58 protein-coding genes (2 of these 58 running past the window's edge) are annotated in these 57671 nt (G+C 39.7%); 15 read left to right on the top strand and 43 right to left on the bottom strand.

Annotated elements, in window-relative coordinates:
• From NQ550_RS04465 to NQ550_RS04450, 4 genes are all read right to left on the bottom strand, one after another.
• Positions 1-882, bottom strand: the 5' end (the start) of a protein-coding gene (locus NQ550_RS04465) for a hypothetical protein (RefSeq protein WP_025579978.1). The gene continues 1131 nt to the left of window position 1, outside the view; only the first 882 of its 2013 coding nucleotides appear in the window; the start codon lies at positions 880-882; its stop codon lies beyond the left edge, outside the window.
• Between the two features lie 123 nt (positions 883-1005).
• The gene (locus tag NQ550_RS04460) at positions 1006-1701 is read right to left on the bottom strand and encodes an N-acetylmuramoyl-L-alanine amidase (protein ID WP_025579976.1); all 696 of its coding nucleotides are present in this window, start codon (positions 1699-1701) and stop codon (positions 1006-1008) included.
• Positions 1702-1865: 164 nt separating this feature from the next.
• Positions 1866-3515, bottom strand: a complete 1650-nt coding sequence (locus tag NQ550_RS04455; RefSeq protein ID WP_025579975.1) for a glycosyl hydrolase family 18 protein — start codon at positions 3513-3515, stop codon at positions 1866-1868.
• A 311-nt stretch (positions 3516-3826) separates the two neighbouring features.
• Complete coding sequence (locus tag NQ550_RS04450; RefSeq protein ID WP_008707925.1) at positions 3827-4027, bottom strand: hypothetical protein; 201 nt, start codon at positions 4025-4027, stop codon at positions 3827-3829.
• 697 nt (positions 4028-4724) lie between these two features.
• Between NQ550_RS04450 and NQ550_RS04445 the strand changes: the two genes are divergently transcribed.
• On the top strand, positions 4725-5471 hold the full coding sequence (locus tag NQ550_RS04445) for an adaptor protein MecA (protein WP_025579973.1): 747 nt from the start codon (positions 4725-4727) through the stop codon (positions 5469-5471).
• A 181-nt stretch (positions 5472-5652) separates the two neighbouring features.
• Here the strand turns inward: NQ550_RS04445 and NQ550_RS04440 are convergent, their stop codons facing one another.
• From NQ550_RS04440 to NQ550_RS04420, 5 genes are all read right to left on the bottom strand, one after another.
• Positions 5653-5853, bottom strand: coding sequence for a DUF1858 domain-containing protein (locus NQ550_RS04440; RefSeq protein ID WP_008707923.1), 201 nt, complete (start codon positions 5851-5853; stop codon positions 5653-5655).
• Between the two features lie 100 nt (positions 5854-5953).
• Complete coding sequence (locus NQ550_RS04435; RefSeq protein WP_025579972.1) at positions 5954-6934, bottom strand: ABC transporter permease; 981 nt, start codon at positions 6932-6934, stop codon at positions 5954-5956.
• A 12-nt stretch (positions 6935-6946) separates the two neighbouring features.
• Entirely contained in the window at positions 6947-8026 is a 1080-nt protein-coding gene (locus NQ550_RS04430; RefSeq protein WP_025579970.1) for an ABC transporter permease, read from the bottom strand.
• Entirely contained in the window at positions 8023-9558 is a 1536-nt protein-coding gene (locus tag NQ550_RS04425; RefSeq protein ID WP_025579969.1) for an ABC transporter ATP-binding protein, read from the bottom strand. The genes NQ550_RS04430 and NQ550_RS04425 overlap by 4 nt, the downstream gene beginning before the upstream one ends.
• 254 nt (positions 9559-9812) lie before the next feature.
• Positions 9813-10943: a BMP family ABC transporter substrate-binding protein gene (locus NQ550_RS04420; RefSeq protein ID WP_370792857.1), complete on the bottom strand. Its 1131-nt coding sequence runs from the start codon at positions 10941-10943 to the stop codon at positions 9813-9815.
• 468 nt (positions 10944-11411) lie between these two features.
• Between NQ550_RS04420 and NQ550_RS04415 the strand changes: the two genes are divergently transcribed.
• Entirely contained in the window at positions 11412-11585 is a 174-nt protein-coding gene (locus tag NQ550_RS04415; protein WP_008707918.1) for a DUF362 domain-containing protein, read from the top strand.
• Positions 11586-11654: 69 nt separating this feature from the next.
• Here NQ550_RS04415 and NQ550_RS04410 read toward each other — a convergent pair whose 3' ends face one another.
• The 13 genes from NQ550_RS04410 to NQ550_RS04350 all read right to left on the bottom strand — a co-directional run bounded on the left by NQ550_RS04410 (position 11655) and on the right by NQ550_RS04350 (position 23345).
• Complete coding sequence (locus NQ550_RS04410) at positions 11655-12125, bottom strand: MerR family transcriptional regulator (protein WP_025579965.1); 471 nt, start codon at positions 12123-12125, stop codon at positions 11655-11657.
• Positions 12126-12531: 406 nt separating this feature from the next.
• On the bottom strand, positions 12532-13860 hold the full coding sequence (gene dnaB, locus NQ550_RS04405) for a replicative DNA helicase (protein ID WP_008707914.1): 1329 nt from the start codon (positions 13858-13860) through the stop codon (positions 12532-12534).
• 20 nt (positions 13861-13880) lie between these two features.
• Positions 13881-14327 (bottom strand): 50S ribosomal protein L9, encoded by a 447-nt coding sequence (gene rplI, locus NQ550_RS04400; protein WP_008707912.1) that lies wholly within the window; start codon positions 14325-14327, stop codon positions 13881-13883.
• A complete protein-coding gene (locus NQ550_RS04395; protein WP_025579962.1) occupies positions 14324-16375 on the bottom strand; it encodes a DHH family phosphoesterase in 2052 nt (683 codons plus the stop codon). Before NQ550_RS04395 ends, rplI begins: the two co-directional genes overlap by 4 nt.
• A 405-nt stretch (positions 16376-16780) precedes the next feature.
• Positions 16781-17044, bottom strand: coding sequence for a 30S ribosomal protein S18 (rpsR, locus tag NQ550_RS04390; protein WP_008707906.1), 264 nt, complete (start codon positions 17042-17044; stop codon positions 16781-16783).
• A gap of 36 nt (positions 17045-17080) precedes the next feature.
• Positions 17081-17542 (bottom strand): single-stranded DNA-binding protein, encoded by a 462-nt coding sequence (locus tag NQ550_RS04385; protein ID WP_022380542.1) that lies wholly within the window; start codon positions 17540-17542, stop codon positions 17081-17083.
• A gap of 79 nt (positions 17543-17621) precedes the next feature.
• On the bottom strand, positions 17622-17909 hold the full coding sequence (gene rpsF / locus NQ550_RS04380) for a 30S ribosomal protein S6 (RefSeq protein WP_020993443.1): 288 nt from the start codon (positions 17907-17909) through the stop codon (positions 17622-17624).
• A gap of 110 nt (positions 17910-18019) precedes the next feature.
• Complete coding sequence (locus NQ550_RS04375; protein ID WP_008707901.1) at positions 18020-18211, bottom strand: DUF951 domain-containing protein; 192 nt, start codon at positions 18209-18211, stop codon at positions 18020-18022.
• Positions 18212-18307: 96 nt separating this feature from the next.
• A complete protein-coding gene (locus NQ550_RS04370; protein WP_025579959.1) occupies positions 18308-19030 on the bottom strand; it encodes an NAD-dependent protein deacylase in 723 nt (240 codons plus the stop codon).
• Positions 19031-19151: 121 nt separating this feature from the next.
• Complete coding sequence (gene srtB, locus NQ550_RS04365) at positions 19152-19964, bottom strand: class B sortase (protein ID WP_025579958.1); 813 nt, start codon at positions 19962-19964, stop codon at positions 19152-19154.
• A 122-nt stretch (positions 19965-20086) separates the two neighbouring features.
• Positions 20087-21637, bottom strand: coding sequence for an AAA family ATPase (locus NQ550_RS04360; RefSeq protein ID WP_025579957.1), 1551 nt, complete (start codon positions 21635-21637; stop codon positions 20087-20089).
• A 192-nt stretch (positions 21638-21829) separates the two neighbouring features.
• Positions 21830-23068, bottom strand: a complete 1239-nt coding sequence (locus NQ550_RS04355; RefSeq protein WP_025579391.1) for a vWA domain-containing protein — start codon at positions 23066-23068, stop codon at positions 21830-21832.
• The gene (locus NQ550_RS04350) at positions 23037-23345 is read right to left on the bottom strand and encodes a hypothetical protein (protein ID WP_025579390.1); all 309 of its coding nucleotides are present in this window, start codon (positions 23343-23345) and stop codon (positions 23037-23039) included. Before NQ550_RS04350 ends, NQ550_RS04355 begins: the two co-directional genes overlap by 32 nt.
• Before the next feature lie 157 nt (positions 23346-23502).
• Here NQ550_RS04350 and NQ550_RS04345 point away from each other — a divergent pair, with 157 nt between their 5' ends.
• Entirely contained in the window at positions 23503-25224 is a 1722-nt protein-coding gene (locus tag NQ550_RS04345; protein WP_025579388.1) for an ABC transporter ATP-binding protein, read from the top strand.
• 296 nt (positions 25225-25520) lie between these two features.
• Here the strand turns inward: NQ550_RS04345 and NQ550_RS04340 are convergent, their stop codons facing one another.
• The 6 genes from NQ550_RS04340 to NQ550_RS04315 all read right to left on the bottom strand — a co-directional run bounded on the left by NQ550_RS04340 (position 25521) and on the right by NQ550_RS04315 (position 32784).
• Positions 25521-26753 carry a 6-phosphofructokinase gene (locus NQ550_RS04340; RefSeq protein WP_025579387.1) on the bottom strand — a complete coding sequence of 411 codons (1233 nt, stop codon included), beginning with the start codon at positions 26751-26753 and terminating at the stop codon, positions 25521-25523.
• 145 nt (positions 26754-26898) lie between these two features.
• Positions 26899-28290 (bottom strand): uracil-xanthine permease family protein, encoded by a 1392-nt coding sequence (locus NQ550_RS04335; RefSeq protein WP_025579386.1) that lies wholly within the window; start codon positions 28288-28290, stop codon positions 26899-26901.
• Between the two features lie 160 nt (positions 28291-28450).
• Complete coding sequence (locus NQ550_RS04330; RefSeq protein ID WP_025579385.1) at positions 28451-30172, bottom strand: S8 family peptidase; 1722 nt, start codon at positions 30170-30172, stop codon at positions 28451-28453.
• A gap of 60 nt (positions 30173-30232) precedes the next feature.
• On the bottom strand, positions 30233-31015 hold the full coding sequence (locus tag NQ550_RS04325) for a prolipoprotein diacylglyceryl transferase (protein ID WP_008707888.1): 783 nt from the start codon (positions 31013-31015) through the stop codon (positions 30233-30235).
• A 55-nt stretch (positions 31016-31070) separates the two neighbouring features.
• The gene (locus NQ550_RS04320; RefSeq protein ID WP_022380551.1) at positions 31071-31907 is read right to left on the bottom strand and encodes a hypothetical protein; all 837 of its coding nucleotides are present in this window, start codon (positions 31905-31907) and stop codon (positions 31071-31073) included.
• 7 nt (positions 31908-31914) lie between these two features.
• On the bottom strand, positions 31915-32784 hold the full coding sequence (locus NQ550_RS04315) for an HdeD family acid-resistance protein (protein WP_025579383.1): 870 nt from the start codon (positions 32782-32784) through the stop codon (positions 31915-31917).
• Between the two features lie 308 nt (positions 32785-33092).
• On the opposite strand from NQ550_RS04315, the gene NQ550_RS04310 reads away from it, so the two are divergent.
• The 4 genes from NQ550_RS04310 (at position 33093) to NQ550_RS04295 (ending at position 37110) form a co-directional block, all read left to right on the top strand.
• Positions 33093-33887 (top strand): GDSL-type esterase/lipase family protein, encoded by a 795-nt coding sequence (locus NQ550_RS04310; RefSeq protein ID WP_008707883.1) that lies wholly within the window; start codon positions 33093-33095, stop codon positions 33885-33887.
• Positions 33884-34360, top strand: a complete 477-nt coding sequence (locus NQ550_RS04305; RefSeq protein WP_025579382.1) for a DUF4358 domain-containing protein — start codon at positions 33884-33886, stop codon at positions 34358-34360. Before NQ550_RS04310 ends, NQ550_RS04305 begins: the two co-directional genes overlap by 4 nt.
• 155 nt (positions 34361-34515) lie before the next feature.
• Positions 34516-35904 (top strand): MBOAT family O-acyltransferase, encoded by a 1389-nt coding sequence (locus tag NQ550_RS04300; protein WP_025579380.1) that lies wholly within the window; start codon positions 34516-34518, stop codon positions 35902-35904.
• A 12-nt stretch (positions 35905-35916) separates the two neighbouring features.
• Complete coding sequence (locus NQ550_RS04295) at positions 35917-37110, top strand: DHHW family protein (protein WP_022380555.1); 1194 nt, start codon at positions 35917-35919, stop codon at positions 37108-37110.
• Between the two features lie 268 nt (positions 37111-37378).
• Here the strand turns inward: NQ550_RS04295 and NQ550_RS04290 are convergent, their stop codons facing one another.
• Entirely contained in the window at positions 37379-38116 is a 738-nt protein-coding gene (locus NQ550_RS04290) for a LytR/AlgR family response regulator transcription factor (protein ID WP_008707876.1), read from the bottom strand.
• A 359-nt stretch (positions 38117-38475) separates the two neighbouring features.
• Here NQ550_RS04290 and NQ550_RS04285 point away from each other — a divergent pair, with 359 nt between their 5' ends.
• The 4 genes from NQ550_RS04285 (at position 38476) to NQ550_RS04270 (ending at position 41436) form a co-directional block, all read left to right on the top strand.
• The gene (locus NQ550_RS04285) at positions 38476-38706 is read left to right on the top strand and encodes a hypothetical protein (RefSeq protein WP_025579378.1); all 231 of its coding nucleotides are present in this window, start codon (positions 38476-38478) and stop codon (positions 38704-38706) included.
• Between the two features lie 41 nt (positions 38707-38747).
• A complete protein-coding gene (locus tag NQ550_RS04280; protein WP_025579376.1) occupies positions 38748-39311 on the top strand; it encodes a GNAT family N-acetyltransferase in 564 nt (187 codons plus the stop codon).
• Between the two features lie 374 nt (positions 39312-39685).
• Positions 39686-40903 carry a MarR family transcriptional regulator gene (locus NQ550_RS04275; RefSeq protein ID WP_025579374.1) on the top strand — a complete coding sequence of 406 codons (1218 nt, stop codon included), beginning with the start codon at positions 39686-39688 and terminating at the stop codon, positions 40901-40903.
• Positions 40903-41436, top strand: a complete 534-nt coding sequence (locus tag NQ550_RS04270; protein WP_015526878.1) for a hypothetical protein — start codon at positions 40903-40905, stop codon at positions 41434-41436. The genes NQ550_RS04275 and NQ550_RS04270 overlap by 1 nt, the downstream gene beginning before the upstream one ends.
• Before the next feature lie 318 nt (positions 41437-41754).
• Here the strand turns inward: NQ550_RS04270 and NQ550_RS04265 are convergent, their stop codons facing one another.
• From NQ550_RS04265 to NQ550_RS04200, 14 genes are all read right to left on the bottom strand, one after another.
• Complete coding sequence (locus NQ550_RS04265; protein WP_433845585.1) at positions 41755-42276, bottom strand: ClbS/DfsB family four-helix bundle protein; 522 nt, start codon at positions 42274-42276, stop codon at positions 41755-41757.
• Positions 42277-42326: 50 nt separating this feature from the next.
• Complete coding sequence (locus tag NQ550_RS04260; RefSeq protein WP_025579370.1) at positions 42327-42743, bottom strand: DUF3788 domain-containing protein; 417 nt, start codon at positions 42741-42743, stop codon at positions 42327-42329.
• 50 nt (positions 42744-42793) lie between these two features.
• Positions 42794-43123 (bottom strand): DUF1648 domain-containing protein, encoded by a 330-nt coding sequence (locus tag NQ550_RS04255; RefSeq protein WP_025579368.1) that lies wholly within the window; start codon positions 43121-43123, stop codon positions 42794-42796.
• 182 nt (positions 43124-43305) lie between these two features.
• Positions 43306-44073 carry a hypothetical protein gene (locus tag NQ550_RS04250; RefSeq protein ID WP_025579367.1) on the bottom strand — a complete coding sequence of 256 codons (768 nt, stop codon included), beginning with the start codon at positions 44071-44073 and terminating at the stop codon, positions 43306-43308.
• Positions 44074-44259: 186 nt separating this feature from the next.
• The gene (locus tag NQ550_RS04245) at positions 44260-44679 is read right to left on the bottom strand and encodes a DUF4177 domain-containing protein (protein ID WP_044996534.1); all 420 of its coding nucleotides are present in this window, start codon (positions 44677-44679) and stop codon (positions 44260-44262) included.
• A gap of 805 nt (positions 44680-45484) precedes the next feature.
• A complete protein-coding gene (locus NQ550_RS04240; protein ID WP_025579365.1) occupies positions 45485-46135 on the bottom strand; it encodes an ABC-2 transporter permease in 651 nt (216 codons plus the stop codon).
• Positions 46136-46137: 2 nt separating this feature from the next.
• Positions 46138-46983 (bottom strand): ABC transporter ATP-binding protein, encoded by an 846-nt coding sequence (locus NQ550_RS04235; protein WP_025579363.1) that lies wholly within the window; start codon positions 46981-46983, stop codon positions 46138-46140.
• 40 nt (positions 46984-47023) lie between these two features.
• Positions 47024-48316 carry a B12-binding domain-containing radical SAM protein gene (locus NQ550_RS04230; RefSeq protein WP_025579361.1) on the bottom strand — a complete coding sequence of 431 codons (1293 nt, stop codon included), beginning with the start codon at positions 48314-48316 and terminating at the stop codon, positions 47024-47026.
• A gap of 8 nt (positions 48317-48324) precedes the next feature.
• Entirely contained in the window at positions 48325-49560 is a 1236-nt protein-coding gene (locus NQ550_RS04225; RefSeq protein ID WP_025579359.1) for a radical SAM/SPASM domain-containing protein, read from the bottom strand.
• Between the two features lie 39 nt (positions 49561-49599).
• On the bottom strand, positions 49600-50940 hold the full coding sequence (locus NQ550_RS04220; RefSeq protein WP_025579358.1) for a radical SAM/SPASM domain-containing protein: 1341 nt from the start codon (positions 50938-50940) through the stop codon (positions 49600-49602).
• A 5-nt stretch (positions 50941-50945) separates the two neighbouring features.
• A complete protein-coding gene (locus NQ550_RS04215) occupies positions 50946-51125 on the bottom strand; it encodes a hypothetical protein (RefSeq protein WP_025579357.1) in 180 nt (59 codons plus the stop codon).
• Between the two features lie 11 nt (positions 51126-51136).
• Positions 51137-52309, bottom strand: coding sequence for a B12-binding domain-containing radical SAM protein (locus NQ550_RS04210; RefSeq protein WP_242833607.1), 1173 nt, complete (start codon positions 52307-52309; stop codon positions 51137-51139).
• Between the two features lie 110 nt (positions 52310-52419).
• Positions 52420-52698: a hypothetical protein gene (locus NQ550_RS04205; RefSeq protein ID WP_025579355.1), complete on the bottom strand. Its 279-nt coding sequence runs from the start codon at positions 52696-52698 to the stop codon at positions 52420-52422.
• Between the two features lie 62 nt (positions 52699-52760).
• Positions 52761-52901: a hypothetical protein gene (locus tag NQ550_RS04200; RefSeq protein ID WP_156331270.1), complete on the bottom strand. Its 141-nt coding sequence runs from the start codon at positions 52899-52901 to the stop codon at positions 52761-52763.
• Positions 52902-53373: 472 nt separating this feature from the next.
• Here NQ550_RS04200 and NQ550_RS04195 point away from each other — a divergent pair, with 472 nt between their 5' ends.
• From NQ550_RS04195 to NQ550_RS04180, 4 genes are all read left to right on the top strand, one after another.
• Positions 53374-53904 carry a DUF5697 family protein gene (locus NQ550_RS04195; protein WP_025579352.1) on the top strand — a complete coding sequence of 177 codons (531 nt, stop codon included), beginning with the start codon at positions 53374-53376 and terminating at the stop codon, positions 53902-53904.
• A 7-nt stretch (positions 53905-53911) separates the two neighbouring features.
• Positions 53912-54577, top strand: a complete 666-nt coding sequence (locus NQ550_RS04190) for a DUF6100 family protein (RefSeq protein ID WP_025579351.1) — start codon at positions 53912-53914, stop codon at positions 54575-54577.
• A 139-nt stretch (positions 54578-54716) separates the two neighbouring features.
• The gene (locus NQ550_RS04185) at positions 54717-55823 is read left to right on the top strand and encodes a hypothetical protein (RefSeq protein WP_226854332.1); all 1107 of its coding nucleotides are present in this window, start codon (positions 54717-54719) and stop codon (positions 55821-55823) included.
• A protein-coding gene (locus NQ550_RS04180; protein ID WP_025579348.1) for a VirD4-like conjugal transfer protein, CD1115 family crosses the window boundary here: on the top strand, positions 55813-57671 show its 5' portion. The gene runs 148 nt beyond the window's last position; only the first 1859 of its 2007 coding nucleotides appear in the window; its start codon is at positions 55813-55815; its stop codon lies beyond the right edge, outside the window. The genes NQ550_RS04185 and NQ550_RS04180 overlap by 11 nt, the downstream gene beginning before the upstream one ends.

Below are 57671 nucleotides of genomic sequence, written 5' to 3'. Positions count from 1 at the left end.
CAGATGCCTCTGATTAAGATAAACATTAAAGTTCCACAATCCCCAGTTCTCATTGACAGTATATCCGATAAAGGAAGTATTTTCTTCCAGGGTTTCCACAAGATTCCCTGCCTGGATATGCTCCCATGCAAATCTGAAAAAAGCCATTCCGCTTCTGAAAAAGAACAGAAACAATGCCAGTACACCACAGCACATTTTGCCTGTGATCCTAAGTGCAAGCTGATATAACAGCATAAGAAATCCCACAAGCGACAAGGTACTTACGATATTATAGGCAAAGTCCATACGCATTCCAAGATATTCCAGATTTCCTGTGAGAAACTGAAACATAAAATGATACTTTACATCTGCACCTCCATAATGAGGATACTGTGTGGGAAAATTATTTCCTGCAGAAAAAGAACGCATCATCGCCGTATGTGGTGCATAGTCTCCATACACAGTCAGGCCGGAATACAGGATTCCGTCTTTTATATAGAAGACATAAAACATCATATATGTAATAAATACAGTCAGCAGACCAAAGAGTAATATTTCCTTTTTTAATCTGCGCTTATCCTGTGTTTTATCAATATTCCATATCCTGTAACTTCCCTGTTTTCTGTATTTCTGTACGCTGAGCAGTATCATAATAACTGCTGCACCTGTCATCCCGATAATATTTCCATACAAAAGTGGATTTTCAGCTTTTCCCACAACACTGAAAAACCAGGAAATAATATATACCATCCAGGTCAGTAAAAGTGTTCCGACTCCAAAAGAAGCCGGAAGCATGAGCCAGATACGATTAATACCTGACACACTCCTTCCCTCTCCTGTCAGCATTTTCGATGCTTCACAGCCCAGCATTCCTGCCAGAAGCAGATAAATAATTCCAAGCATAATTTCTCCCTGTACATTTCCCCGCCATGCAGATACTCCTACCTCCGGGGGATTTTAGCAAACAAGTATCAGTATAACAAAAATCCTTACTTATTAAAAGCAAGTTCACATAAATTAAACATTTTAAATTTTTTGTTGCTTCAGATATTGTTCAATCCCTTTCACTATAGCTTCCACTATTTTATTCTGATATTCTTCTTTGCAGAGAAGTCCGGCCTCTTCCGGATTTGTAAGAAAACCACACTCTACAATATTCAGAACGCTTTCACTTCTTTTTAACAGATAATAGGTTTTATTACCTTTTGCCACACGAGGGCGTTTTACTTTCAGTCCCAGATTCAGTTCTTCCTGGATAAACTCTGCCAGATTCTTTCCCCGGACAGAATCTTCATAATAAAACACCTGGGGACCGCATACAGACGAATCCTGATAGCTGTTCTGATGAACACTTATGCACAGCACAGGTCTGTATTTCTTTATCATAGCAATCCTGCACTGCATATCCTGTGCTTTCTGATTTCTGCTGTCCTCCTCATAAAGGCCCTTATCTTCTTCCCTTGTCATGATTACAGAAAATCCTTGTTTTTCCAGAGAATCCTTTAATTTTACGGCAATCTGAAGATTTATCCCCTTTTCTTCCAGTCCGTTCACTCCGATCATTCCCGGATCCGCTCCACCATGTCCTGCATCTACCAGAATGATTTTTGAATTTTCTGTTGAACTCATAGTCTCTGAAACTTCAGCTGCCTGTTTTGACAGAATGAAAAAACTGACAAGAAGCAGACACCCTAACATTAATTCCAGTCCATATTTTTTCAAACTAAAAACACCTCCTGAGACATCTTTTACAGTCTACGGGAAAATTCACTGTTCCTGTAGACTGGCTATAGCAATTCCATAAAATAATGCAATCAGTATTTCATAAAATTCTATATTAATATATGTTTCAGAAGATGTTTTTATAGCCTGCTGATGCAGAACTTTTAATTATTCAGATTGTCCGAGATTACCTGCCAGATTCCGTTGTTTTCAAATCCAAGCTTCCATGCAGAAACTCCTGCAAGGTCATATTTGGATACCAGCTTCACTTTCTCTGCAACTGACTGAGCATCCTCAAGCCAGATCTGATAGGTAGAATTATCTATATCATATTTTCCATAATTCTGGGAAGTGGTCTTATCCCAGTAGGTTTCCACATTATTCTCGGCAATTGTCTGCTGTGCCTGATCCATGCCGATCGCTTCACTGGTCACATTTCCCCCTGTGGTCCTCCACAGTCTGGTATAAAACGGAATGGCATTGATCACACGTTTAGCCGGAACCTCATCCAGTGTATCTTGGATTCCCTGTTCCACCCATGGAAGAGATGCCACAGAACCGGCTTCAGATCCTACATAATGCTCGTCATATCCCATGATGATCACATAATCTACAACCCTTCCCTGCTCAGCCCGGTCATAATGGCTTGTAAAATCCTCAGGAACCGGATTATCCACTGAAAGAACCAGATTATTCTTATGACACTCTATGGAAAGTTCTCTCAGAAATTCCAGAAAATGAGTTCCCACATCCTCGCTGAGAGATTCAAAATCCACATTAATGCCATCCATTCCCACATCTTGGGCTGCCTGGATCAGCTGACTGATAATATTCTGTCTCGCCGCAGTGCTGGAAAGTGTTTCCGTTGTACTTACTTCCTGTGTAAAGTTGTCGATCAGACCCCATACCTGAAGCCCCTTTTCATGAGCCTGTGATACATAATCTGCACTTGCGATGCTTGCAATGTTTCCTGAAGTATCTGTCAGATAGAACCAGGTAGGCGAGATCACATTCACACCTGTCATATTTGCTGTCGCATCCGCAAAATAAGCATTGGCATCTGTGGAAGTCACCTGATGCCATACCATATTGACCTTGCTGTCCATAGTAAGATAGGAGTACTCTTCCTTCTTAAAGCTTCGTTCAAATTTTGTCTTCTCTGCTTCTCCCACTTTCTTCTTATCTATATAACCAATATATCCGTCATCCGTAGCTACCTGATCCCAGTTCTCCAATTCTTCGATAAGACGAAGCTTTGTACCTTTCTTTACAGAAGTAAGAATAGCCGATTTAATTCCACCGCGGTAACGTATGCTTGTATTCTTCTTAACTGTGACTGTTTTTACATTTTTGAATTTATACTGTATGGCAATCCTGTATGGATCTTTTGTGATGTATGCATCAAGATCTGTAAATTCCTGCACATAAGTAAGATTCAGATACACTTTGTCATCTTTCACCCATACCTTATCTCCTGCCTCAGATGATGCACTCGCAGAAGTCAGCTCCGAAGGTGTTGCATAAAGTATCTGCTGATTGGCAGAATCCCAGTAATATCTCTGGTTCAGATAAGTATTCACCACATCCAGTGGTAAATAGACTCTGTCTCCGTCCACCAGACCACGTTCTTCCAGTTTCTCAGTTCCAATGACCAGGGCAATCTCCCCATCTGTCATTTCTCCATAATATTCATTCAGATCCATTTTCTCAGAAGATGGTATGTACTTCATTACTACATGAGTGACAATTCCAAGAATCGCAACAAGAATGACCAAAACGGCAACTGCGATAACTGGTTTATACTTTTTATTCATAGTATTTTTCCTTTCAGTAAATATTGTGTTACCGGAAACAAAGCAGACAGTAACACGATTGCTATTGATACATCAGCTCACAGAAAGGTATTTCATATAGTTATTTTGAGTATGATGTACCAGTATTATCAACTGTATCGGTAACTTGATGATACTGGCTTAAGTATACCATAAAATATTACAATTGTATTGCAAAATCGTATTTTTCACAAATTTTTAAGATATGCGTAATTATATTCTTATGCTGCCCGAAGGCATTATGAACATCGGGGGGACTGGTTCAGAATCTGTTCGGGCAGCTTTCTCTTTTGTTATTTTTCTTTGACGAAATCAAAATCCACACGAGCGATCCGTCCTTTTTCATCTTCAACGTAATCACGCATGTATCCACCACCTTCTGCAATCTGACAGGCTTTTGCAATTGTTTTCGGATTACTGAGTATACCATTCAGATACAGAGAAATTCCCTGTTCACGATAACTCTTCAATTCTTTTTCCAGTGGTTTACGCATGCTCTTTTTGGTTGCCCGTGATATATTTTCCGTAAGCTTACCTCCCTTCTTTCATAAGATTTTTTAGAAAGCACCTTATCGGCTGTTGAAAAAACAATATCCCTGCACCTGTTTTATCGTTACTGTGAACGGAGTGAACAGTAACGTTTCAACTTCTTATCATCATGGAAATTTTACCTGTACATTGCCACAGCAGGAACGCTGCATGAAAAACGGCAATGAAGTTTAGAAATAAAAGATCACTTTGGTTAATGTTTCAGATCTTCGCTTATGTGAACCGCAGGTTTACTGCTTCTTCTGTTTTCATTATATCCATCTGGTAAACAGATGCAAGTGTTTTTCTTCATTTATGTATTTTTTTCTGTTTTGTTTCTAAAAATTTAATATTTTGGTTGATTACTTATCTTTACATTTTGCAGTTCTGTGTTATATAATATAGTGTATAAAATTTTATAAATTCACAGTCAGACAATAGAATTTTTGAAGTTACTTGCAGCAATTTTCCAAAGACAGCGCATCTATGGCAATCCTTTAAAATTGCTGTTCAAAAAAACAATAGTAACTTTTAATTTATCCGTAATTGTCCGCAGCTTTCAAAAGTTAAATTTTCATTATCAGAAACACTTTTAATGGATTTTCACAGGCAATTATGAAGCTGCCAGATAATTCAATGTTATTCAGAATAGGATGTGACAACATGAAGATAGAAAAGATTAACGACAACCAGATACGCTGCACACTGACAAGAGAAGACCTGGAGAACCATCAGATCCGTATCAGTGAACTGGCTTACGGCACTGAGAAAGCCAAGAAACTTTTCCGCGATATGATGCAGCAGGCACAGATACAGTTTGGTTTTGAGGCAGATAATATTCCATTAATGATCGAGGCCATCCCGGTGAGTACCGAGAGCATCATCCTGATCATTACCAAAGTAGAGGATCCTGAAGAACTGGATACCCGTTTCTCCAAATTTGCTCCATTCAGCGGGAATGATAAGACAGATACTCTTCAGCTTGACGGTGCAGACAATATTATTGATATCTTCCAGAAGCTTTACGAAGCAAAGATGAAGAGTACTCAGACAAAAGATGGCAAATCTGCTCAGAATACCGGAGCAAAGGAAAATGACGATACTCAGGTTCCTGATGTAAATCTTATTCGTCTCTATGAGTTCGACACACTGGACGATGTGATTGCGGCCGCCCATGGACTGAACGGCTATTTTACCGGTACAAACACCCTGTACAAAGATCCGGCCGATGAGCTTTACAAACTGGTACTTCACCAGTCATCACTTTCTCCGGAGGATTTTAACAGGGTATGTAATATTCTTACGGAATATGGACAGGGAAAGGCTTTCTCTCTTTCAGGAGAAGCTTATCTGACAGAACATGGAGAACTGATTTCCGATTCTGCCCTTCAGCAGCTGATTCAACTGTAATAATTTTCATAATTAAAAGAGCATTCAGTTTTCATCTGAAAGCTCTTTTCTTATACTATAGTAAATTACAGATTTCTCAAAAAAGGATGTCCTGAACTTATTCAGAACATCCTTTTTACATGTCAGTCTATGACAATTCAACAATTGTCATAGTCCGTCATATGATTACCTTTCAGAAAGATTATTCTCCAAGAAAATCATTAATCTGGTTAACCAGTACATCAACATCCAGTCCATGAACCATAGCTGCTTCTTCGAGAGATTCCATCTGGGAAGATGGGCATCCAAGGCAATGCATTCCTGCTCTCATAAGAATCGGTGCGATATTTGCATCAATCTGAAGAAGCTGACCGATCAGCATGTCTTTTGATACTTTAGCCATTGTATATTTCCTCCTTAATTTTTCTTCATACTACTCAGCTTTTATAGCTTCTGATATTATAATACTATTTTACTCTGGAATCAACTGCAAACTTTTAATTTTATCGTTCCTCCCTGAAATACGGAAGTCCCAGAGCAGCAGGCGGCTGGTGTTCCTTTTTCTTTCGGAAGCTTGTGAATACCAGTACGATAATCGTTACCACATAAGGCAGTGCTTTAAATACTTCCTGCATGCTTCGTCCAAGTCCCGGGATATAAAGATACAGAATATAAAGAGCTCCGAACAGGAATGCTCCCCAGATTGCATTCAGTGGTTTCCATAATGCAAAGATTACCAGTGCAACAGCAAGCCAGCCACGATCTCCAAAACCATTGTCTGTCCAGGTTCCTCCTGAATATTCCATTACGAAATAGAGTCCGCCCAGACCTGCCAGACCTGCACCGATACAGGTTGACAGATATTTATATTTGATAACATTGATACCTGCTGCATCTGCAGTTCCCGGATTTTCACCGATTGCCCTGAGATTCAATCCCGCTCTTGTCTTGAACAGAAAAAGCGATAACAGGACTGCTATAATAATACAGAGATATGTAAGGAAACCATAATTAAATAAAATACCTCCGATAACCGGAATCTTAGACAATCCCGGGATTTTTGCCGTATAGGCACTTCCTGTTACTTTTACGGAAATCTGTCCTACACCGCCTGCAAGCTTGGAAATAGAACCGCCAAAGAAGTTACCAAAACCTGTACCAAAAATGGTAAGTGCAAGACCTGTTACATTCTGATTTACACGAAGTGTGATAGTCAGGATACTGTAAATCAGACCACCGATCGCAGCACATGCAAACGCACACAAAAACGATATCAGTACACCCACAAGTGCATTGGGATCAGGATTATCCTTCTCATAGAGGAAAGCTCCCATCAGACCTGAAATGCCGCCCATATACATAATTCCCGGAATACCAAGATTCAGGTTACCGGATTTCTCTGTCATAATCTCACCAAGCGCCCCATACAGAATACAGATGCCCTGGACAATTGCTTTTTGAATAAAAACTATCAGTACACTCATTGCCGCTACCTCCTATTTCTTTGCACGCTTTACTCTGTAGTTGATAAAGAATTCTGCACCGATCAGGAAAAACAGAATGATTCCCAGAAGAACATTGGAAGCATTCTCATTCAGTCCATACTGTGTTGCAATCTGTACGGCACCCTGGTCCATAAATACGATGCCAAAGGAAACTGCAACCATAATAAATGTATTAAACTTGGAAAGCCATGCGACAATGATCGCAGTAAATCCACGACCGCCTGCTGTTGCAGTGGAAATCGTATGGCTGGCTCCGCTGACAATAACAAAACCTGCGATACCACAGATTGCACCGGAGATTGCCATTGTACGGATAATAACCTTTTTCACCTGGATACCGGCATATCTGGCAGTATTCTCGCTCTCACCTACTACTGCGATCTCATAGCCCTGCTTACAGTATTTCAGATAAATGAACATTCCCACTGTCAGAATCAGGACAATGACTACATTCCAGCCATATTTCTGTCCGAACAATTCCGGAAGCCATCCGCCTTTTGTAGCCTGATTGATGATACCGACTGTATTGGAACCTTTCGGATTTTCCCAGAATACAATACAATAAGTTACTACCTGCATGGCAACATAATTCAACATCAGAGTAAACAGTGTCTCATTTGTATTCCAGTTTGCTTTAAATACAGCCGGGATCATTCCCCAGATCATTCCGCCAAGTGCACTTGCCACAAACATTACGATCAGGAGTAACCCTGTAGGCATCTTATCTCCTGCATAGATCATGACGGCAGCAGAGCAGGCACCACCGATCAGAATCTGACCTTCTGCACCGATGTTCCAGAATTTCATTTTAAATGCAGGTGCCAGACCAATGGAAATACACAGCAGTACCATTGTATCTCGTATGGTCTGCCACAGACGGCGTTCCGAACCCATTGCTCCATCCCAGATTGCCTTATAGACATCCACCGGATTCATCTTTACCAGGGCAACGATCACCGCTCCGCACACGATCAGTGCAAGGATCAATGCAATGAAACGGATCAGAAGACGTTCCTGCCATCTGGCTTTGTTTCTTCTTTTACTTACCTGTAAGAAAGGTTCTTTCTTCATGCCTGTGTCCCTCCTTTTTCATGCTTCGTCATAAGAAGCCCGATTTCTTCTTTCGTTGCAGTTCTTCCATCCTCAATTCCGCTGATTTTACCTCCGCAGAACACTGCAATCCTGTCACACAGTTCAAGAACTACATCAAGATCCTCAATAACACAGACTACTGCAACCCCTTTTTTCTTCTGTTCATTCAGAAGACGGTAGATCACATGGGAGGTATTGACATCCACCCCTCGAGTCGGGAAAGCTACCAGAAGCACTTTCGGATTCTGGGCGATTTCTCTTCCTACCAGAACCTTCTGTACATTTCCTCCTGACATCTGACGGACAGGTGCAGAAATACTTGGAGTCATGACTTCAAGCTGTTCTTTAATTTTTAATGCCAGTGCCTTTGGACCTTTTCGATCCAGGAATGGACTTTTTCCATTGCGATAGCTTCTGAGCATCATATTATCAGTCATATCCATATCGCCCACAAGCCCCATACCAATACGGTCTTCCGGAACAAAAGCAAGGCTGATCCCTGCTTTATTAATGGAGATAGAATCCATTCCTGCAAGCTCTGTTCCTTTTCCATTGTCATCAAGCAGGGTAATCGAACCGCTCTCTATCGCCTGAAGTCCTGCAATTGCCTCCAGAAATTCTTTCTGACCGCTTCCGGAAATGCCGGCAATACCCAGAATCTCTCCTGCATTTACTGTCAAATCAACATCGTCCAGAGTTTTTACCTCTTCTTTATTTTTACAGTTCAGACCTTTGACTACTAATCGTTTCTTTACATTCTCCGGTTCAGGACGGTCGATATTGAGATCTACTCTGCCGCCTACCATCATCTCTGACAGGCTCTGTGCATTTGTCTGAGCTGTTTCTACTGTATCAATATACTTTCCTTTTCTGAGTATTGCCACACGGTCTGATAACGCCAGAACTTCCTGGAGTTTGTGCGTGATGATCATAATGGAACATCCATCTTTTCTCATATTTCTCAAAATATCGAATAACCGGTCAGACTCCTGTGGTGTCAGAACTGCGGTCGGCTCATCCAGGATCAAAATCCTTGCACCGCGGTAGAGCATCTTTATGATCTCAACTGTCTGCTTCTGGGAAACGGACATTTCGTAGATCTTCTGTGACAGATCCAATTCAAATCCATATTTATCTACCAGCTTCTGAATATCCTCTGTGATCTTCTTCATGTCCAGCTTTCCCTTTCCCGGAAGTCCCAGAACAATATTCTCTGCTGCTGTCAGTACATCTACCAGTTTAAAATGCTGATGTACCATACCGATTCCCAGTTCATAGGAATCTTTCGGTGAACGGATCGTTACTTCTTTTCCATTTACAAAAATATGTCCTTCATCCGGATAATAAATTCCATAGATCATATTCATCAGAGTTGTCTTTCCGCTTCCGTTTTCCCCCAGAATTGCAAGAATCTCCGATTTTCTCAGTGTGAGATCTACATGATCATTCGCCTGGACCGAACCAAAACTCTTGGAAATATCTCTAAGTTCAAGTGCATAGTTTTCTCCCACTATCGTTTCCTCCTTTTATCTAATGATATCCAATCTACAGTAAAAGTCCTGTCTCTTTGACTGCCGATATCATTTAATCCTACTTCTGAATTATGGAATTGCTCTCCTGTATACTCCATAATACAGCAAAAGAAACCTTCTGTCAGAAGACTTCAAGACTTCTTTTGCACGTACGATATGAAAACAGCAGAGCTGCCGCCCGGGCAGCCCTGCTGTCGTAAATTGCTCCGCGCTTTGCAGCTCCAGCAATTTTCTTATTCTGTAATAGATGTAATTCCATCAATCGCAATATCAAATGCAGGTGCGGAACCATATTCAGATTCATGGAAGTATCCGTCAGAAATGTACTCTGTATCACCCTTCTTATAAGTATCAAGTTCCTTGCCGTCTACTGTAAATGCAGATGTATCAAATACATGAAGGGAACCATCAATGAGCGCATCTTCCACTTCTTTGACCTTTTCTTCTGTACCCTCTGCTACAGTTTTGTCATTGAGAGCTGTGATCTTATCTGCACCTTCCGCAAATCCTTTACACCAGTCAGTATCAATTGCTGTGCCGTCAAGCATACACTGTACTGCGTATGTATAATATACACCCCAGTCCATAGATGCAGAAGTAAGTGCTGTGTTCGGAGCAACAGATGTCATATCAATATTATAACCTACACATGGAACTCCTGCTGCTTCGCATGCTGTAGGAGCACCTGTTGTATCTGCATGCTGGCTGATCAGTACACAGCCGTCAGAGATCAGAGCATCTGCGCACTCTTTCTCAAGGTCAAAGCTTGCCCAGCTGTTTGTATATTTTACTTCCATTGTTACAGACGGGCATACGCTCTTCGCGCCAAGATAGAAAGCTGTATAACCGGAGATAACCTCTGCGTATGGGAATGCACCTACATAACCCATCTTGCATGCGTCTTCTTTTACTGTGCCGTCCTCGATCATTTCATTCAGTTTCAGACCTGCAACTACACCTGACACGTAACGTGCTTCGTAAATATTTGTAAAATAGTTATGCATATTGGAAAGTCCGCTGGATGCAGCCTGTGTTCCTGTTGCATGACAGAACTGAACCTCCGGATATTCCCCTGCTGCTTCCAGTATATAAGTCTCATGTCCAAAGCTGTTTGCAAAGATGATCTGACATCCCTGATCTGCAAGGTCTGCTGCCGCATCATAGCATCCTTCATCTTCACCGATGAGAGTTTTCTCAATAATCTGAGAATCGTCAAGACCAAGCTTCTCTTCCATCTCATCAATTCCTTTCATATGAGCTGCTGTGTAACCTTCATTCTCATCACCGATATAGATCACTCCTACTTTCAGGTCCTCTTTTGCAATCCCTTTGCCTTCATCTTCTGCAAATACCGGTGCACTCATGGAAACCGCCATTACTGTTGCAAGTCCAATTGCCAATGCTTTCTTCATTCTTCATTCCTCCATTCTTTCTATTTGTTTTCTGATTCCTGCTACGGAACAAAAGAGGCACAACTTTCTGTGTTATGCCTCCTTGCAAGTATCTTTACTATAACCGTTTATGTCTGAATTGTCAATAAATTCAGCAAAAACGCACTTTCTTTTTGATACTCTTATTTTTTTTGTATATTAACAGACTATTTTCCATCATACAAATGCCTGTATTTTGGCAGGATAATTTCTCTGCTCGGACAGACATTCACATGTCCGTCAGCTATTTGTAATCTGCAGGTAAAGTAAGCAAATGCTAACTTAATATTATTTTATAATGTATCTGATTTTATACTTGTAATTCAGACAAAGATATATTAAAATGTATGCAGAACCCCGAAAGGGGCCTAAAACGTTATTACGATAAGGAGGATTCTAATTATGGCATATGTAATTTCAGACGAATGTGTAAGCTGTGGAACATGCGAAAGCGAATGTCCTGCAGAAGCTATCTCTCAGGGAGATGAGCATTATGTAATCGACGCTGATGCATGCTTAGACTGCGGAACATGTGCAGATGCATGTCCAACAGAGGCTATTCATCCAGCAGAATAATTCAGGATTTCAAAACAGCTTCATCTCTGTTTACCGCAGAGACGAAGCTGTTTTCTTTATGGATAACTTTTACAAATGTTTTCTTCTGATCCTCCTGCTTCTTTTTTCCAGTGCTGCAGCAGCCTCTTTTCTCGCAAGCTGTCTGTTACGGATCGTTTCATCCAGATCCCGGCACTGGTCTTCTCCCTCTTTTTTCATATGTAGCTCCTGAGCGATCAGACGTTCCATGATTTTCTGAAATTCAAGTATTTTTTCCCTCTCAGGCTGTTCATCTTCAAGAAGCTTCACTTTGCTCGCAGTAGTCCCGGGTGCAATCCTTGAAATTCTTGGAACCAGTTCTTTGATTGCTCTCAGGGCAAGTCCTCTTTTCTTTAGTTCCTTTATATTAGCCAGAAGCGTAATATCATTTCCTGTATAGTAACGATGTCCCTGCTCATTCCTGCATATCCTCAGTTCCAGTTCTTCCTCCCAGTACCGGAGGACCGATGCCCTCACGCCAAGGATTTCTGCGGTCTGAGTCACAGTATACCGCTGCTCCATGCTGCCCCTCCTCCTTTTGAGTCCATTTTTTCATCAGAAATCACTGATGCATATCAACAACTCAATCTATCACCTGATATCATTGAACCACTGCACTGTAAAAACAGCTGTCGTAATCCTGATATCATGTATATTTATTATAAAACGCCATACCGAGATTGCAAGAAGTTTCGATTGACAAACTTCCCTATAAAACTTTATTTTGACACAAAAAACAGGGAAACAGTACCGGATTCTCCCCCTGATACTGTTTCCCTGTGAAATTTTTCTATAGCAATCCTCGTAAATAATGCATTTAAGACAATTCAGCAGGATTTCACACTCTGATGGGCTGGATTAAGATGCATTATTTTAGAGGATTGCTATAATATTATTCAAGTCAAAGATCAAACTCCTCTGAGATAGATTATTTCTTCATATTCACAAACTGTGTATATCTCGGCAGCCATACCAGTTCTACTGTTCCGATGGGACCGTTTCTCTGTTTGGCAATGATGATCTCTGCAATGTCCTTCTTCTCTGTATCCTTATGATAATAGTCATCTCTGTAGATAAACATTACCACATCGGCATCCTGTTCAATGGCTCCGGATTCTCGAAGATCCGAAAGCATTGGTCTGTGATCCGGACGCTGTTCCACCGCACGGCTGAGCTGAGACAATGCGATCACCGGCACATTCAGCTCTCTGGCAAGAGCTTTCAGAGAACGGGAAATATCTGAAATTTCCTGCTGTCTGGAATCACTTTTTCCACTTCCGCTCATCAGCTGCAGATAGTCGATCATGATAATCCCGAGATTATGTTCCAGCTTATATTTCCTGCATTTGGAACGCATTTCCGCAATGGAAATACCCGGCGTGTCATCAATGATCAGATTAGATTTACCGATAATATCTGCTCCTTCTACCAGTTTTGTCCAGTCCTCGTCTTTCAGATTACCTGTTCTCATATTCTGGGAATCTACATGAGATTCCATTGCCAGAAGTCGGTTCACCAACTGTTCCTTTGACATTTCCAGACTGAATATGGCAACTGTGACATCCTTTCGGAATGCCATATACTGTGCAATGTTCAGTACAAAGGCTGTTTTCCCCATGGAAGGACGGGCTGCGATCAGCACCAGATCAGAAGGATGCATACCGGATGTTTTATAATCCAGATCCATAAAGCCTGTGGGAATACCTGTTACAGAACCTTTAAGCTTAGACGCTTTCTCAATGTTATTAATGGCATTCAGAACTACCTGCTGGATTGGAACATATTCTTCATTGTTGCGTCTCTGGAGAATATTGAACAGTTTTTTTTCCGCTTCTTCCAGAATAATCTCTGTATTCTCCTTCTCCAGATAGCAGGTGTTGGCAATCTCTTCATTTGCCTTGATAAGTCTGCGAAGGACTGCTTTCTCACTGACGATCTTTGCGTAGTACTTCACATTTGCAGAAGTAGGAACCGCTGAGATCAGATCTCTTACATATTCCATACTGCTGATATCCGGCGGGAGTTCTTTCTCCTTTAAACGATTCTGAAGGGTCACCAGATCTACCGGCTTCCCTTCATTACACAATTCCACCATTGCATCAAAGATGATGCCATATTGTTTCTGATAAAAATCATCACTGGTAAGTATCTCAGATGCCACAAGGATCGCATCTCTGTCCAGGATCATTGAGCCGATTACAGACTGCTCTGCCTCTATACTGTGGGGGAGTATTCTTTTAATCAGCGCTTCTTCCATTCTTTATCCCTCCGGAAGACTTATGCTTCTTTTACCCATACTTTAAGAGTTCCTGTTACCTTAGGATGTAATCTGACAGGCACCTGGGTAACACCAAGTGTACGGATTGGCTCAGGAAGCTGCAGTTTCTTTTTATCAATGTCAAGATTCAACTGTTTCTTTGCTGCTTCAGAGATTTCTTTGGAAGAAACGGAACCAAAGGTTCTTCCGCCTTCTCCTGTTTTCAGTGTAAGGATGATTTCTTTTGTCTCGAGATCCTTTGCAAATGCCTGTGCTGCTTCATATACTTCTTTTGCGACCTTCTCTTCGTTTGCTTTCTGAAGTTTCAGATCATTTAAATTCTTAGGAGTTGCCTCCAGCCCCAGTTTCTTAGGAAGGATCATGTTTCTTGCATATCCGTCACTTACATTTACGATCTGTCCCTTTTTTCCAAGTGCTTTTACGTCTTCAAGTAAGATTACTTTCATTTTGTGTTTTCCTCCTGATATTCCTGATCTATGATGTCTTTAAGCATTCTCTCCACCTCATCCGGAGAAGCCTTGACCTGGGCACCGGCAATATTCATATGACCGCCTCCGCCCATCTTTTCCATCATTACCTGTACATTGACTTCGTCAATAGCCCTGGCACTGATATAAACTTCATTATTGTACTGAGTCAGTACAAACGATGCCTTAACCCCTGCAATATTCAGAAGCTCATTGGCTGCCTGTGCTCCTGTAACTGTAGGACTGTCCAGATTTTCACTTGGACATCTGGCAATGGCATAGCATTCTCTGTAAATCTGTGCAGTTCTCACTGCTTCTGCACGTGCCTGATAAGATTTCAGATCATCCCTTAACAGTTTACGTACTCTGGTCACGTCTGCTCCACTCCTTCTTAAGAATGCAGCAGCCTCAAAGGTACGTACACCTGCTCTTGTAGTAAAATTGTTTGTATCGATCATAATTCCCGCATAGAGACAGTCAGCCTCCATATTGCGGATACGCAGGTCATCCGAGAAATACTGCAGGATCTCTGCTACCATCTCACAGGCTGAGGATGCATAAGGCTCCACATAGGAAAGCACCGCATTCTCTATCACTTCGCTTCCCCGCCTGTGATGATCTAGCACAACAATTGTCTTTGTCATGTGCAGAAGCTCCTCGCATTCCGTATAGCTTGGTCTGTTAGTATCAACTACAACCACCACTGTATTGTTATCTACCATATCTTTAGCCTGCTCGCTGTCCACAAACATAGATGGCTCGTAGTCTGGATTATTCACATATCCTGCGATCAACGGTCTGATAGATTTTGTCGGATCATTCACTACAATACTGACAGATTTTCCAAGTGTTTTACCTGCACGAAAAATACCGATTGCTGCTCCCAACGCATCCACATCTGTGATTTTATGTCCCATGACAACGACTCTGTCTTTCGTACTCATAAACTCTTTCAGTGCCTGCGCTTTTACCCTGGCTTTTACGCGGGTATTCTTCTCCATCTGCTGAGTCTTTCCGCCGTAATAGGTAATATTATTTCCATTCTTAATAACAACCTGATCACCGCCACGTCCAAGTGCCATCTCTATAGCAATACGTGAATACTCATAATTTTGAATATACGTGGAGGCATTCAGTCCCACACCAATACTCAAAGTGATCGCCATCTCATTTCCGATATTAACTGTTTTAACCTCGTCCAGAATATGAAATCTCTGTTCTTTCAGAGCCTCAAGCGAACTCTGGCGCATGATCAGGAAATATTTGTCCTTCTCAAGTTTCTTTACAAGACCATCGAAATTGGAAAAATATTTCGTAATCTTCCGGTCAATCAGAGCAATCAGAAGTGAACGTCTCACATCCTCTACACTCTCAAGTGCTTCCTCATAGTTATCCAGATAAGCCAACGCTACAACAAGCTTATTGTCTTCATTCTTTTTAATGTAAGACTTCAGTTCTGTATCGTCATACAGATACATGGCGATCAGGCTGGCATTCCTGTTTGAATTCTCCAGAAACTCACTTTTGGCAACCACTTCACCAAGAGACACCCTCTGCATGGAAATACGATAAGTCTTCTCTCCAAATCGAGTACTGATCTCAGCAGTCTCTTTCTTATCTGCGACCGGTAATTTGTCAGCTGTTACATCCGGAAAAACAGTGCTGACATTTTTCTTATAAAACTGATCTTTACCTGTAAGCTCCGCAAATACTTTGTTGGACCAGATCATTCTGCCATTCATATCCATAATGGCATAGGGCAATGCCAGTTCTTCAAGGATTCTCTTTTCAAGCGAATCATACTGATTGGCAAAGGCTATCAGTTCATTTACAATGAACGGTCTGTGGCATCGGAGTATTATTACTGCACATCCCACATAAATCAGGATTCCACCTGACACAATAATACCAGCCTTCACGCTGACAAAATATACCCAGATATTAAGTACGATCAGTAAAGCCGAGAGAATCAGAGGCCACCGCATGAATGCTTTCATATGCCCTTTTAATTTCAGTTTATCACTCATATCTTTCTTTCCGTTCTTCATCATTCTATTTGTTTCGCCTGTACACAGCAAATGTGCTGCATATAGGCAGGTTCTGTGAAAAACGCCCTTTGAATCATATTATAACAGATTTGAACAGAATTTACCATAGCAACAGAAGAACGCACAAAAATAATGGTTATTGTGTGTTACTGTTCACTCCGTGCCCAGTAACACGCTTCGCGATGCACAGAATTTATGCTATTCGCATAAATTCGCGCGGTATGTCTCGGGATTTTGGCATTCTCATGCCAAAACACCTCGCGGGATAGTGACGTGTGAACAGTAACTATTGTGTTACTGTTCATTCTGTTATATAGCAATTCTCGTAAATAATGCAAAAATGCTGCTCCGCCAAATGCGGAGCAGCATTTATCATCTTCAGAATTAGTCCTGGATGTATGGCATCATAGACATATGACGTGCTCTCTTGATAGCAACTGTCAGTGCTCTCTGATGTTTTGCACAGTTTCCTGTAATTCTTCTTGGAAGGATTTTTCCTCTTTCAGAAACATATTTTCTTAATTTTGCTACATCCTTGTAGTCGATCTCGTTATTCTCTTTACCACAGAATACACAAACTTTTTTTCTTCTGCGGCCGCCTCTTCTCTTCATTGGAGAGTCTGGTCTTTCGCCTCTATTGTAAGCCATGATTGCTTTCCTCCTATTTTATTCTATCAGTTTGTATTAAATAAACGGCAGTTCTTCATCAATTCCATCCGGAATGTTCATGAAACCGTCTGCACTGGCTGCTCCCGGAGCCGGCATGGATGGTGCAGGTGCAGGGGATGATGTCTGAGGATGGGAAGCTGCGTAATTATCGCTAGCCGCCTTGCTCTCAGCAAACTCCTGTTCCTCAACTACTACCTCTGTGGTATAAACCTTCTGGCCATCACGATTGGTGTAGCTGCCTGTCTGAATGCGTCCTGAAACAATGATCTTAAGTCCCTGACGGAAATACTTCTCAGCAAACTCGGCTGTACGTCCAAAGGATACACAACTGATAAAGTCTGCTGTTGCTTCACCGTCACGGCGGAATCTTCTGTCTACTGCCAGTGTATATCTGGCAATTGCCAATGCATTCTCTCCTGCGGAATATCTCACCTCAGGATCTCTTGTTAAGCGTCCCATTAAAATTACTTTGTTCATATAAATACCTCTTCGTTTCTGCTTTGAATGGTTGAACGGATCAATTAATGGTGCCTTCTAAAATCCACCCTGTATAAGATTATGCGTCTTTTCTTACGACTAAGTATCTTAATACATTGTCCATGATGCGAACGTGTCTTTCAACTTCCGCCGGGCACTGTGCGTCTGCTTCAAACTGAATGAAATAGTAGAAGCCTTCATGCATTTTCTGAATTTCGTAAGCTAATTTTTTCTTACCCCATTCTTCTACTTCTGTGATAGTGCCGTTGTAACGTGTGATGTATCCTTTTGCTTTCTCAACAACTGCATCACGTACTTCGTCTTCAACTTTTGCACTAACAACTAATGCTAACTCGTACTTGTTCATGTCTTGCTTTACCTCCTTATGGTCTGTTGGCCCTTTGCCTGTCAAAGAGCAAGGATATAAAATATATCACGAGTGTTGATTCTAACATAGTTTTTCGTGTCTGTAAAGTACTATTTTTCTTTTTTTATCAAATTTTTAGTATTTTTCTCAACCATCTTGCGCGGTACCATGATCTGATGTCCGCATCCTGTACATTTCAGGCGGAAATCAGCACCTACCCTTAAGATTTCCCAGTCTCTGCTTCCACAGGGATGGACTTTCTTTAATGTAACAATATCACCAACTTCATAGGGAAGTCCCATAATCTCTTACTCCTCTTATATAACTTTGACAGTAACTGTCCTGTACTTCGCCAAATAGCGAACCGCTGAACAGTTACCCTTGATTTTTCAGACACGCTAGCAATGAATCTGTGAAAATACCTGTCCGATCGGCCCCTGGATCAGAAGGTCTGCATATCTGTCTCTCGGAGTCGGGGATTTGTTGATCACTACAAGGTGCTCTCCCCGGAAGTAATCGATCAGTCCTGCTGCCGGGTAAACAGCCAGGGAAGTTCCCCCTATGATCAGCACCTGTGCCTCTGAGATTGCCTTCACTGCTTCATTGATCGTCTGATTGTCCAGACCTTCTTCATACAATACCACATCCGGCTTGATAATTCCACCACATTCGCATCTCGGAACACCTGTGGATGCTTTCATGTGGGCAAAATCATAAAATCTGTGACACTTCATGCAGTAATTGCGGTATACACTTCCATGAAGCTCCAGCACCTTCTTACTGCCTGCCATCTGATGCAGATTGTCGATATTCTGGGTAATAACTGCTTTCAGTTTTCCTGCCCGTTCCAGCTCTGCCAGCTTCAGATGTGCTGCATTTGGTTTTGCAGTGTCACAAAGCATCTTGTCTCTGTAGAATTTGAAAAATTCTTCCGGCTTTCTCATAAAGAATGTATGGCTTAAGATCGTTTCCGGAGGATAGTCATATTTCTGATGATAAAGTCCGTCCTGACTTCTGAAATCCGGGATTCCGCTCTCTGTGGAAACACCTGCTCCGCCGAAGAAGACAATATTGTCATATTTGTCTACAAGTTCCTGTAATCTCTCAACTTCTCCTGCCATTTAGAATTCCTCCTTTATTTTTTCCAAACACTGTTACTGAAATTTTATCATCTGAATTTTTATCGTCTGCTTTTACAGCAATACGATTTTCTTCTGATTCAGGTAACTGCTCTTCATAATTCTACTGCCCGACATCAAGTGTATCCACACGTTTTCCCTGGACAACATAACGGGTTGCCTCGTTTCCTGTACAGGTAGACAGAGTAATGATCTTGTCCTTTATGTTCATTCCTTCTGCATCTGTCCGGATCTCGGAATATCCTCGAATCTTCTCCAGATATTTTTCAAATTCCTCACCAGGTCCCTTAAACAGTGTATAGGTATCACTGTTCACACCTGTGGTGTACGCAGAAATAATCTCATACCTGTAGTTTTTCTCAGGTGTAAAGATCCAGAAATATTTGCTCTTCTTATAAGTCTCTTCATCCTGTGTAAACTTCTTAAGCTGAGCAAACATGGAACCATTTTTCATATTATGGCCATACACGATCGTATTACAATCACTGAAATCACCTTTGTTTTCATAGTCCACAAAGATAGTACCTGCAAAATTGTAATTCTTCTCATAGGTTCTGTGAAGATAAGTTTCATTGTCTTTGCCATGCACAATGGGATAATTGATATCCGGCACTGCTTCCACATAAATCCATCCCACTACATCATTATTTACACTTTTAAGAGATGCAAAGTCAATATCCATAGGTGCTTTCAGCTCACTGCCGGCTTCCGGTCCTGCCGCTTCTCCATCCGGATCTCGTTCTGTTACCGCCATCTGTGTGATCGAATTGTACTCATCCGTACCTTTCTTATATTCTGTATAAATATGAAACAGATTATATCCTGCATAACAGAATACACAGATTGCTGCGATCAGAACAACCGTCAACACAACATCCCCTGCTGTCTTCTTTTTTTTAGGCTGTTTTTCTGACATTCTTCCTCCATTTCCGCAGCACATTGCTGCTATGTATCAGCTGCTGTCTGATTGACTTCTATATAATATACAGACATCCGTTTCCAACCGCTGTCTGTGACAGACTATTATACCCGGTCACATCATTCTTCCTGTAATCCATCATGCACTGCCTCCAGACACGCTTTTCGCAGTTCATTTTCTTCTTTATTATATAAAAGCATCTCGCTGTGTTCAAAATATGCCGGACAGCCATTTCCGGCAATAAACGAAGTCATTGACTTATCCGCTGTGATCCCTGTCACGAAAAGCAGCATTTCCTGATTTTCGCCAAAGCTCTCTTTAATAAATAAAAAGGCATTCTGCAGTTCTCCCTGGAGTTTCTGGATCATATCTTCTCTGCATACTGCTTCTTTTTCAAAACATTTACTGATCCGCTTAAATCCATTTTCAGCTGACCGCACATGTTCTTTCTTTGCTGTCAGAATATATTCCCTCAGCCTGCGGATTGCCGTCTCCTGATATTTCTGTTCTCTTACTGAGATCAGTTCCATCTTTACTTTGATCTGCAGACTGTTTTCCTGTTCCTGCACAAATTCTTCAAGCAATGAAATTCCCAGCTTCTCTTCCTCAGCATTCTTTCTCACCTGAGTTCTCAGATGCAGAAGCATCTCATAGAGTACCTCAAGCTGATGATCTGCCTGTCCATATTCTTCCGCTTTTTCTCTCAATGCCCCCAGGATCAGATTTACAACTGCAAAACGCTCCTCAAAAGCTCCATCTGCAGCCATCTTCTCCTTCAGCGCCAGATTCTCCCGACTCAGATTTCCGGACAGGATCGACGGGATTTCATAATCCTCCCCATACTTTGTATATAACTGATAAAATCCTGCAAAATCTCTGGCTGTTTCGTCTTTCTGGAGAAATTCCTCCACCAGTTCCTCACTGATCCCGATTCCTAGCTTTTCATAGCTTTGCAGAAGTCTTGAAAGATCCTCCCAGCCTCTGGCAGTCACAAAGAATTTACCGTCTACTGCATTCTCCACCGCATAGAAATTGTTTTTCTTCACAGACAGATAAGAAATGATCGCCTGGTGCACATTCTGCTGTCCTGCATATTTCAGCCAGATATCGCAGTCAGGCTCAATTGTAAGCTTACGGACACGATCGAGTGTGACAATATCAAATTCCCTGACAGATTTATTATACTCCGGTGGATTTCCCGCTGCTACCAGAATCCAGCCTTCCGGAATCTTATGACTTCCAAAGGTTTTATTCTGGAGAAGTGCCAGCATTGCCGGTGCCAGGGTTTCAGACACACAGTTGATCTCATCAATAAACAGGATTCCCTCTTTCCTGCCTGTATTCTCCATACAATCATAGACAGATGCCACGATCTCACTCATTGTGTAATCTGTCACCATCATTCCTTTTCCACCGTAATTCCGTTTAACGATCTCCGGAAGACCGATGGCACTCTGACGGGTGTGATGGGTAATGGTGTAGGCTACAAGTCCCACACTGCACTCTGCTGCCGCCTGTTCCATAATGGCAGTTTTGCCGATTCCCGGCGGACCGATCAGCAACAGCGGTCTCTGACGGATCAGAGGATAAGTATAATATCCATTCTCATCCTTCGCCAGATATGCACGAAGTGTATTACAGATTTCTGTTTTTGCTTCCTGTATGTTCATTTTATTATCATACTCCTGCTAATTATTTAGTTACTGTTCACTCTGTTCACTCCGTTCCCAGCAACACGCTTCGCGATGCACAGAATTTATGCTAATCGCATAAATTCGCGCGGTATGTCTCGGGTTTTCTGTGACCTTCGCTCACAAAAAACACCTCGCGGGATATTACCAGTGAACAGTAACATTATTTACTCAAACTGACATCTGCTCCGCAGTTTGCCCCATTCCTGTGATCAGACATTTCGCCCATGGCGGCACCAGTTTCATCTTGTCCGTCCGTTTCAGAAATACAAATGCAGTCTCATAATCCGGCTTTTGTCCCGGATAAATCCCGTCACCATCTGTAAAATAGATCAGTGCTCTGAGATTCTTCAGTTCTTTTCTCTCTTTTTCCTGACGGATCAATTCAAATACAGGGCGGAAATCTGTACCTCCCCTGCCCTGGATCTTAACGTTCCGGATGTATTCCTTCCACTCTTCCTCAGAATGGATCACATCCACTTTCTGGATAAAACAGTCGCACTGGACAATATATACCTTCATCCTGCTGAAAAAATTCTCTTTTTCACTTAAAATCCCATAGGTTTCACCCAGAAATCTCTGTACAGTTTCTCCTGAACATGAACCGGATGTGTCAATGGCGATCACCAGCTCCTCCAGACGGTTTACTTCTTTATACTCCAACGGTTCTATCAATGGAATATTTCCATAATGTTCCATTCCAAAGCTGTAAAAAATATAATCAAAGCTCTCCGTATCCAGCTCCACTTCCTCCCGCAGTCTGCAGAACTGCTTCAGAAATTTCCGGTAATCATATTTACTGCGGTAGATCTCATCCAGTTCTTCCTGCTGATCGTTTGTCTGAGTCCCTGCCCTGCTTTGCATACCGGTCTTATTCTGTGAGGTATAAGCAAGGATATGTTCCCATTTTTCCTTTGTTCTCCTGCCTCCTGATGCCTGTCCGGCAGTTCTCTGCCAGAATATGTGATCATCAAAAGTATTTGTGTTCACCTGTGTATCATCTGATTTTCTTTTCTTCAGGCTGATTTTGCCTTCTCCGACAGCCTTGTCGATCAGCTGCTCTACAAAACAGTCGCATTCCCTGTCCCATTCACCGGAATCTCTGTCAGGTTCCATGAAAATATGAAGGTACAGACAGTGAAGCAGCATGTGCAGATATCCTCTTCTTACTGCTGCCGGATCTTCCAGATATTTTTTCATAAGAAATACCGGATTAAAATAAATCAGCTCCCCGTCTGTCCCAATTGTATCAATGCTGCTGTCTGCTTTGTATTCCAGACTTGTAAATGCCCCGTCCAGATAAGGAAAGTCCAGATATAATTGATTTCTGCAGTTTTGCAGGATTTTTTTTCCGGTAAGTTCCTGCTCTGTTGTTGTTTTACAGTGAAAAGTCTTTTTTTTGGTATCCATATTTTTTATCTTTCAGATGAAGCAGCCATACCAGAGAACGCAGCTTTGCTTTTTCCTGTGCACATTTTATAAAATTCTCCAGCTCATTTGCGGAAAACCATCCGCATTTCTCGATCTGTTCCATCCTTTCTGTATCCTCATTCTCTATCAGAAGCTCCATTACAGAACGTATTCTGAGCTTCAGGTATTTCTGTATCTCCTGATATTTATCGGACTCTCTGTCCGGATTTTCCTGAAAATAAATCTCCAGAGCCTGTTCAAGCTTTCTGTCCTGCATCAGATCATCTTCCTCTCCTGTGAAATTACCATAACCACAATATAACACAAAAAAGCTTCATTTTAAAGTCCTGTTCCTGCCCCTCTATTGACTTTCCTTTCCGTTATGTTACTATAAAATTACATATATTCTATCACAGATGAAAGGATTTTATCTTATGAATACTATCAAAAAATTCATCCACTACTATGATCCGTATAAAACGGTCTTTTTTATTGATCTGATATGTGCTGCCGTGATCAGTCTGATAGATCTGGCATATCCTCAGATCCTGCGGACTATGACAAAAACACTGTTCACTCAGGATCAGTCAAGGATTCTTCATGCACTGCCTGTGATCGCAGGAGGACTCTTTCTTATGTATGTGATCCAATGTCTCTGCAAATATTATGTAACCTGCCAGGGACACATGATGGGAGCAAATATGGAACGGGATATGCGGCAGGAATTATTTGATCATTACCAGCAGCTTTCATTTTCCTATTACAGTCAGAATAATTCCGGTCAGATGATGAGCAAGCTGGTCAGTGATCTTTTTGATATTTCCGAGTTTGCACACCATGGTCCTGAAAACCTTTTTATCTCTCTGGTAAAGATCATCGGTGCTTTTGTCTTTCTTTTCTTTATCAATAAGAAACTGGCATTTCCACTGATCATCCTCGTTATTGTTATGTTTTGGTTTTCCTTTAAGCAGAATGCCCGAATGCAGGCAACTTTTATGGAAAACAGACGTAAGATCGGGGATGTCAATGCAAGTCTCCAGGACACACTTTCCGGTATCCGTGTGGTACAGTCCTTTGCAAATGAAGATATTGAACATAACAAATTCAAAAAAAGCAATGAAGCTTTTCTGCTTTCAAAGCGTGATAATTATCGCTGTATGGGAAGCTTTATGAGCTCTAATCTGTTCTTTCAGGGAATGATGTATCTGGTCACTCTGGTGTATGGCGGTTATCTTATTGCCAACGGAGAAATGCAGACTGCAGATCTTGCCATGTATGCACTTTATATCGGAATCTTTATCAGTCCGATCCAGATTCTGGTCGAGCTGGTAGAAATGATGCAAAAGGGTCTTTCAGGCTTCCGCCGTTTCCTTGATGTTATGGAAACAGAGTCAGAGATCACAGACGCTCCGGATGCCAGAGAACTTACTGATGTGAAGGGACATGTAAGCTATGAGCATGTATCTTTTCATTACAGTGACGATAATACCCCTGTTCTCAGTGATATCTCTATTGATATCCCTGCCGGAAAGTCTGTGGCACTTGTGGGTCCGTCAGGTGGCGGGAAAACTACTATCTGTTCTCTTCTGCCACGCTTTTATGATGTAACAGAGGGACGGATCACTATTGATGGAAAAGATATCCGCAGCCTGACTCTGAAGAGTCTCAGAAATAATATCGGAACTGTACAGCAGGATGTCTATCTGTTTGACGGTACGATCCGGGATAATATTGCATATGGAAAACCGGGAGCTTCTGATGAAGAGATTATTGCAGCTGCAAAGCGGGCAAGCATTCATGATTTTATTATGGAACTTCCACAGCAGTATGATACCTATGTCGGAGAACGCGGAACAAGACTTTCGGGCGGTCAGAAACAGAGGATTTCCATTGCACGTGTGTTCCTGAAGAATCCGCCGATCCTGATCCTTGATGAAGCTACGAGTGCTCTGGATAATGAGAGTGAACGATGGATCCAGAGAAGTCTTGAAGAGCTTTCACAGAACCGTACTACTATTACCATTGCGCACAGACTTTCTACGATCAGGGATGCGGATGAGATTATTGTGATCACTGAGGATGGGATTGCTGAGAGGGGGACACATGAAGAGCTGTTGGATATGAATGGAGTGTATGCGGCTTATTATAATATGTGATTTTGTTTATAGTATCCGATAATAAACTGCGAAACAGTTATCTTTATATTTGCAATCTACTGATATATATTATAACAGCGCAGGAAAATTAATTGTCTGGCGTGCATTTGCAGGATACTTAGATATTCTTAGACGATAAAAATATGCGTTATGAGCCCACAGGGTCACTGTCTGAGCGACAGCGAGTTTGACCCTGCGGGCTCATGCTTTTAGCAGATTTTTATCGCCTTAGAATATCTTAGTGTCCGAAACCGCACGCCAGACAATTAATTTTCCTGCGCGTCCGTCAATCTATACTATTTTCGGTATACGAATGACGGGAGGCCGTCTTCGCCGCAGGGGATCTGTACTGTTCCCTGGATCAGGGGGCGGGCATAGTTTATGAAGGCTTCAGTGACGTCAGATCCGTCTTCTGTGATCCACTCTGATGGAACTGTTTTTTCTTCGTTGCAGATGGCATTGACGTCTTCAAGACCACATTCCATGATATAGGTTCCGTCAGAGGTTTCTTTGCGGATAAATGAGATCATCTTTCCTGTTTCGCCGTTGAGGGCTGCCTGTACGCCGAATTCTCCGGCTTTGATGGCTTCCTGCTGGTCTGTGGCGGACATCATGGATGCAGAGCAACGCTGGCTGACGTTGAGTTCTACAGAACGGGCTTTTACACCGAGGCGGTTTCTGACAAGGTTTTCGAGATATTTACCACAGCCTGCCAGCATTTTGTGTCCAAAGGTATCAGTGCCTACGGAATTGTCGTATTCACAGATAAATGTGCCCTTGTCGTCATGGATTCCTTCTGATACGCAGACAATGACATTGCAGTTTTTCTCAAATGATTTCTCTACTGCTTTAAGAAATTCTTCCTGGTCAAAGGCTGTTTCCGGAAGGTAGATGAGAAGAGGGTTGTCTCCTGTATATTTGCGGGCAAGTGCAGATGCAGCAGTGAGCCATCCTGCGTGGCGGCCCATAATCTCTATAATAGTTACGGATTTCTTTTCATAAACATTTGCATCTATGGTAATCTCGCGGACTGTAGAAGCTACATATCTGGCTGCACTTCCAAATCCCGGAGTATGGTCTGTGTGGATCAGATCATTGTCGATTGTTTTTGGTTCTCCGAGGATACGGATATCACTGCCTGTCTGCGCAGCATAACGGGAAAGTTTGCTCACCGTATCCATGGAATCATTTCCACCGATATAGAAAAACCAGCCAATATTCATTTCTTCAAATTTTTTAAAAAGTCTTGGATAAACCGGATCTTCCAGTGATTCCGGCAATTTATAGCGGCAGGAACCAAGATAAGCACCTGGTGTGACTTTCAGACCGTCAAGTTTCTCTCCCGGAAGTGCTTCGGCAAAGTCAAGAACTGTTCCATTTAAAAATCCTTCAATTCCGTTTATCATTCCGTAAACATGCTCAATAGCTTCCGGATGACGCATTCCCTCGGATACAACTCCGTAAAGGCTGCTGTTAATTACTGCGGTAGGACCGCCGGACTGACCGACGATCAGATTCTTTCTGGACATAAGAAACCTCCTGTATCGTTTGATTTAATGTGATTGCTTTTCATTATATCATACAACTGCCTTCCATAGCAATTCAATAAAAAGGTGTGTTCCCACATCCCCCTGTGAAAGCACACCTTATATTTCCCATATTCAGTTTCTGTTTTTATTCCCCGAATTCCCTGTGGTCTTCTTCCAGTTTCTGTTCTATTTTAATCTTTTTTTTTGCCTCTTCTTTCTGCTCATCCCGTGTTTTCGGAAGGATCACATTAAGCATTACTGCAATAATAGTTGCAAGGACAACCGGTGATTTACCGAAAATTGTTGTTACCCATGTGGGAAAGCTTGCAAGTGCAGCTGTTGCCTGAGATACACCCATTCCCAGTGCAGCTGCAAGTCCTACGATAGATGAATTACGGTAATCCATCTCAGCAGAAGCAACCAGCTTCATACCTGTCATTGCGATCGATGCAAATACAGACACAGTTGCACCGCCCAGTACACACTGAGGAATCGTTGTCAGGATAGCTGAGAATTTCGGAACCAGACCTGCTATACCGAGAATTGCAGCTGCAAGTCCCAGTACCCAACGGTTGATAACCTTTGTAGTTGTAACAATACCAACGTTCTGGCTGTATGTTGCTGTGGGAAGTCCGCCGAGCAATGCGCCTACAACGTTAGAAAGACCATAACCAACGATTCCACGCTGCAGTTCATCATCCTTAGGTGTTCTGTCCATAGCTCCGATCGTAGTCGCTGAATAATCACCGATTGCCTGAATAGAGTTGATAGCAAATAAAATTCCCAGTGCAACACAGGAAGACGGCTCAAACTGTACTCCAAAATGCATCAGAGATGGAAGCTGACAGACACCTGCTTCCCCTATGCTTGAGAAATCTACCATTCCAAACGGAATAGAAACCAGATATCCCACTATAATACCGATCAGAATAGATGCCAGTTTCCAGATTCCCTTTCCAAAATGATTCAGAGCTGTAACAACGATCAGCGTGAAAAATGCAATTGCCCAGTTCTGCCAGGATCCGTAATTCGGACTGCTGGTACCGCCTGCCATATAATTAATGGCAGTCGGATACAGGGAAAGACCGATGGTAAATACGACTGTTCCTGTGATTAGCGGCGGGAAAAATACCCGAATCTTCTTGACCAGCAAACCCATAACAACTGCTACGATACCACCAACAATCTCCGCACCCATGATTGCTGCTATTCCATACGATTCCGCTATCGCCTGCATACTTGGCACGTAAGCAAAGCTGACACCCATGATAATCGGCAGGCCTGAGCCAATTGCAAATTTCGCCTTTCCGCCAATCGGAAACAGCTGAAGCAAAGTTGACAATGCTGCAATGACCAGTGCCGACTGGATCAGGATAACCTGGTCTTCTCTGGAGAGTCCGCCTGGAACTGCTCCGGAAACGATGATCGCCGGTGTGACACAGCCAACGATCATAGCTACGACATGCTGCATGGCAAGGGGTAAAGCCTCACTCATGCGGGGGATTCCGTCAGTTTCAAAAATACTGCCTCTCTTCATAATTGCCTCCCAATTTCTTTTGTACGATTGTAACATTTTTTGTCCAAAAAAACAATTAGACGGCCTAATTATTTTTGGTCTAAAACTATACAATATTTACTCTTAAAATTTGGTTATTATTTTATCTTTTATATGTATTTTCCAGTATTTCATAAACCTTTCAGTTTATAATCTCAAATGTCCGATACAGATCCAGTCTTCCATATCCCCATCCCGGATTGGGGTATTCCATCTGTTCTTCTCTCACTGCCCCTTTCTGCAGATAAAACTTCACTGTATTTCCCGATGCATAAGGAATATTTCCTCTCACGATCGCCCATTCCTGCACCAATGCTGCTGCTCCTGCAACAACAGCCGAAGAAAGACTGCTCCCCGAAGCCTTTCCAAACGCCCCTCCCGGCAATGGAATGAGCAGATCTACTCCCGGTGCTGCCAGATCAGGTGTCACCTGGTTATTTGGAGTAAACCCTCTCCCAGCCTGAAAATACAGACTGTTATCCAGATACTGATAAGCTGTTGCCGTAATACCTCTGGTTGAATCCCCAGGTGCAGTAACAGTTATATAAGGTGTAGACTCCAGAAAATAAGTATCCGGCGAAATCAGCCCTTGCACCGGAAGCCACATGTGAAACCTGCTTCCCGATATTCCTTTTTTACTGACATTTACCTTCCAGATACCTGCTGCCGGATGAAAGAAGCGAAAATAAATCAGCTGTTTCCCGGTCATCCTCTCCATCTTTACGTAATTGACCAGCACTTTCGTCTCCACAAAAATGAAACTTAATTCCTGAGTACCTGCACCAAGAGAACTGCTCACATACAGCTTTTCTCCTGCCGGTGACTGTAACGATATCCCATAGTCATCCGGCGGATCTCCCCAAAATTCCATGGAAAATCCTTCTTCTTTATCCGCAATACGAAGTTCAACAGTATCCTGATTTTTCACATAGTCCAACTCTGCTGTATAATGATGCTGTGCTGCACCCTCATTTCCTGCTGCCACAGATACTGATACCTGAGAATCTTCATTAATATAATCTACATATCGACTCAACTCACTGTCACCAACATGTGCGCTCTGATTGGTGCCAAGTCCCAGACAAACGGAAACCGGCATTCCCATCTCTTGTGCCATCTTCACTGCAAAAGAAATCCCCAGCATAATGTCGTCTTCCTGAAATACCGGTGCCTGTGGCGGATACTGGTAAAATTTTCTCAGATAGGATTTTGCTTTCTTTAATTTCACCACAATGATCGTTGCTTTCGGAGCTGCTCCTGAGAAATTTTCTGTGGGTACAAAATTGCCTGCTGCCAGCCCTGCCATAGCTGTACCATGTCCGTTCTCATCCAATGAGGGTACAATCTCCTGTGGATTCTCCGACAGCAATGCCTGATTAATTTCCTCTCCGGTAAAAACCTTTCCATAAGGAACCTGTTCATCCTCATTTCCCAGAATTGTCTGATCCCAGATATATGCAATACGGCTTACATCTCCGTTTCGAAAGATTGGATTCAGATAATCAATCCCGGAATCAATCACTGCGATCACTGTGCCCTCTCCCTGAAGTTTCAGATAGGGATGATTATGTAACCGCGTAATCCCGGATGAATTTAATGCATCCGCATCCATAAATGTATAACACTTCGGCAAAGATGCATACGTATAGGAATTAATTTCCAGCGGACCAATCTCATTCAGCGGAATATATAGAATTCCAAACAATTCATTCACAGGAAGAAATTTTCCACCCATATTCTGTCCATGTTTTACAATAAAATCCCCGTACTCTTCATCCTGTGCCGGCGGTATTGACGGCTCAGCATGAATGCCCGGGGGGTTTTCCTGCTGTATCTGCACTTCAAAATCGTCAGGTCTGAACATTACTGTCCTCCCTGGATTTTTTATACATGATATGCACAATATATGCTCTTTATGACAATTCTAACCTTTACTGTTCAGACTGATATTCGCTTCCTGCTTTTGTTTCTTCACAACAGTCAGTAATAATATAATTCCAGCCACAGTTGTAAAAATACTGATAAACTGCGAAGTCGACAATACTCCTACGCTTCCTCTTTCAATATCTCCTCTGAAAAATTCTATCACAAATCTTCCTATACTGTAGAAAATAAGATAGCAGGCAGCCACCTGTCCATCTGCTTTCTTATGCTTTGCCACATAAAGCAGCAACAGAAAATGGGCAAAATCCAAAAAACCGGAATAAATCTGTGTCGGGATCAGAGCAACATTGTTGGGTGCAAAATCTGAATTTGTAAACGTAACCGCCAGAGGCCCTGAAGTTTCTTTCCCATAACAGCAGCCTGCCAGAAAGCATCCAATCCTGCCAAATCCCTGTGCCAGTGCAATGGATGGCATCATCAGATCAAAATACTCCAGAAATTTCAACTTCTTTATCCTGCAGTACAGCCAGCCCACCAGAATTCCTCCGATGATTCCTCCATATACCACAAATCCATCTGATCCTATGATCTGCCTTGGATTCTGCAGAAATTCCCTCCAGTTGGTAATCCAGAACAAAATCTTCGCAGATGTAAATCCACCAATGGCGCACCACACTACCAGATAAAAAATATGTTCACATGCAAGTTTCAGTTTACGCGCTCTCTGCTCAGCCACAAACCAGGCAGCCAATACTCCCATGGCGATCATAAATCCATAACCATATACCGTCAACGGTCCTATATGCAACAATTCATTATGCATGTCTCAAATCCTCTCAAATCTTAAAATACTTCCTGTCACTCTCTCATTTTATTTATTATTCACAGTCGGATTTCCCAAATAAACCTTCAAAAACCTCCAGCAATTTTTCATTTGCATAATCATTGGCTTCATTCTCATGTACCGCTTCCGCATCTGCTTCTCCGCAGATATCCACACCGGCAATCTTTCCACTGCTTTCTTTTGCACATTCCAATACAGTCTGTACACCGGACACCAAAGTTGTCAGCCTCATATCCCCCTGGCTCCATGTCGTCTGTGCATCCTCTGTACAAAGCACATCTTTATCAACAGATATATATAATGGAAGGAATTTTTCAGCATCTTCCTGTAAACCTTCCGATTTTCTCCAATTACATACTTCACTGACTGTTTCCCTGAGAAACCAGTTTCTCTCTTCATCATTCATCACCTGAAGTTTCTCTCTGGAGAGAAATATCACTCTGTCCTTCAGATTCTCATCTACCTGCTCATAGGCTGCTTCATCCGGTCCCACAAGGATCACATATTTCAGATTCTCCAGTTCCTCCAACGCTGCCGCGATCCATCCTCCACACGACAAAATCCCACCAAAAGCCGGAGGCTGCATATCTGTATGATTATCGTATACCAGCAGACAGAACGGTTGATCCATTCTTGTCAGCCAAAGTCTTGTCATATAGTGATAATTGCCGGAATCAATAAAATGGATTCCGGCAGTTGGATAATTTTCTGTTCGTTTATTAATCTCTGCGATTGCTTCCTCATCACAATAGCAGTTTGTCCCACAGACATCCTGAAGCTCAATCCAGGATACCTGTCTGTTTTTCCAGAATTCTTCTTCTCTGTAAATTCCGGAGAAATTCATCAGTACAATGGGATTCTGTTCCTGCATATTTCACTCAGTCCTTCCATTCTTCCAGCGGTTCATCATGATTTTTCAGCATTTCCCGGATTTCTCTGCCGGGACTTTCCACGCCTTCATCCGGAGTCTGCATCTCTGCATCCAGAATGGCGTCTGCATCTGCTGCATCTGCTGCATCTGCAGTCTTCCCGGTTTCTATTTCCATCTCCGCTTCCTGAACCTGAGAATCTGTATCTTGCTTCCATTCTGTTTCATCTTCATTTAAAGATTTATCCTGCACTTTTTCGTCCAGACCTGCATCTGCCAGATCATCCCATGGTTTCTCTTTGCCATTCTCTTCCTGTTCTTTTTCAGCACAGAGTTTTTCGGATTTTTTCATTCCAAGACGAATCATGATCAAAAATACAATGTCTGCCACTCCATCAGCAGTCAGAATAATTCCGGAAAACAGGATCATCCGGGTTACACTCAAAAAAGAATAGAGCAACATGGAAACACCCAGCGCAATAAATACCAGACAGCCAATAAGAATAATCTTCCAGCGTCCTCTCTGGGCTTTTTTCAGTCTGTAACTTCCCTTTATCTTCCAGATACTGTCAACCAGTACCAAGGCTCCCAGTAAATATGGCAGGATTTTGATCACGATCTGCGGTGTAAAGAAAAGAAAAATTCCAAGCACCATGACGATCACACCCGTAAACAGATCAAGAATCGTTGCCTTTTCCTTCTCAGCTGTATAAATAACAATATGATAAATACCGGAAGCGATCATTACCAGTCCGAATACAATCTTGCAGATAATGTTTACGGTCTGGTCCGGAACCAGGAGCAGACACAGACCAAATGCCAGATAAAAAACTGATGATAAAATCTCGCTTTTTAAAAAATCAGAAACTTTTTTCCCCATAACCTTTTCCTCCTGACTGTATGATAGCAAGTCCACACCCACTCTTATTGCTTTTCGTAATCTCCGCAGGGGACTTACTTGATTCGGTTAAAAATACTATTCCATTTCTTCTAAAATAGTATAACTTCTTTCTTTCTCTTCGTCCACAGGCAACTGCATGACTTTGTGTAAAATTTGTGAATTTTTCCTTGAAGTTTTTTTAGTGCGTATTATAATTATAGCGATACTCATAAATAATACATTTGAGAGTATTGCTATAAATAAAACTATGTCATAAAATGGATATTTTTCCATAGGAAGGATTTATTTTGAAAAAACAACCAAAGAATAAAGTTTTATTTCTTATCCCTGTCGGTGTTATACTCGCCGGTGCAGTGATTTTTTTATGCACCCGCGGAAATGAGAATGATTCTGTCTGTAAAGAAAATGTAGCCCGCCTTCAGGCTCTGGAAAATTCAGACATTTCACAGACAGAAGAACAGCTTCAGGCTCTGAAACAGACAACCGGCATTTCTTCCGGTTCTGATGCTTCAGACGGTTCTGGATCTACCCTGTTAAGTGATGTAGAAATCCGACAGGTTTTTGCCGGAAACGTCATCATCGGTGACTCTATCACAGAATCCATCGTAGAATACGGATATCTGGATACGGATGTGGTAGTCAGCAAACGAGGATTAAATGTAGGTGCAGCCGATGATCAGATCAGTACGGCAATTGCTCTGAATCCTTCTCATGTATTCATGGCATTTGGTTCCAACGACCTGGAAATATATGGTTCGGCTTCATCAGAATTTATTGATGCATACAGGACGCAGATAAAGAAAATCCAGACAGCCTTACCAGATGTCCCAATTTATATCAACTGCATTCTGCCGATTACTGATGAAGCGATCGCACAGACTCCTGATCTTGGATATTACCCTGATTATAATGAAGGACTTATCAAACTCTGTCAGGAAATGGGATGTACCTTTATTGACAATTCAACGATTGTAACAGACAGTTCAGAGAATCTGTATGAACCGGACGGTGAACATGTGATTCAGGACTACTATCCCAAATGGCTGACAAATATGGCACAGATTGCGGGGTTAAAGGCATGAAAAATTATTTACATATTTTTATCAAAGGTGCATTTGTTCTTTTCCTTATCGCATATCTGACTGTCCTGTATACCTCCGACAGCGCAAAGAATGTACCCATGGAACAGATTGCACAGACTATGGAACAGGATTCTGATATCACTTCTTTAAATAAAGAAGCACGTTCTGACCTGAAACATTATTATCAGACAGATGACCGCAATATTGACGGTTATTTCTTCTACAAAGCCGCTTCACCCATGGCAGTAGAAGAAATCTGTATTATGAAAGCCACTGACAATACCCAGGCAAATACTTTGCTTGAAAATGCAAACGCCCATCTCTCCGGTCAGAAGCAGGTATTTGAGGGATATGGCACAGATCAGATGGCTCTTCTGAACAATGCAGTTGTTGGAAAAAAAGGAAACTATGTATATTATATGTGCGGCGCAGACGCACAGAACTGGCGCACTGCCTTTCTTTCCATGATATAAGCATTTTACTTTAATCCTCGTAACTGTTCCGCATTTTACGCTAATGGACTGCAGAACCATTACTATGGCAGTCCTCTTAATAATACTGTTAAGAGAAAATGCAGTTAATAGAATTACTATAATATTCATAATATCCAGATTGGAGAACTTTTAATATGGTATTCAACAGTATATTTTTTATATTCTGCTTTCTTCCGGTTTTCATGATGATCTACTACCTGGTACCGGGACAGCTCCGCAATCTGCTGCTGTTTTTGGGCAGTCTGATCTTTTATGCCTGGGGAGAACCTGTATATGTGATCCTCATGCTGTTTTCCAGTATCTTCAACTATTATATGGGCACAGAACTGGAACGTTTATATTATGATGACAGGAAACAGAAAATTAATCTGATCTTCTCGATCATTATAAATCTTGCAGTACTTGTGTTTTTTAAATATTATGGATTCTTACTTAACACAATCGGAGGAATCATCGGTATCCATATCCCTCATCCGGAGCTTTCGCTGCCGATAGGACTTTCTTTCTACACTTTCCGTAATTTGTCCTATCTTTTTGATATTTATTTAAGTAAGGTCAGTGCGCAGCGAAATTTCCTGACCTTTTCCGTATACAGCACAATGTTTCCTTATACCTCTGCCGGACCAATCGTACGATATACGGATATAGAGACGCAGCTGAAGCAGCGTACCATCAATATCTTCAAATTCGGTATCGGTGCAGAGCTTTTTGTCAAAGGTCTTGCAAAGAAAGTTCTTCTGGCAGATAATCTCTCGGTTTTATACAGCAGTATCTGTGGCCATCCACAGATGTCTGTATTTACTTCATGGCTTGGCATTCTGGCTTATACAATGCAGCTTTATTTTGACTTCAGCGGCTATTCGGATATGGCCATCGGTCTGGGAAAAATGCTGGGATTTGATTTTAATAAGAACTTTGATTATCCCTATATTTCCACCAGTGTTTCTGAATTCTGGAGACGCTGGCATATTTCTCTTGGAATCTGGTTCAGAGATTATATTTATATCCCGCTTGGCGGTAATCGGGTCTCCACTCTGAAACATATCCGAAATATCCTTGTGGTATGGGCACTTACCGGTCTGTGGCATGGTGCAAGCTGGAATTTCGTACTATGGGGTGTTTATTACGGACTCTTCCTTTTACTCGAAAAATTTGTACTTCAGAAATATCTGAAAAAAATACCATCCTGGCTTTGCACTGTATACACTATGCTTGTAGTCATGATCGGATGGGTATTCTTCAGCCAGACAGACTTTGGTGCCCTTGGCCATTACCTTGGAACTATGTTTGGGATCGGAGCTTCCGGTTTCATAGACAAAACTGCACTTTACTACCTCAAGACAGGATTTATCCTTCTTCTGATCAGTATTCTTATGTGCCGTCCTGCTCTTTACCAGTACTTTAAGCGTCTGGTCAGACGCAGACCTGTTGCTGCAGTGATCATAAATCTTATTTTATTTGCATTATCGATTGCTTATATGGTTTATAACTCTTACACACCATTTTTATATGCAAAATTTTAGAAGGTAAACAATATGAAAAAATCATTAAGAAATTATCGTTTATTTTTCCACAGAATGGGACTTTTATTTTTATTTATCCCCTTGATCGTACTCATTCTGAGCATTGTGCTTCCTGACAGAGGGTTTTCTGAAAAAGAAAACCGCGTACTTTCTTCCCTGCCTCATTTAAACGGCAGTCAGATTGCTTCCGGCGGATTTGAAAAACAATTTGAAACCTATGAAAATGATCAGTTTCCACTTCGAGATCTGTGGATTACCCTGAAAGCCGGAACTGACCGTCTGATGGGCAAAGTAGAATCTAATGGCGTATACGTTGGAAAATCCGGATATCTTATGGAAGAATTTAAAGCGCCTGATCAGACACAGTATGACGCCACTGTAAAAGCAATGACTGACTTTGCGCAAAAACATTCTGATCTGAAACAATATGCACTGATTGCCCCAAATTCTGTGAATATCCTGAGCGACAGGCTTCCTGCTTTTGCCCCTGTCCAGGATCAGAATTCCTGGCTTGACAGCCTCTCTGCCTCCCTGACCGATGCAGGTGTGACCTTTATTGATGTTCGCAGCACTTTTAAAGATCACAAAATGGAAGACCTCTATTATCACACTGATCATCACTGGACTACCCAGGGTGCTTATTATGCCTATCTTAAGGCAGCCAAAGATATGGGAATTGATACTTCAGCAGACACTTATGACAAAGCACCTGTCACCCGTTCTTTTCAGGGAACACTGTCTGCCAAAAGCGGTTTCCGCTCCGGCGAAAAAGATGAGATCGATGTATTTCTCCCCACCGGAGATCAGGCACTCTCTTCTGTAGTTAATTATGTAGACGAACAGAAAAAAAGTGCCAGCTTCTATGATACTGAGAAACTTGAGACAAGAGATAAATATGCATTATTCTTTGGTGGAAACCACGCTCAGATAAAGATCAGTACTCCTACTGAAACAGATAATACACTGCTTGTGCTTAAGGATTCATACGCAAACAGCTTCATCCCATTTCTTGCTCAGCATTACCGAAAGATCATAATGATTGATCCCCGTTATTACTTTGGAGATCTGGAGCAGTTAATGCAGGTTGAGAATGTTCAGGAAATTCTGTACCTGTATAATGCTAATACCTTCTTCACAGACACTTCTCTGGAGCTTGCCCTGACAACTGCTGAACAGGATTCTTCTGATACATCTGATATCAGATAATATTATATCAAAAAATCCCCACCGAAATTTCAATGCCGAGGAAACATTGACTTTCGGTGGGGATTTTTCACACATTCACACACATTTTATAACACACACTTTTCACACACTTTTTAATAATAGGTCAGGTATAACGACTGATTTAAAACAATAATACTGTGTCTTTCATTCCCCGTTCCCAGTTTATCTGTTTTTTATATCAGCTGTACCTTAATGTGTATTATATCAGCATTTATGCCCTCTTTTCATTTTGTGCAAATTCAGCAATTTATTCTGCAAAAGTGTCCTTTGAGTCTCCAAAATGATTTACAAAATAATCATAGTACGTATCCAGTATTTCTTTCCGCCCACGAACACGTATAGGCACAAGTGTTCCATCTTCCATAATAAAATCGTCCTCTACATCCTTAATATAATCCATATTCACCAGATAACTCTGATGGCAGCGCAGAAAACGTTTCTCGTTAATTCTCTTCTCAATTTCTCCCAGCTTGTCCACTGTTATAATTTCGGAACCATCTGACAGATGCAGGGTGACATTATGTTTATCGCTGTCAATATACATGATATCATCTGTACATGGATAACGGTACTGTCTTCTGTTTTTGATCGCAACACGCCTTTTCATATCCGTTTTAAGAATCCTGTTCAGAAGTTTCATCAGTTTCTCTTCTGAAAATGATTTCAACAAATATCCGGAAGCCTGTACTTCATAACTCTCTATGGCATAATCCGGTGAGGCGGTAAGAAAAATGATCGGCACCTTACACTGTATCTGTCTCAATTTTCTTGCAGTTTCCATTCCATTAAGTTTCTTCATACAAATATCCAGAAAAAGCAGATCCATAGCAATGTATCCTTCTTCCACGTCGGCTATAAGCGTCTCTCCTGAATCATATTCTACAATTGAAACCTCTTCATTTATTTCTTCAAAATACTGACACAATATTTCTTTTAAAAGAAGTCTTTCAATCTCAACATCATCACAAACGACGATCGTTTTCATGTAATTTCCCCTTTCCGTATCAATATAAAAAGCAGTTTCCAAAATCCTGTCAGTCGCAAAGTTCTGACATTTATCTGTAAACAGCACAATTTCTATTAATTATATATGCTTAATCCTACGTATTCAAGTACTTTTTTCATTTATTTTACTTTTTTATAACAATCATTGTTGTTTACTTTTTTTGTGTTATACTTATATGGCAGCTTCACTTATGACAGCACTTTGGTAAAACAATCATATACTGAACTGTTACTCTATTTAACCGAATCAGGTAAGTCCCCTGCGGAGCAGTTATTCGGTGTAAAGCTGCGTAGCAAAGCGGATGATTTTATCCGCTTGACACAGAAAGAAGGAATTATATGCGTCAGGAAAAATTTAAAATGGAACGTCAGGGATTAATAAATGTGGGAGATGAAATAGAAATTTCCGAATATCAGTCTTTTATGAATTACAGTTATATCATTGAACCGGCTGTGGCAATGTCCGGCTGTTATCCAAATGCAGAACGCATCAGATCCAGAAAAGGAATCGTAACAAATATTGAACATACACCGCGAGGTTTTATAGTGACTGCAGAATTTGATGAATAGTTGCATATATTTTTCAAACACACTTCAGAAAGGAAATTATCATGGACAATAAAATAATAATCCGTACCGCTTCTGCTGCAGATGCACCGGCACTGCTTAAAATTTACAGACCATATGTAGAAAATACAGCCATCACCTTTGAATATGATGTTCCCTCCACAGAAGAATTTGCTTCCCGAATTCAACACACTCTGAGAAAATACCCTTACCTTGTAGCTGAGGAAAAAGGAACTTTGCTTGGATATGCATATGCAGGTCCTTTCCATGAAAGACCTGCATATGACTGGGCTGTGGAAACATCTATTTATGTTGATCAGTCTCTTAAACACAGAGGGATAGGCCGCATGCTTCATGATGCCCTTGAAACCGCTTTACGTGAGCAGGGTATCTTGAATATGAATGCCTGCATTGCCTATCCTCCAAAGGAAGATGAACATCTTGACAAAAACAGTGTGGAATTTCACACTCATATGGGATATCGTCTTGTAGGTGAGTTCCATAAATGCGGTTACAAATTCAACCACTGGTATAATATGGTCTGGATGGAGAAGCTGATCGGTGAACATCTAACAGTTCAGGAGCCACCGAAATTCCCTCTCCTGTAGCCTGTTATTTCTGTGACTTCCAGAAATTATCAGAATCAATCCTGTGTCACTATCGCAAGTGTCAGTATACATTAACACAAAAAAACCTTAGAAGATACTTCTAAGGTTTTTCAAGAGGTGCCACCCGGATTTGAACCGGGGATAGAGGTGTTGCAGACCCGGAAAAAATCCTTGGAACCCGCTAAAACTCTAAGGTTTTCCAAACTGTCCACCCTATATCCACCCTAATTTTCATGTTGCTTTCATGCCATATCAGGTATTTTACTGTGCCAAATCTATGCCACTTAGCACCCCTATGGGCATATTATATACATTTTAGTATCTTTCGTCTACAATTATTTTACTACAACTACAATATTATATGGAGGTTTATCGTGAATTATCAATTAGAGTTAAAACAAATTGTGGATTTTCCACGCTGCCGGATTTACCGGGAATTTATACAAACCCTTATGAAAGACAGAAGCATCCGTACCAACGGAGGTTCCTGTCTTTTTTATTTTCTCATTTTATGTTCTTATGCAAATTACAGTTCCTCTTATCGGAACATCGAACACCTTACTTACAAAGTTGTTCCTGGCGAATGGATCTGTTCTCTTAAAGAACTACAGATTTACTTCCGCCAAAAATTCCAGCACCAGGTCATATCCATACTGGATACCCTGGTTGAGCAAAACCTTCTAACCTACTCACTGCACGAAAAAAATAAGATTATCCAATACAAGATCAAAGACTGGCCAAAAGATAATACTGCCCTTTCCTATAATTACCCATGCAAAAAAGACATCGGGTTTTTCTTTTTTCCAATTGCAGATGTTCATAAACTAATCGGACTGGGAAAATGTTCGGAAATGGATGCTCTTTTGGATCTTTGGATTCATGCAGTCTATAATGATCCATCTGTGCAAGGCTCTGATGCCGGTCCGGTAGTATATTTTCGCAATCAGACTGGAAATCCCTTGTTCAGTTATCAGGAACTTGCCAGACGTTGGAAACAGTCGAAATCTTCTGTGTCCCGTCTGCTAAAAAAACTTGAAGATACCGACATGATCACACTGATTTCCTATTCCGGGAGACATGGCAGCATGGTATATCTGCGTAATTATCTGTCCGTTATGTTTAATATCAGTGATGTCATGATTGATAAGGAGGAAATTGCCATGAAAATGCAACTGCCAATACATATACCCGAAGACACCTTGCCTGTTAAAAACAATTCTGAATGCGTTTCAGAATCTATTACTGACGAACAAATCATCGTTTCACAGGAAGGCTCCTGCGTTCCAGAATCACACATCAAAGCCATTGTTCGCAAAGTCGCTGAAATACTGGAAATACAAGGCATTTCTTGTTGTAGATGCCCCAAAACAAAGTATATATTATCTCCTTTATCAGCCTGCAAAGATAGTATATATCTATATTCACTACGTATTATCTGCCCCTGGGGGAAAGCAGCCTATCAATTTGAGTTAAAACTAAAACCGGAAAATCACGCCGTCACCAACGTCCCAGGGCATACTCCGCCTCTGCAGCATACCTTACCTGCCTTCGCTGAAATCCCAGAAGTTCTGTTGAAAGGAGGGGTTGTATAATGGCAAAGAAAAATCACCACCCTGTTTCTGCTGAAGTAGAAAATAATCCGTTGTACCATGATACCTATAAGCTTCTCCGTTGTTACCGGGATTCTACTTATAGCCTGATGGTTGCTGTTCGGCAGGTAGAAATTCAGTTCCAACTGGAATACAACACCAGTGTAGACGAATTTCTGGATTCCATCTATGCTGCAGGAGCAGATCTGGGAGACAGCCAGATTGAAGAATGGGCAAAAAGCATTGCCCGCAGCAATAAAATGATAAAACTGCTTCTCTCTTCTGTGGATCTGCTCCGGAAAAATCATAAACATGGGGAAGAATATTACTGGATATTATATTACGCCTTTCTGTCTCCCCATGAACTGAAAAACACAGAGGAAATCCTGGAAGAGTTGGAAAAGCACGTTCCCAGTATCTCCTACCGGACGTACTACCGAAGGAGGCAGGCTGCTATTAACGCTCTTAGCAGCATACTATGGGGATTTTCTGCAAAGGGGACACTGGAAACTTTAAATAAGTTTTTCCCAAAATAAAATCGACATTTTCCATATAGGCACTCATAATTGAAAAAAACAAAGGAGGGTGCCTATTATGGATCAATTATCAAATTTTATATCCGAATATCTCAAAACATGTGAAACAATAAAAAAATTAAATTCAAAAACCATCAAAGCATACCGTATAGATTTATCACAATTTCATACCCTTTGAATCTGAATAATGTTTGTCGCTTTTTATTTTATTAAAAAAAAGTGCATATCCTGAAACCGAATATGCACTCCAAATAGCATTATATATTTATTTTCTTTTGCACAAAAAAGCACGATATTTTCTAAAACTCTATCTGTGTGTCAAAGTAAAAGCTTCTTCCACTTCCTAATCTTTGTCCGAAATGTTCCAAAGGGGGCTACTGTATTTACATGAATAAACTTATAAACTTCCCATACTGCTGTTTTGGTAGCTTCATCTGCCCACTTTCTTTTATGTGGTAAAAATAGCTCCTCTTCCGTCATAGAATCAATCATTGTAAAAATTTTCTGTATATTATCATCCAGCATGCCCATTAGTTCTTTTAGAGATAAATTGGCATAGGTATTGGTAAACCACTGATACAATTCCCCCAATTGATTCCACTTAAAACCATCCGATGGTGTTTTCACTGGAAGTCCAGCCTGTTCATCATTTTCCCATTTCAATACTAATGTGGTCCACCCAACCTGATATGCAAGATTTTCTGCAGGTGTTCGATCCACCTCCATACATCGTTTGTCCTTCAAGGATTCTGGGATATCCTCAAACTCTGCAATATATTTGTCGTAAGCCCTCTTGATTTCTGCCTTTAGTTCCTCTTTATTTTCATACGCCTTCATCATTTACCTCGCAGTCTTCCGTCTTTACTCCTTGTTCCACACTCCAAAATTAATTATCTCCTACGAATTTCAATAAGCTGAAGTACATCCGCAAACATTTCTCCTTGATCTTCTAAATCAATCATAAGCCATTTTTGTCCATTTCCCCATCTTGCTTTTTCGTAAAGTTCTCTTAATTCTGAAGTACATTCCCATAAAATAGCTTCAACTGCTTCTTTTTCTTTTTCTCCAACCACAACCAGTACCGTAAAATATCCTTCCCTGGGATATACGGTACACAGGCTTTTTCCAGACTTTTTAAATTTTACATTCCAACCACGTTCCCAACTACAACGGCTAAATTCTATTTTCTCATTGCACCTGTACTTCTTTTTAATCTCGGAGCAAAATTGCATAAATACCGGATTTCTAATATATGCCTCAAAATCCTCTAAGATCGGAATTTCCTCTTGATTCTGCATATCAATCATGACCATTCTCCTTTGCTCTTTATAGAAACTGGAATTTTTTGTTGAAACACTTACACAAATGAAGCATAAATAACATAAATTTCTGCAATCAAAATAATTCCGAGAACACCATCTATCATCAAATTATACTGTATATCTGTCAAAAATGTTTTTGAATGTGTCAGGAAATATTTAATGTTTTCTTTCCCAGTCAAAAGTGTAATTATGAGTAGCAAAATAGGAAATAAAAAAATCTCTACCTTATTTCCAAAATCATCTGCTATTCCATTTGCAAAATGAACAGGAATAATCTGAGGTAAGAAAAACACACTTACTATTGCTAATAAAACACCAATACTGCAAATTCCCCATGTTAATTTTCTGCTTCCTACAAGTTTCATAAAAATGCCTTCTTTCTGCAAAATTTAATTTTATAGTTTTTCTCCTGGATATCCCTATTTCTCCACAAATCTAATAATATGGACTTCAGTATATCATAGCATTTATATCGCATCAACATCCAATCTTGCGAGATACATCTGAAATAATTCCAGCTAAATATTTCTTGCTGTCTTGCCCCCGTCTACTCTGTACCGGATTTCTCTTGATCTGCGTCTTCTCTTTTATTCTTCCTTTTCGTTAACCTGTTTTTCACTTCAACTAAACCTACAAAGGCAACAACCACTGTAGCCATCCCCATTCCTATCCCTGAAGCAATATCATTGATGATATTTTGAGCAGGAGATAACGCCACTCCCAGTAAAACGCCATATACCATCGCAAATAGTAGAACAGAAAGAATGTCTTTGGCCTTACGTTCACGAAATGTCTTCTTATACTTTTCCTCCCATTCTTCTTTCATACTTTGCAATTCTACTTTCCCTTTTTTCCCATCCTCTAATAATAATGTAAAAGGTACATAAGCTCCGATCAAAACGCTAATTGTTATATTTGGAATTTCTAAAGCCAATTTCGAAGCATCACGACTTGCAATAATAAATCCCGATATGCAGGCACCCACATACGCCATAAAAATATAGCGTTTTTTTTCACTTATCCCCAAATCACTTTTTTTAAAACATAAAGAAAACAGATAGTCCATAGCCCAAATCAAAAGAAGTAATAGCACTGCACATATCACAGCATTAAAGTTAGCCTCTATGAGTAACGAAAAGCAAATATATGCATACGATGATATGAGCATAAGCAAAACATAAACAAGTTGTTGTATCGGCTTCTTGATTTTATTTACAAATTCAAAAACCCAATATTTCTCCCTATAAACACAATAAATAAAGCCTACCATAAGTATCATACTGATAATATAAGATATTATTAAAACTCTCTCCATGTATTTCTCCTTTGTAAAATCTATTTGATATAGCCAATATTTTCATTTCTCAAATGAGCTATCCACTAATTATAATTTCTACACCTCAAAATACTGTATATCTATACCCTCATACTTTTATCCATAAGTTACCAAATATATTGTACTACACTGCGGTAAAATTCTCCGAATGTGATTGAGGCAATATTATTTTTTCCTTTCAAAAATCACTTCATATCCAAGAGTACAATAGATTCCTTTCTTTTCATCAAATGGGATAACAATTTGCTTAAACTTCCAATCGTTGTCCGTCATAGAAAGAAGAAAATCTTTCACCATATAGAAATCGTCTTTACAATCCACATTAGAACCCTGTGCTTTAGTTTCTAAAGGTACTCTGTAAAATTTATATTCATACAGCACATTTTCCTTTTCATCTTTTTCAAAAATTAATTGATAACACCATGGAAAAAAGGCGCCTAATCTAAGACGCTTTTTACCAGATATGCTATGCTTTCCTTTATTGGGTATTATAACTTGAGTTAAACGCCAGCCATGATTTGCCTCACTTTCTATAGTTTCTTTTACTTGATCATAAAGGAAACCTGACTGGACTTTTCGGGACAAAATTAATGTATTTTTGATTTCTACAAATTTATAAATACGTCCTTCCTCCTCCCATGATATTATTGATAGAACTGTGCTTGCATGTTAAATAATTCAAAATACTTCCCATGTAAATTCAGCAATTCTTGATGTGTACCGTCCTCTATAAGTTTTGCATTTTCAAATACTACAATTCTATCGATCAACTTCGTACATGCCAAACGATGTGAAATATATATACAGGTTTTACCACAAAATAACTTATCAAACATGCTATAGAGCTCATATTCGCTTTAGGAGCTAATGCTGCAGTAGGCTCGTCCGATATTATTATTTCTGAGTTTCGGTATATAGTTCTACTCATAGCAGGCTCTTGTCCACCACCTGATAGAGTGTAGTCAATAACACCAATTGAATATTACGGATGACTTTCTATCACCTGTCCGGTGATATGAAAATCGCCTTTAAGAATCTATTTTGTGTATTCTAATTTTTATTTCTACAAAGATATTAGTAAAGGCTGCTACGCACCGTAGATACGGCAAGGCCTTGACAAATATCCCCATAGAAATTTATTAGTGGTCAAGCACAAAAAGGTGATTTCCAAATTGCCGGATTTATGATTTCGAATCACCAGAATATTCACCAATCTCATAATATTGTGTTTAAACCATTGCTTATATTGCATTAAACCAAAATTTAAACTGTTTTCAATCCTTTTCTTTATCCTTTTTCTTATTTTTCCCATAGCGATTTCTCCTTGGAATTCCTACAAAAAGAATAAGACCTACAACGATTAAAATCGTCAAATCCATATAACCATCTCCTATATCTCTTTATTCTTCATAATCCTAATAGAAATACATATTGATACTGTGTAGATTAAAATAATACCAAATGTTATCACAGCCGCTAATATACCCAAATTACTAAATATACTTATTGCAAATCCATTTTTACTTAAATTAACTTTTTCCATTCCAAACAACACAAGTAAAAAACCAATAATCGGTATATACATAAACATCCTTCCGTTAATAGATCCGTATTTATAGTATCCTGGCAATTGAAAAACTGTATAAATGCTATACAAGAGTATTCCATATAGAAATGTAAAAATTATCTGCTGCCATGTCACTTTATCGCCTAATATGAATAATACTATTGGATGAACAATACAGGAAAATAGAACTGCAATTCCACCCATAATAATTGTATACAGATATCTCCCTAAAACAAATTCTTTTTTTGTAATAGGCAATATCCCATATAAGCGCTCCATTCCATTTTTTTCAGAAATTGAAAATGTGTATCCAGATGCCATAGCAATAAAACATGTAGCAAAGGAAACACTTGTCATCAATGAACGATTTATTATTGCAAACACTACTGGAATTAGTAATGTAAAGCAAATAGCTTTTACATATACCTTTACCAAATCAAAATCCAATTTCATAGCCTTTATAATATTTGCCATATCTATTCTCCTTTACTTGTAAAAACAACTATATCGTCTAATGTAGCTTTTTCAATCCTACCCAAGCCGCTTATCTCTTTTATATACTCTTTCTTCAAAAGCGCCTGCACTCCATCTTTCGTTTTTCTTACACCAATTAATTTTTCTCTAATCCCAATAGGTATTTCCTCTCTTACATTTCGAATTACATAAAACTCTTCTAATAATTTCTTTTTTTCTCCACTGTATATCAACTCTCCATAATTGATATAGGTAATATAATCAGCTACTTTTTCCAAATCACTTGTGATGTGTGTAGAAAATAGTACACTATGTTTCCCATCCTCTACATACTTCTCAATAATCTCAAGAAGCTCATCTCTTGATACTGGATCTAATCCACTAGTAGGCTCATCTAAAATTAACAGTTTTGAATCATACGAAAACGCACATGCTAACATTAACTTCATCTGCATTCCTTTTGATAACTCTTTTACCTTTTTTGATTTTGCAATTTTAAATTGTTCAATATATGAATAAAATCGTAGATGGTTCCATGTCTTATAAAATCTAGACATTGCTTTTTCTACCATCTTCATATTCCACTCATCCACAAAGTAATTGGAGTCAAAAACAATTCCTAAGTTTTCTTTAGCTATCTGTTCTTCTTTTATGTTGTCATATCCTAAAATTTCTATTTTCCCCTGATTTTTTTTCAACATATTAAGAATAAGCTTTATTGTCGTAGTTTTCCCTGAACCATTTGGTCCAATGAGTCCCATAACACTTCCCCGAGGTAGTTCAAATGAAATATTATCAAGCTTAAAATCCACAAACTGCTTTGATAAATTTTTTACTGTTAAATCCATTGTCTTCACGTTTTTTCACCTATATTCCTTTCTAAATATATCAAGATATCTTCGTCACAGCACTAAACAGTAACTCCCTTAATTGTTCTTGGCTTAAATAAGAGGTACTAATAATCATATTACTAAAATCATATTCTTGCCATGAATGTGCGTGTATAGAAATTCCCAGTTTATCCTTATGCTCATATAAAGGCGTTCCCGGAAATGGTACGCATCCAGCAACCGAAACCTCTATTCCAGAATTTCTTAATATTTCCATTAAACTAATCGTTTCTTGAATTGTGCGTTCTGTATCACAGAAATGACCAATTATAAAACTCGCAACTACATGTATATTTTGCTTATTCGCATAACACATTATTTCCTTTGCCCAAGATAAATTAATATTCTTTCCAATCTTTTTAATTATCTCTTGTGAACCACTTTCCACTCCAAAGTGAATAACTTCACACCCTACCTTCTTCAATGCATCTATATCTTTTTCTCTAACAGCATCCACGCGCGACTCAATTCTAAATGCATACTTTTCGTTATACTTAGAGAGTAATAAGCAAAAATATTCTAATCTTTCCTTATTAGCCGTAAATGTATCATCTAAAATTAAAAACTTTCTGGAATTCAGCTTTTCACTCAGAAAATAAATTTCACAGATAATATTCTCTGCGGAACGCATTCGATATTTATTTCCAGACAACGCTCTAGATGCACAATAAACACAATTTCCAGGACATCCCCTGCTTGTAATCAGTGTAAATGCTGTTGAATACTTCTCTGGGTCAATAATTCCAATTGCTTGTAACGGTAATGCATCAAGATTTTCTATATATTCTATTTTTTCTGATATGTATATATCATTTTTAATCCTATAACTAATTCCTTTTACTCTACTGATTGGATATTGTACAGGATATTTTAAGCTTTCAAGGAGTTTTAAAAATGTAAACTCACCCTCCCCCTTAATAACAAAATCTGCTCCTATATCATCAAGCATTTCTCTTTCATTAAATGATGGATGTGGTCCTCCAACCACTGTAATTCCCTCATACCCTATCTTTTTGTTTAGCTCAACCATCCTTCTTAAAAACGGAACAGTTCTTGTATATACAGAATATCCAATCACATCTGGATTAAATTCTTCTAATATTTTCTTATATTGCTCTTTCTTTATTGGATCAGCAAAAAAATCTAATATTTTCACATCATATCCATGCATTATCAGTACACCCGCAATTGATAGCAGACCTAAATTGGGTGATGATACTACATTATGAATCTTAGCCCTACTATGCTTATCCAATGTACAATTAATCAATAAGACTTTTTCAACCTTCATTCTAACTCCTAATACATTTTGCAACTGACCGGATCACAAGCCAGTATCGAACCATTAATAAAATATGCCCTTGCCCTACAACCGCCTTTACATACATTTACATTTTTACAAGTATTACACTTTTCTATATCTGCTATTGTATGACTTCTATATTCCATTAATATTTTACTATTTTCCCAGATATTTTCTATTCCATCCGTTATAGTTCCAAGTTGTATATTTCCCAATAATGGGCATAAAATAATCTTACCAAAAGAATCTATGTATAAACTATAAATTCCAAACCCACAATAACCTATAAAACGATTGGAAAATGACAAAGAATATTTGATTTTATCTGACCAAATATTCTTATTATCCTCAAAACATTCTTTTAGCTTTTCTACTGTTTCTTCGCTAACATCTACAAATCTATCTCCTTGATAAGTCTGATGATAGTTAATATATGGACTAATTACAATTTTCACATTAGGAAACTGCCTTGCTTCTCGTATAAAGAGATTAATTTCGTTTACATTGTAATCTGTTACTGTAAATGATAAAATCACTCTTATTTCAAATCGGCTCAAAATAGGAAGTGTTCTTAAAATATGTTTATAATTACCAGGAGCATTGCGAAATGTATCATGCGTTTCTTCAGTTCCACCATCTAAACTAATCTGAATCTCTGAAATTCCCACTGTTTTCAAATTCTCCACTGTTTTTTTATTCAAGCAAGAACCATTCGTATATAAACGCATTGATATCCCATTTTTATTAATATATTTAACTATATCCCAAAAATGGGGATGCAGCATTGCTTCTCCACCAGTTAATTTTATTAAACCTACTCCTAAATCTTTACAGGAATCAACAATCTGAAACCACTTTTCTAATCCTAGCTCCTTTTTCTCAATCTCCTTTGGTATATAACAGTGATGACATCTTAAATTGCATTGTTTTGTCAATTCAAAAAACACTTCATCCAAAGTCCATTTAGCTGACAAATCAATTTTTCTAGCAGAGTTCTTAACTAAAATTCCTTTATCAATAAAATTCTCGTAAATTTTTATAATGCTCACTTCCCTGCCCGGGAGTATTGCTAGAATCTCCTCTAAATCTCTACCGCCATTAAACTCCTGCAAGACTATAGATTCAATTTGACTTAGCACCCAATTGCCATTATTTAAACCACTTATCACTATCTTATTATCTATTCTCTTCTTTATAGATAATTGTTCTGCAAAGCCATATATATTTTCCATTTTTCAGATCACTCTCCGCTTCGTTTCTGTGTGGCTTTATCACTGCAGCATTAAATCAAACACTCTGTTCCTATAATTGTCACAATTTCTCTCCTGTCCATATAAGTCGCCTGTTTCATTAAATGCGATTGCTCTACATCCTCCGCCACAATAATATTTAATCTCACAGTTCTTACACTTAGATAACATTTCGACATCTATTTCTCCATATTTTTGTTTACTTTTTTCCATAATCTCAGTAATATTATCTGTTCTTATATTACCCAGTTCAAATTCTTCAATGTGTAAGGAAGGACACAAATATACGTTACCATTACTATCAATACTAATCTGGTTGCAATTAACACCGCATGATGTTTTTCTTCCTTTTGAGTATACTTGATTACATAAATCATTCGAAACATCTATATTAAATATAAATTCCTTATTTTGTTTATAATAGTTAATATAGATATTTCGCAAAAAATCATATCCTCTATCCACCCATTTATAAAACTGCTCCATATTTAATTTATTTTCAAAAGTTTTAGCTCGACCATAGGGAACAAATCTATTGATATGTAATTGTCTAACATTCATATTTAGACAAAATTTTATCATTTCAACGATATCCGGCATATAATCTGGAGTTGGTGTCATTGCAACTATCACTTTTTTGTTATTAATGTGTGTTAGAGTTTTTACCGTATTTACAGCGCGCACAAAACTTCCCTTTCCTCTATTTTTATCATGATGTATTTCTTCATAAGAGTCTAAAGAAATTTGAATTGCATCTACTATCTCCATAATTTCTCTATATAATTCTGCATTTCCAATAGTTCCATTTGTTAAAATTTGAACTTTTCCATACTTTTTACAAGTTTTTAAAATTTCAACTATATCTTTCCTCATCAAAGGATCTCCACCGGTAATGACTATTTTATTATAATTTTTCGGTTTTAATTCTATAAGAAGATTCTCTATTTCTTCTATCGTTAATTCGTTAGCTTCTCCTTCTCCAGAATCCGCATAGCAATAGCTACATCTCAAATTACATCTATTAGTCACTTTAATCCAAATCCCATTAGACGTCTGGTGACAAATGGTTTCCTCTGTTTCTATTCTAGAATAATCACCATCTTTAACAAAAAAACCTTTTTCGATCATATCATCCAAAAACTGTTGAACCTCCTCTCCAAACACTTCTTCAGGAAGTTCATATAAATCCGATAATTTTAGAAGTAACTCTTCCACTGATATTTCGCCATACTTATTTAAAAATTTAGAAATGGTGAGACCAGAACTGTTGACTTTCCTGTAATCCGCTCTTTCTACATCGATTAATAGCCCTTTGGTTTCATAGTCTTTTATAATAACGTTTTTATTTAATGAAATTTTCATTCCTCTCACTCCTCTATTCTAATTTCATGCTTTTTAACAATTGATTTTATTGGACACCAAACTTTTAATCCGCTTTTTGTATCTGTTTCTACCAATATTCCATTTTCACCTTCAATACATATCTCACCTTTATCCACTCCACAGAAAGTTAAATTTCCCTTTAATTCTACAACAATTCGTTCCATAATTTCCTCCTCTAAATCACCATTGATTGAATTTCATAATAATAATTTTGCAACTCAGCTCTTGTAATATTAGGTGTACTAAATACAGCCTGAACTAAATCGAATGAAGACCAATTTTTGATTTCCAAATTAATTCCTAAATCCTTCATATGATTATATAGATATGTGCCTGGGAAAGGGGTATTGATGCTTATACCTACAGTTGCTTTATACTTTTTACGAAATTTCAGTGCCATATCTATTGTTTCTTTTATTGTCTCATGTGTATCGCAATGATGCCCTATGATAAAAGAACACATTACTTGAAGCCCTTTTTGCGACATATATGCAAGTAATTCTTCAGACCTTTCTAAACTTATATGTTTATTAATTTTGTTAATAACATCTTGAGATCCGCTTTCTATACCTATATGTACGGATGTACACCCTACTTCCTGCATTTTATCAATCATTTCCTTTGATAAAATATCTGTCCTCGAATCACAACGCCATATTATATTCATATTGGCTTGCTTTAGATAATCACAAAACTGATACAATCGCTTCTTATTTGCTGTAAAAGTATCATCCAAAAAAGCAAAGTATTTCTCTCCTTTTATACTATATTTATAATGTATTTCACTGAATACATTTTGAGCGCTTCGATTTCTATAACGTGTTCCCGATAGAGCAGCTGAAGCACAATAGATACACTTTCCTGGACATCCTCTACTTGTAATAATCAATTGCTTGATATCATAGCTTCGCATTTCAATTTCATCGAGTTCTGCCCACGGTAAATTATCCAGATTTTCAATATATCCTCGATCTGCATTATGTATAATCTCCTGTCCTACACGATATGAAATTCCTTTCACTTCTGACAAATCAATCGTATGATAATTAAGGCACTCCAATAGTTGTACAAAAGTCATTTCTCCTTCTCCACGGCACACATAATCAACTGTATTATGATGCAAAGCTTCTTCCGGCAAAAAAGTCACATGTGCTCCACCTAAAACAATAATTATTTTTGGCAACACCGATTTAATTATCTTTGTTAAATGGATAACCGCATTAATATTTTCTGTATATGCACTTATTCCTATCATATCCGGATGTGCATTTTTTATTTTATCTATAAATTCCTGTTTCCTTATATGATTTGTAAATAAATCAAGTATTTCTACCATATAACCGTGCATTTTAAGATATCCTCCAATGGAAATTAGACCTAGAGGAGGCATTGTCATCTTCTCTGAATATCCCACCTGCTTATTCTTATTACTGTTTGGCATAATAAGCATAATCTTTTTTATAATAAGTCATCCCCCCAAAACATATCTTCGTTAGTTATAATACCAATTTTAATAAATTCCTCTAACCTGTCTTCAACCTGATTAGCACTCATTGTATCCTTCATATGACGGATAATATCATCCACGGTATCATCGTCATTGATTATTTTCCAGATATCAGAATCTTTTTTATTTAAAATCACCCTACTGCCATCATTTTTTATGATACTGGTATATTTTTCATTTTCTTTCCAAACATAAGTTGTTTTATGTAATATGTCTTCTCGTTTAATCATATTTTAATGAATGTATAATTCTAAAAAAGCGTTTCTCTTTTCTGAGAAACGCTTTCTCACCATTACGTTGGTCCTGGTAATGGACCAATCATTGCAATCGCTATGCCTGCTCCGAAGCCCCAATCACAGTTTACTCCACAGCCTAAATCAACACGTTTTTTCTGCTCTACGCCTTCGCTTTTTGGTGTTTCATATACACTCATTTTGTCACCTCCTTCACATTTTGTCTTTCCAATACTTTTTTATGTATTAGTACATTCTTTATACCATGTCATAGCATTTACAACCATATTTATTGTTTTTTTTGCACTTTTTTTTATCTCTTTGGACATAGGCAACACATGGCTGATTAATTTCAATTATTATAAAATAATCTGTATGAATTATTTTGATGAAATATATTTTCATAGTCATTCATTGCAACATAATTGTGTCACTACATTGGCACACTTCTGCGATTGAAGGGTAATTTTACCCATGTTACAATTGATATTGCTTATAGTATTCCTATTTTTTCTGGCACCTTAATCGGTGCTTTTTTTGTACCCGTAAACCTTTCGCTGACAGTAGCCAATACTTACACAGTACGTACAGCGTACTTCCCCTAAAATAAAAACGTATTCTGTGCGTACAGTGTAGGTAAAACTTCCTATTATATAATGAAGGGAGATTACCATGAAAACAAGAAATGAAATCTATCAAGGGGAAGGTGCCCAACTGCTCCGGTTCATTACAACTTACCATTCGCTGCAATATGAACAGATCTTACGGCTCTTTTCCAAAAACAGAGAGTCTATCAAGTCTCTGATCACCAGTCTGGTAAAACAAAAACGCATTATCTATGATAAGGAGAACGGGCTTCTCTGCGACAGCCAGGAATCTGCAAACAATCCTGATTATGGAATGATTGCATCTTTTTGGGTGCTTTTGGACTTCAAAAACGCCATTGTGTACCATACTGACGGTGAATTTCCTGTGAAATTGAACTTTTTCTCTAAAGATGAATGGTATGAAGTCCTCTATGTCCCCCAGGAGCATGAATATCTTATCAATCATGTCATGGAAAGCCAGACAAAAAGCGATGCGAAACGGCTGGTTGTATTAGAATCGGAAGAACAGGCTTCAAAAATCCATATCACAGGTGTGATTGCCTTTTGCCTTGTAGACTCCTCTACCGGATCTGTCAGCTATTATGCAAAGAAATGAGGTATGTATGAACACCAAAACTGTTTTTGACCGTTTACAGAGCATTGATGATGAAGTCCAAAAACTTCACAACACTATTTTTGCATTGAAAACAACAGATATTCAAGCGTATGCCGACAAATACGAAGAGCTGAGTATCAGTGCTGCCTTGCGTTCTGAAAGGATTGCCTGCCAGCTCAGAAATCTGGTATATACCACAACTGACACTGGAAAGAAAGACTATCTGAAACAGGCTGCGGCTGTGCAGGGAATCAAAATCTCTTTTTCAAATAGTGTTCTTTCCATTACCATGCCAGGACTACTGCCCAAACGTAAATTGCGAACCAACACCGCTTTTCTACATGAGCCATTAAACCTTGCCTTGCAGACTTATGTGACAGAACATTCTATTCCGTTATATAAAAGATGTGTGGTCTGTTTTAGTCAAATTTATGACCAGAGCCTTTCTTTACAACGGATACGTGATTACGATAATTTGGAGTTCAAACAGATTTTAGATACTATCGCTTCCTATGTTCTGGTTGATGATACGGGACTCTTTTGCGACTCCTATCACACTACGGAACTGGGGAATTACGATCACACCGTTATCTTTGTAATGGAACCGGAAATCTTTCCTGGCTGGCTGAAAGATAGAAAAGAGTCTATCAAAACCATATCGGAAATTTCCTGATATTTTTCTTTCTTTTTCCGATATGGGTAATTTTTCTGCAAAGAAGCCATATTCTTTGCATTTTTAATGCTTAATACCGCCCTTACTTTACCCAAGTATAGGCTGTCATAGGTAAAAATCGAACTGAGGTGATGCTTATTTGATAAAAACCGATTCTATAAAATATCAGCTTTTGGAAATGGTTGGGCTATGTGGGGAATTCCCTTCCGGACAGCTTAACAGATTGATTGAGAGTGATTCCTATGCAGAGAAGGTGGTTACAGATTTAAAGCAGAGTAAGCTTATAAGAACACACTATAAAGATGGCCTACGAGGTTATCGCCTTACCAAACGGGCAAAAGAACTGCTGCTTTCGCAAAATCCCTGTCGTTTTCAAAACTATTTAACCGGAAATGCAGAAACCAACCTCATACGTAGTGAATTACCAAGACGGCTGCGACTTCATCAAAAAGCAGAAACCTATTTAACGCTTTCACATGCCGGAATCCCATTCTTTCCAGATGAAAAGCCGCTGCTTTTTTCTGAATCCAGCGAAGCGGCTACGTTTCCTGTGCGAAGCCTTCCTCTGTTTTACTCTTCCAGAGAAATAAAAAATCTTGGAGCATCCACTACCAAAATTAAAAATTCCCGTTGTATAGGAATCCTGATGGCTCCTCACTGTGTCTATGCTGTTTATAATACCGGAAATACACTTCTAAAATGGGAATACAAAACGGAAGTCCGACTCAATGCTTTTTTGCAGCACTATCTTCAGGGACTTCCTTACCATGGGCCACCTACCGTTTATGCCATCATGACTGGCAGTGATATGGATATGGCTTTCCGGCTCCTTACCAGTACCGGTGGATACAAAAAAACACTGTTCATGCTGGATACTTCGTATGAACACTTCTATTTCCTGCCCAATAACAGCTACGGAGAATACCTGCTCCGTTTATTGGTACAACCCCAGCGTATGATGCAGCTCAATCAGCTACTACTGTCCGACTGTTTTCCCCAGCGTGAGGATCTGCCAATTGAACATGATGGAATAGACAGCCAGGAAAATCCTATTTTGCTTGCGTATGATTTTGACATGCAGCGTATCAACCGCTTCAATACTGGATTAAATGTATATGGGCTATCCGGGAACCTGATTTGCTTTGACTTTCAGCTTCCCTGCCTGAAAAAATACCTAACTGCAGATATACACTTCTCCAGCATTGATTTTCAAAAGTTTAAAAGGAGGTTTTTCAATGAACCGTAAATGGTGGAAGTTCCTGTTTTTGCTTCCCATAAGCGTCTGCACTCTGTATGCCGGAGGATACGCAGCACAATTTATTAAAAACTATCAGGAATGGACTTCTGCCGGAAACTTTGCCGGCAACGGAACCTATCCGCAAGCAGCTTCTTTACACCCATTGGTCTGCTTTCATACCGCCCTTACCGATTTCCCATACAATTTGTATGGGATTTTTCTTTGCCTGGTTCTCTTTGGGCTTCTTACTTTTTTACTTATGCGTATGGGATATGACAGAAACGGGGAAATTAGTGACCATGACCGGAACTTAAATTACTCTACAAAAGGAACCTACGGTACATCCGGATTCATGACTCCAGATGAAATGATGAAAGTTTTGGAACTGACCGGAGATGTCAAGAAAAATAAAGGAACCATTTTAGGAAAATTAAATGGCAAAGCCGTATGTCTTCCATATCAAACACGAATGAATAAAAATATCGCCGTGTATGGTGCCAGCGGTTCCATGAAATCCAGGGCATTTGCCAGGAATATGATTTTCCAGTGTGTCGCCAGAGGGCAGGAAGGCAACAACGCTTCCGGGGAAAGTTTAATCATTACCGATCCCAAAAGCGAACTCTATGAAAGCATGTCTGCTTATCTGGAAAATGAGGGCTATGTAGTAAAAGCATTTAATCTGGTCAATCCGGAAAACTCGGATAGTTGGAATTGTCTGGGTGAAATCAATGGACAAGAAACGATGGCTCAGGTATTTGCAGATGTCATTATCCAGAATACAGGTTCCGGAAAAGGAGATCATTTCTGGGATAATGCGGAGATGAACCTGCTAAAAGCCCTGGTTCTCTATGTAGATCAGGGCTTTCCGCCGGAAGCCAGAAATATTGGACAGGTTTATAAGCTGCTGACCATGAGTTCCGAAAAGGAGCTGAACAGTCTTTTTGATCTGCTCCCAGTGTCCCATCCAGCAAAAGTTCCTTACTGCATCTACAAACAAGCCAGTGATACCGTGCGAAGCGGAGTTATTATCGGATTGGGTGCCAGACTTCAGGTATTTCAGAATAAACTCATTCGGCAGATTACCTCTTATGATGAGATTGATCTGACACTTCCAGGGAAACAGAAATGTGCTTACTTTTGCATTACCTCAGACCAGGACAGCACCTTCGATTTTTTATCTTCCCTGTTTATGACCTTCATCTTCATCAAACTGGTCCGTTATGCAGATAAGTATGGAGAAGAAGGAAAACTTCCTGTTGCTGTACATATACTGGCTGATGAGCTTGCCAACACCGGAGCTATCCTGGAACTGAATAAGAAAATCAGTGTAATCCGAAGCCGGAATCTCAGCATTTCCTGCATCTTTCAGAATTTGCCCCAGATGCAGAACCGCTATCCTTATAACCAATGGCAGGAAATCATTGGCAACTGTGATACCCAGCTCTTTTTGGGCTGCACAGATGAAGTTACTGCTACCTTTATCAGCAACCGCAGCGGCGATGTGACCGTAGGGGTAAGCAGCGAAGCCAAGCAGCTCAATAGCTGGCGGGTATCCGACTATACACCGGAATACCGGCAGACAAAATCTATCGGCAAACGAAAACTCTTAACACCAGATGAAATCTTGCGGCTCCCGCTTGATACTGCTTTGGTTATCCTACGTGGGCAAAAAGTCCTAAAAGTAGAAAAGTACGATTATACCCTGCATCCAGATGCCAAAAAGCTGACACCAAGAAAAGCATCGGAACACATACCTGAATGGCGCAAAAATGGGTCTTCGGAAGAAACAGAGTATCGACCACAGCCCTCACCCGGATCAGCCAAAAGGAAACGCCGTTCATCTTCTGCGTCAATAGC

This window comes from Blautia wexlerae DSM 19850 (assembly GCF_025148125.1).
Classification (GTDB): Bacteria; Bacillota; Clostridia; order Lachnospirales; family Lachnospiraceae; genus Blautia_A; species Blautia_A wexlerae.
Note: the sequence above shows the minus strand (reverse complement) of the source record. Positions and strands in the feature narration are given on the sequence as shown.

Bases quoted from the DNA above. Each gene is read 5' to 3' on its own strand.
- NQ550_RS04455 (WP_025579975.1), bottom strand. From the start codon at position 3,515: ATGAATAAAAAGTATAAACCAGTTATCGCAGTTGCCGTTTTGGTCATT.
- NQ550_RS04450 (WP_008707925.1), bottom strand. From the start codon at position 4,027: ATGCGTAAACCACTGGAAAAAGAATTGAAGAGTTATCGTGAACAGGGA.
- NQ550_RS04445 (WP_025579973.1), top strand. From the start codon at position 4,725: ATGAAGATAGAAAAGATTAACGACAACCAGATACGCTGCACACTGACA.
- NQ550_RS04440 (WP_008707923.1), bottom strand. From the start codon at position 5,853: ATGGCTAAAGTATCAAAAGACATGCTGATCGGTCAGCTTCTTCAGATT.
- NQ550_RS04435 (WP_025579972.1), bottom strand. From the start codon at position 6,934: ATGAGTGTACTGATAGTTTTTATTCAAAAAGCAATTGTCCAGGGCATC.
- NQ550_RS04430 (WP_025579970.1), bottom strand. From the start codon at position 8,026: ATGAAGAAAGAACCTTTCTTACAGGTAAGTAAAAGAAGAAACAAAGCC.
- NQ550_RS04420 (WP_370792857.1), bottom strand. From the start codon at position 10,943: ATGAGTGCACCGGTATTTGCAGAAGATGAAGGCAAAGGGATTGCAAAA.
- NQ550_RS04415 (WP_008707918.1), top strand. From the start codon at position 11,412: ATGGCATATGTAATTTCAGACGAATGTGTAAGCTGTGGAACATGCGAA.
- NQ550_RS04410 (WP_025579965.1), bottom strand. From the start codon at position 12,125: ATGGAGCAGCGGTATACTGTGACTCAGACCGCAGAAATCCTTGGCGTG.
- dnaB (WP_008707914.1), bottom strand. From the start codon at position 13,860: ATGGAAGAAGCGCTGATTAAAAGAATACTCCCCCACAGTATAGAGGCA.
- rplI (WP_008707912.1), bottom strand. From the start codon at position 14,327: ATGAAAGTAATCTTACTTGAAGACGTAAAAGCACTTGGAAAAAAGGGA.
- NQ550_RS04395 (WP_025579962.1), bottom strand. From the start codon at position 16,375: ATGAGTGATAAACTGAAATTAAAAGGGCATATGAAAGCATTCATGCGG.
- rpsR (WP_008707906.1), bottom strand. From the start codon at position 17,044: ATGGCTTACAATAGAGGCGAAAGACCAGACTCTCCAATGAAGAGAAGA.
- NQ550_RS04385 (WP_022380542.1), bottom strand. From the start codon at position 17,542: ATGAACAAAGTAATTTTAATGGGACGCTTAACAAGAGATCCTGAGGTG.
- rpsF (WP_020993443.1), bottom strand. From the start codon at position 17,909: ATGAACAAGTACGAGTTAGCATTAGTTGTTAGTGCAAAAGTTGAAGAC.
- NQ550_RS04375 (WP_008707901.1), bottom strand. From the start codon at position 18,211: ATGGGACTTCCCTATGAAGTTGGTGATATTGTTACATTAAAGAAAGTC.
- NQ550_RS04370 (WP_025579959.1), bottom strand. From the start codon at position 19,030: ATGGCAGGAGAAGTTGAGAGATTACAGGAACTTGTAGACAAATATGAC.
- srtB (WP_025579958.1), bottom strand. From the start codon at position 19,964: ATGTCAGAAAAACAGCCTAAAAAAAAGAAGACAGCAGGGGATGTTGTG.
- NQ550_RS04360 (WP_025579957.1), bottom strand. From the start codon at position 21,637: ATGAACATACAGGAAGCAAAAACAGAAATCTGTAATACACTTCGTGCA.
- NQ550_RS04355 (WP_025579391.1), bottom strand. From the start codon at position 23,068: ATGGATACCAAAAAAAAGACTTTTCACTGTAAAACAACAACAGAGCAG.
- NQ550_RS04350 (WP_025579390.1), bottom strand. From the start codon at position 23,345: ATGCAGGACAGAAAGCTTGAACAGGCTCTGGAGATTTATTTTCAGGAA.
- NQ550_RS04345 (WP_025579388.1), top strand. From the start codon at position 23,503: ATGAATACTATCAAAAAATTCATCCACTACTATGATCCGTATAAAACG.
- NQ550_RS04340 (WP_025579387.1), bottom strand. From the start codon at position 26,753: ATGTCCAGAAAGAATCTGATCGTCGGTCAGTCCGGCGGTCCTACCGCA.
- NQ550_RS04335 (WP_025579386.1), bottom strand. From the start codon at position 28,290: ATGAAGAGAGGCAGTATTTTTGAAACTGACGGAATCCCCCGCATGAGT.
- NQ550_RS04330 (WP_025579385.1), bottom strand. From the start codon at position 30,172: ATGTTCAGACCTGACGATTTTGAAGTGCAGATACAGCAGGAAAACCCC.
- NQ550_RS04325 (WP_008707888.1), bottom strand. From the start codon at position 31,015: ATGCATAATGAATTGTTGCATATAGGACCGTTGACGGTATATGGTTAT.
- NQ550_RS04320 (WP_022380551.1), bottom strand. From the start codon at position 31,907: ATGCAGGAACAGAATCCCATTGTACTGATGAATTTCTCCGGAATTTAC.
- NQ550_RS04315 (WP_025579383.1), bottom strand. From the start codon at position 32,784: ATGGGGAAAAAAGTTTCTGATTTTTTAAAAAGCGAGATTTTATCATCA.
- NQ550_RS04305 (WP_025579382.1), top strand. From the start codon at position 33,884: ATGAAAAATTATTTACATATTTTTATCAAAGGTGCATTTGTTCTTTTC.
- NQ550_RS04300 (WP_025579380.1), top strand. From the start codon at position 34,516: ATGGTATTCAACAGTATATTTTTTATATTCTGCTTTCTTCCGGTTTTC.
- NQ550_RS04295 (WP_022380555.1), top strand. From the start codon at position 35,917: ATGAAAAAATCATTAAGAAATTATCGTTTATTTTTCCACAGAATGGGA.
- NQ550_RS04290 (WP_008707876.1), bottom strand. From the start codon at position 38,116: ATGAAAACGATCGTCGTTTGTGATGATGTTGAGATTGAAAGACTTCTT.
- NQ550_RS04285 (WP_025579378.1), top strand. From the start codon at position 38,476: ATGCGTCAGGAAAAATTTAAAATGGAACGTCAGGGATTAATAAATGTG.
- NQ550_RS04280 (WP_025579376.1), top strand. From the start codon at position 38,748: ATGGACAATAAAATAATAATCCGTACCGCTTCTGCTGCAGATGCACCG.
- NQ550_RS04270 (WP_015526878.1), top strand. From the start codon at position 40,903: ATGGCAAAGAAAAATCACCACCCTGTTTCTGCTGAAGTAGAAAATAAT.
- NQ550_RS04265 (WP_433845585.1), bottom strand. From the start codon at position 42,276: ATGATGAAGGCGTATGAAAATAAAGAGGAACTAAAGGCAGAAATCAAG.
- NQ550_RS04260 (WP_025579370.1), bottom strand. From the start codon at position 42,743: ATGATTGATATGCAGAATCAAGAGGAAATTCCGATCTTAGAGGATTTT.
- NQ550_RS04255 (WP_025579368.1), bottom strand. From the start codon at position 43,123: ATGAAACTTGTAGGAAGCAGAAAATTAACATGGGGAATTTGCAGTATT.
- NQ550_RS04250 (WP_025579367.1), bottom strand. From the start codon at position 44,073: ATGGAGAGAGTTTTAATAATATCTTATATTATCAGTATGATACTTATG.
- NQ550_RS04240 (WP_025579365.1), bottom strand. From the start codon at position 46,135: ATGGCAAATATTATAAAGGCTATGAAATTGGATTTTGATTTGGTAAAG.
- NQ550_RS04235 (WP_025579363.1), bottom strand. From the start codon at position 46,983: ATGGATTTAACAGTAAAAAATTTATCAAAGCAGTTTGTGGATTTTAAG.
- NQ550_RS04230 (WP_025579361.1), bottom strand. From the start codon at position 48,316: ATGAAGGTTGAAAAAGTCTTATTGATTAATTGTACATTGGATAAGCAT.
- NQ550_RS04225 (WP_025579359.1), bottom strand. From the start codon at position 49,560: ATGGAAAATATATATGGCTTTGCAGAACAATTATCTATAAAGAAGAGA.
- NQ550_RS04220 (WP_025579358.1), bottom strand. From the start codon at position 50,940: ATGAAAATTTCATTAAATAAAAACGTTATTATAAAAGACTATGAAACC.
- NQ550_RS04215 (WP_025579357.1), bottom strand. From the start codon at position 51,125: ATGGAACGAATTGTTGTAGAATTAAAGGGAAATTTAACTTTCTGTGGA.
- NQ550_RS04210 (WP_242833607.1), bottom strand. From the start codon at position 52,309: ATGCACGGTTATATGGTAGAAATACTTGATTTATTTACAAATCATATA.
- NQ550_RS04205 (WP_025579355.1), bottom strand. From the start codon at position 52,698: ATGATTAAACGAGAAGACATATTACATAAAACAACTTATGTTTGGAAA.
- NQ550_RS04200 (WP_156331270.1), bottom strand. From the start codon at position 52,901: ATGAGTGTATATGAAACACCAAAAAGCGAAGGCGTAGAGCAGAAAAAA.
- NQ550_RS04195 (WP_025579352.1), top strand. From the start codon at position 53,374: ATGAAAACAAGAAATGAAATCTATCAAGGGGAAGGTGCCCAACTGCTC.
- NQ550_RS04190 (WP_025579351.1), top strand. From the start codon at position 53,912: ATGAACACCAAAACTGTTTTTGACCGTTTACAGAGCATTGATGATGAA.